50 protein-coding genes and 1 riboswitch (1 of these 51 running past the window's edge) are annotated in these 56735 nt (G+C 72.3%); of the genes, 15 read left to right on the top strand and 35 right to left on the bottom strand.

The annotated features are described in order from the left end of the window. Positions 1 to 254, top strand: the final stretch of a protein-coding gene (locus GLX25_RS02630) for an APC family permease (RefSeq protein WP_155840661.1). 1285 nt of this gene lie to the left of the window's left edge; 254 of the gene's 1539 nt are visible here — the last part of the coding sequence; the start codon falls outside the window, past its left edge; it ends in the stop codon at positions 252 to 254. Here the strand turns inward: GLX25_RS02630 and GLX25_RS02625 are convergent. Further along, on the bottom strand, positions 251 to 832 hold the full coding sequence (locus tag GLX25_RS02625) for a hypothetical protein (RefSeq protein WP_155840660.1): 582 nt from the start codon (positions 830 to 832) through the stop codon (positions 251 to 253). The genes GLX25_RS02630 and GLX25_RS02625 overlap by 4 nt on opposite strands. A gap of 84 nt (positions 833 to 916) precedes the next feature. Between GLX25_RS02625 and GLX25_RS02620 the strand changes: the two genes are divergently transcribed. Both GLX25_RS02620 and GLX25_RS02615 read left to right on the top strand, forming a co-directional pair. Continuing rightward, positions 917 to 2941 (top strand): primary-amine oxidase, encoded by a 2025-nt coding sequence (locus GLX25_RS02620; RefSeq protein ID WP_309299152.1) that lies wholly within the window; start codon positions 917 to 919, stop codon positions 2939 to 2941. 427 nt (positions 2942 to 3368) lie between these two features. Next, positions 3369 to 3821: a hypothetical protein gene (locus tag GLX25_RS02615; RefSeq protein WP_155840658.1), complete on the top strand. Its 453-nt coding sequence runs from the start codon at positions 3369 to 3371 to the stop codon at positions 3819 to 3821. Here the strand turns inward: GLX25_RS02615 and GLX25_RS19275 are convergent. Further along, positions 3800 to 5350, bottom strand: coding sequence for an adenylate/guanylate cyclase domain-containing protein (locus GLX25_RS19275; protein ID WP_155840657.1), 1551 nt, complete (start codon positions 5348 to 5350; stop codon positions 3800 to 3802). The two genes, GLX25_RS02615 and GLX25_RS19275, sit on opposite strands and share 22 nt — an antisense overlap. A gap of 112 nt (positions 5351 to 5462) precedes the next feature. Between GLX25_RS19275 and arr the strand changes: the two genes are divergently transcribed. Beyond that, positions 5463 to 5873 carry an NAD(+)--rifampin ADP-ribosyltransferase gene (gene arr, locus GLX25_RS02605; protein WP_166548375.1) on the top strand — a complete coding sequence of 137 codons (411 nt, stop codon included), beginning with the start codon at positions 5463 to 5465 and terminating at the stop codon, positions 5871 to 5873. A 54-nt stretch (positions 5874 to 5927) separates the two neighbouring features. Here the strand turns inward: arr and GLX25_RS02600 are convergent, their stop codons facing one another. Together GLX25_RS02600 and GLX25_RS02595 are read right to left on the bottom strand one after the other, a co-directional pair. Further along, positions 5928 to 6515: a TetR/AcrR family transcriptional regulator gene (locus tag GLX25_RS02600; protein ID WP_155840656.1), complete on the bottom strand. Its 588-nt coding sequence runs from the start codon at positions 6513 to 6515 to the stop codon at positions 5928 to 5930. Between the two features lie 154 nt (positions 6516 to 6669). Further along, positions 6670 to 8103, bottom strand: a complete 1434-nt coding sequence (locus GLX25_RS02595; RefSeq protein WP_155840655.1) for an aldehyde dehydrogenase family protein — start codon at positions 8101 to 8103, stop codon at positions 6670 to 6672. Positions 8104 to 8226: 123 nt separating this feature from the next. Here GLX25_RS02595 and GLX25_RS02590 point away from each other — a divergent pair, with 123 nt between their 5' ends. Then, the gene (locus GLX25_RS02590) at positions 8227 to 8868 is read left to right on the top strand and encodes a MarR family winged helix-turn-helix transcriptional regulator (RefSeq protein WP_166548374.1); all 642 of its coding nucleotides are present in this window, start codon (positions 8227 to 8229) and stop codon (positions 8866 to 8868) included. Between the two features lie 36 nt (positions 8869 to 8904). Here the strand turns inward: GLX25_RS02590 and GLX25_RS02585 are convergent, their stop codons facing one another. The 11 genes from GLX25_RS02585 to GLX25_RS02535 form a co-directional block, all read right to left on the bottom strand. After that, positions 8905 to 9069: a hypothetical protein gene (locus GLX25_RS02585; RefSeq protein WP_154344684.1), complete on the bottom strand. Its 165-nt coding sequence runs from the start codon at positions 9067 to 9069 to the stop codon at positions 8905 to 8907. 273 nt (positions 9070 to 9342) lie between these two features. Further along, a complete protein-coding gene (locus tag GLX25_RS02580; protein ID WP_155840654.1) occupies positions 9343 to 10221 on the bottom strand; it encodes a glycosyltransferase family 2 protein in 879 nt (292 codons plus the stop codon). After that, entirely contained in the window at positions 10218 to 11423 is a 1206-nt protein-coding gene (locus GLX25_RS02575; RefSeq protein ID WP_155840653.1) for an NAD(P)/FAD-dependent oxidoreductase, read from the bottom strand. The genes GLX25_RS02580 and GLX25_RS02575 overlap by 4 nt, the downstream gene beginning before the upstream one ends. Then, positions 11420 to 11884, bottom strand: a complete 465-nt coding sequence (locus tag GLX25_RS02570; protein WP_155840652.1) for a sugar 3,4-ketoisomerase — start codon at positions 11882 to 11884, stop codon at positions 11420 to 11422. The genes GLX25_RS02575 and GLX25_RS02570 overlap by 4 nt, the downstream gene beginning before the upstream one ends. Positions 11885 to 12046: 162 nt before the next feature. After that, positions 12047 to 13189, bottom strand: a complete 1143-nt coding sequence (hpaD, locus tag GLX25_RS02565; RefSeq protein WP_155840651.1) for a 3,4-dihydroxyphenylacetate 2,3-dioxygenase — start codon at positions 13187 to 13189, stop codon at positions 12047 to 12049. Between the two features lie 48 nt (positions 13190 to 13237). Beyond that, positions 13238 to 14743 (bottom strand): 5-carboxymethyl-2-hydroxymuconate semialdehyde dehydrogenase, encoded by a 1506-nt coding sequence (gene hpaE / locus GLX25_RS02560; RefSeq protein ID WP_155840650.1) that lies wholly within the window; start codon positions 14741 to 14743, stop codon positions 13238 to 13240. Between the two features lie 80 nt (positions 14744 to 14823). Next, positions 14824 to 15513, bottom strand: coding sequence for a GntR family transcriptional regulator (locus tag GLX25_RS02555; RefSeq protein ID WP_155840649.1), 690 nt, complete (start codon positions 15511 to 15513; stop codon positions 14824 to 14826). Further along, positions 15510 to 17060 (bottom strand): fumarylacetoacetate hydrolase family protein, encoded by a 1551-nt coding sequence (locus tag GLX25_RS02550; protein ID WP_155840648.1) that lies wholly within the window; start codon positions 17058 to 17060, stop codon positions 15510 to 15512. The genes GLX25_RS02555 and GLX25_RS02550 overlap by 4 nt, the downstream gene beginning before the upstream one ends. A gap of 77 nt (positions 17061 to 17137) precedes the next feature. Next, a complete protein-coding gene (locus tag GLX25_RS02545) occupies positions 17138 to 18013 on the bottom strand; it encodes an HpcH/HpaI aldolase family protein (RefSeq protein ID WP_271192571.1) in 876 nt (291 codons plus the stop codon). Continuing rightward, the gene (hpaH, locus tag GLX25_RS02540; protein ID WP_166548373.1) at positions 17998 to 18783 is read right to left on the bottom strand and encodes a 2-oxo-hept-4-ene-1,7-dioate hydratase; all 786 of its coding nucleotides are present in this window, start codon (positions 18781 to 18783) and stop codon (positions 17998 to 18000) included. The genes GLX25_RS02545 and hpaH overlap by 16 nt, the downstream gene beginning before the upstream one ends. A 166-nt stretch (positions 18784 to 18949) precedes the next feature. Next, positions 18950 to 20605: a thiamine pyrophosphate-binding protein gene (locus tag GLX25_RS02535; RefSeq protein ID WP_155840646.1), complete on the bottom strand. Its 1656-nt coding sequence runs from the start codon at positions 20603 to 20605 to the stop codon at positions 18950 to 18952. A 198-nt stretch (positions 20606 to 20803) separates the two neighbouring features. Here GLX25_RS02535 and GLX25_RS02530 point away from each other — a divergent pair, with 198 nt between their 5' ends. The 4 genes from GLX25_RS02530 to GLX25_RS02515 all read left to right on the top strand — a co-directional run bounded on the left by GLX25_RS02530 (position 20804) and on the right by GLX25_RS02515 (position 25014). Next, positions 20804 to 21106, top strand: a complete 303-nt coding sequence (locus tag GLX25_RS02530) for a hypothetical protein (RefSeq protein ID WP_166548372.1) — start codon at positions 20804 to 20806, stop codon at positions 21104 to 21106. 199 nt (positions 21107 to 21305) lie between these two features. Beyond that, positions 21306 to 22829 carry a glyceraldehyde-3-phosphate dehydrogenase gene (locus tag GLX25_RS02525; protein ID WP_166548371.1) on the top strand — a complete coding sequence of 508 codons (1524 nt, stop codon included), beginning with the start codon at positions 21306 to 21308 and terminating at the stop codon, positions 22827 to 22829. A gap of 191 nt (positions 22830 to 23020) precedes the next feature. Further along, positions 23021 to 24196 (top strand): thiolase family protein, encoded by a 1176-nt coding sequence (locus tag GLX25_RS02520; protein WP_155840643.1) that lies wholly within the window; start codon positions 23021 to 23023, stop codon positions 24194 to 24196. Between the two features lie 29 nt (positions 24197 to 24225). Beyond that, positions 24226 to 25014: an SDR family NAD(P)-dependent oxidoreductase gene (locus GLX25_RS02515; protein WP_155840642.1), complete on the top strand. Its 789-nt coding sequence runs from the start codon at positions 24226 to 24228 to the stop codon at positions 25012 to 25014. Positions 25015 to 25100: 86 nt separating this feature from the next. Here GLX25_RS02515 and GLX25_RS02510 read toward each other — a convergent pair whose 3' ends face one another. From GLX25_RS02510 to GLX25_RS02500, 3 genes are read right to left on the bottom strand one after another with little or no spacing between them, the layout of a single operon-like run. Next, positions 25101 to 26087: a permease prefix domain 1-containing protein gene (locus tag GLX25_RS02510; RefSeq protein WP_155840641.1), complete on the bottom strand. Its 987-nt coding sequence runs from the start codon at positions 26085 to 26087 to the stop codon at positions 25101 to 25103. Continuing rightward, positions 26084 to 26419: a PadR family transcriptional regulator gene (locus tag GLX25_RS02505; protein ID WP_205719810.1), complete on the bottom strand. Its 336-nt coding sequence runs from the start codon at positions 26417 to 26419 to the stop codon at positions 26084 to 26086. The genes GLX25_RS02510 and GLX25_RS02505 overlap by 4 nt, the downstream gene beginning before the upstream one ends. Positions 26420 to 26469: 50 nt before the next feature. Beyond that, on the bottom strand, positions 26470 to 27912 hold the full coding sequence (locus GLX25_RS02500) for a helix-turn-helix domain-containing protein (protein ID WP_155840639.1): 1443 nt from the start codon (positions 27910 to 27912) through the stop codon (positions 26470 to 26472). Between the two features lie 129 nt (positions 27913 to 28041). On the opposite strand from GLX25_RS02500, the gene GLX25_RS02495 reads away from it, so the two are divergent. Further along, on the top strand, positions 28042 to 29910 hold the full coding sequence (locus tag GLX25_RS02495) for a phosphoenolpyruvate carboxykinase (GTP) (protein ID WP_155840638.1): 1869 nt from the start codon (positions 28042 to 28044) through the stop codon (positions 29908 to 29910). A 190-nt stretch (positions 29911 to 30100) separates the two neighbouring features. On the opposite strand, the gene GLX25_RS02490 is transcribed toward GLX25_RS02495, so the two are convergent. Further along, positions 30101 to 30613 carry a CHRD domain-containing protein gene (locus tag GLX25_RS02490; RefSeq protein WP_205719807.1) on the bottom strand — a complete coding sequence of 171 codons (513 nt, stop codon included), beginning with the start codon at positions 30611 to 30613 and terminating at the stop codon, positions 30101 to 30103. Positions 30614 to 30804: 191 nt separating this feature from the next. Between GLX25_RS02490 and GLX25_RS02485 the strand changes: the two genes are divergently transcribed. After that, on the top strand, positions 30805 to 31227 hold the full coding sequence (locus GLX25_RS02485) for a DUF1622 domain-containing protein (RefSeq protein WP_155840637.1): 423 nt from the start codon (positions 30805 to 30807) through the stop codon (positions 31225 to 31227). Between the two features lie 95 nt (positions 31228 to 31322). On the opposite strand, the gene GLX25_RS02480 is transcribed toward GLX25_RS02485, so the two are convergent. The 8 genes from GLX25_RS02480 to GLX25_RS02445 form a co-directional block, all read right to left on the bottom strand. Continuing rightward, the gene (locus tag GLX25_RS02480) at positions 31323 to 31793 is read right to left on the bottom strand and encodes a 2'-5' RNA ligase family protein (RefSeq protein ID WP_155840636.1); all 471 of its coding nucleotides are present in this window, start codon (positions 31791 to 31793) and stop codon (positions 31323 to 31325) included. Positions 31794 to 31829: 36 nt separating this feature from the next. After that, positions 31830 to 32630 carry a hypothetical protein gene (locus tag GLX25_RS02475; protein WP_155840635.1) on the bottom strand — a complete coding sequence of 267 codons (801 nt, stop codon included), beginning with the start codon at positions 32628 to 32630 and terminating at the stop codon, positions 31830 to 31832. Between the two features lie 213 nt (positions 32631 to 32843). Then, positions 32844 to 34904: an ABC transporter ATP-binding protein gene (locus GLX25_RS02470; protein WP_155840634.1), complete on the bottom strand. Its 2061-nt coding sequence runs from the start codon at positions 34902 to 34904 to the stop codon at positions 32844 to 32846. A gap of 151 nt (positions 34905 to 35055) precedes the next feature. Continuing rightward, positions 35056 to 35949, bottom strand: coding sequence for a carbohydrate kinase family protein (locus GLX25_RS02465; protein ID WP_205719806.1), 894 nt, complete (start codon positions 35947 to 35949; stop codon positions 35056 to 35058). Continuing rightward, positions 35933 to 36853: a pseudouridine-5'-phosphate glycosidase gene (locus tag GLX25_RS02460; RefSeq protein ID WP_155840633.1), complete on the bottom strand. Its 921-nt coding sequence runs from the start codon at positions 36851 to 36853 to the stop codon at positions 35933 to 35935. Before GLX25_RS02460 ends, GLX25_RS02465 begins: the two co-directional genes overlap by 17 nt. A 4-nt stretch (positions 36854 to 36857) precedes the next feature. Continuing rightward, positions 36858 to 38171 (bottom strand): OpgC domain-containing protein, encoded by a 1314-nt coding sequence (opgC, locus tag GLX25_RS02455; RefSeq protein ID WP_155840632.1) that lies wholly within the window; start codon positions 38169 to 38171, stop codon positions 36858 to 36860. Beyond that, complete coding sequence (locus GLX25_RS02450) at positions 38155 to 40107, bottom strand: HAD family hydrolase (RefSeq protein WP_155840631.1); 1953 nt, start codon at positions 40105 to 40107, stop codon at positions 38155 to 38157. Before GLX25_RS02450 ends, opgC begins: the two co-directional genes overlap by 17 nt. Next, positions 40104 to 42146, bottom strand: coding sequence for a glycosyltransferase family protein (locus GLX25_RS02445; RefSeq protein ID WP_155840630.1), 2043 nt, complete (start codon positions 42144 to 42146; stop codon positions 40104 to 40106). Before GLX25_RS02445 ends, GLX25_RS02450 begins: the two co-directional genes overlap by 4 nt. A gap of 267 nt (positions 42147 to 42413) precedes the next feature. Here GLX25_RS02445 and GLX25_RS02440 point away from each other — a divergent pair, with 267 nt between their 5' ends. Continuing rightward, positions 42414 to 42764, top strand: coding sequence for a hypothetical protein (locus GLX25_RS02440; protein ID WP_155840629.1), 351 nt, complete (start codon positions 42414 to 42416; stop codon positions 42762 to 42764). A gap of 80 nt (positions 42765 to 42844) precedes the next feature. Here GLX25_RS02440 and GLX25_RS02435 read toward each other — a convergent pair whose 3' ends face one another. Together GLX25_RS02435 and GLX25_RS02430 are read right to left on the bottom strand one after the other, a co-directional pair. Next, positions 42845 to 43270 (bottom strand): four-helix bundle copper-binding protein, encoded by a 426-nt coding sequence (locus GLX25_RS02435; protein WP_240898104.1) that lies wholly within the window; start codon positions 43268 to 43270, stop codon positions 42845 to 42847. 205 nt (positions 43271 to 43475) lie between these two features. Continuing rightward, a complete protein-coding gene (locus GLX25_RS02430; RefSeq protein ID WP_155840628.1) occupies positions 43476 to 44975 on the bottom strand; it encodes an MFS transporter in 1500 nt (499 codons plus the stop codon). A 334-nt stretch (positions 44976 to 45309) separates the two neighbouring features. Here GLX25_RS02430 and GLX25_RS02425 point away from each other — a divergent pair, with 334 nt between their 5' ends. Continuing rightward, positions 45310 to 47997: an AMP-binding protein gene (locus GLX25_RS02425; RefSeq protein ID WP_166548370.1), complete on the top strand. Its 2688-nt coding sequence runs from the start codon at positions 45310 to 45312 to the stop codon at positions 47995 to 47997. Positions 47998 to 48018: 21 nt separating this feature from the next. On the opposite strand, the gene ribH is transcribed toward GLX25_RS02425, so the two are convergent. The 6 genes from ribH to GLX25_RS02395 form a co-directional block, all read right to left on the bottom strand. Further along, positions 48019 to 48489 (bottom strand): 6,7-dimethyl-8-ribityllumazine synthase, encoded by a 471-nt coding sequence (gene ribH / locus GLX25_RS02420; protein WP_155840626.1) that lies wholly within the window; start codon positions 48487 to 48489, stop codon positions 48019 to 48021. Beyond that, entirely contained in the window at positions 48486 to 49790 is a 1305-nt protein-coding gene (ribA, locus tag GLX25_RS02415; protein ID WP_155840625.1) for a GTP cyclohydrolase II, read from the bottom strand. The genes ribH and ribA overlap by 4 nt, the downstream gene beginning before the upstream one ends. Next, positions 49787 to 50488, bottom strand: coding sequence for a riboflavin synthase (locus tag GLX25_RS02410; protein WP_155840624.1), 702 nt, complete (start codon positions 50486 to 50488; stop codon positions 49787 to 49789). Before GLX25_RS02410 ends, ribA begins: the two co-directional genes overlap by 4 nt. Before the next feature lie 2 nt (positions 50489 to 50490). Then, entirely contained in the window at positions 50491 to 51555 is a 1065-nt protein-coding gene (gene ribD / locus GLX25_RS02405; RefSeq protein WP_240898103.1) for a bifunctional diaminohydroxyphosphoribosylaminopyrimidine deaminase/5-amino-6-(5-phosphoribosylamino)uracil reductase RibD, read from the bottom strand. Positions 51556 to 51631: 76 nt separating this feature from the next. After that, positions 51632 to 51777: riboswitch (FMN riboswitch) on the bottom strand. An 87-nt stretch (positions 51778 to 51864) separates the two neighbouring features. Next, positions 51865 to 53142 (bottom strand): hypothetical protein, encoded by a 1278-nt coding sequence (locus GLX25_RS02400; RefSeq protein WP_155840623.1) that lies wholly within the window; start codon positions 53140 to 53142, stop codon positions 51865 to 51867. A 69-nt stretch (positions 53143 to 53211) separates the two neighbouring features. Beyond that, positions 53212 to 54261, bottom strand: a complete 1050-nt coding sequence (locus tag GLX25_RS02395; RefSeq protein ID WP_155840698.1) for a sugar-binding transcriptional regulator — start codon at positions 54259 to 54261, stop codon at positions 53212 to 53214. Between the two features lie 121 nt (positions 54262 to 54382). On the opposite strand from GLX25_RS02395, the gene GLX25_RS02390 reads away from it, so the two are divergent. After that, a complete protein-coding gene (locus GLX25_RS02390) occupies positions 54383 to 56131 on the top strand; it encodes a glycerol-3-phosphate dehydrogenase/oxidase (RefSeq protein ID WP_155840622.1) in 1749 nt (582 codons plus the stop codon). A gap of 133 nt (positions 56132 to 56264) precedes the next feature. Then, positions 56265 to 56735, top strand: a 471-nt coding sequence (locus GLX25_RS02385) for an aquaporin (RefSeq protein WP_166548369.1), incomplete at its 3' end; no start/stop codon positions are given.

Genomic DNA, 56735 nt, shown 5'->3' with positions numbered 1-56735 from the left:
CGGCGATCTCCGCGGTCGTGCTGTTCGCGGTGTTCGTGCTCATCCTGGCGAACTTCAACGTGCTGCTCGGCCAGGCCGAGACCACTGCGGTCACGTTCGTGCTGCCCGCGCTGCTCATCGTCCCCGGCATCGCCGGCGTCGTGTGGGGCCTCGTCATCCGTCGTCGGAACCCGGAGCTCTACGCGCGGGTCGGCCACGGCATCGAGGAGGCCGAGGCGGCGGTCGTCGAGACCCCCGCACACCGAGGGTTCTAGGCGCCGAACCCGGTGGAGAGGCCGGGAGCGGCCATGGCGGCGAGCATGACGGTCATGCTCGCCGCCATGACGCCGTGTCCGATCCCGCCGCGGCCCTCGCGCAGCGCGCGCACCGCGACCCAGGCGCCGAGCCCGATCACCGCGAGCACGGCGAGGCTCTCGGCGGCGAGGAGCGGGGCCGCGTGGAGGTGCGTCTCGACCGACGGGCCGGCGTCGTCGTGGCCTGCGGCGGCCACGAGCCATCCCGTCGCGATGAGCGCGAGGGCGTGGTGCAGGTCGTCGAGCGGGCGAGGGCGGCCGCCGAGGCCGACCGGCCGCGGGCCGCGCTTCGCCCCGCATCCGAGTCCGCGCGACCGGTCCAGGCGCGATCGGATGCCGATCGCGAGGCCCGCGAGGACCAGGATGCCCGCCCAGGCCACGCCCGGCAGGACGCCGGCGAACGCCGTGTCCAGCATGGCCGCGAGCATCGCGATCGCGGCGATCGCGTCCAGCGCCCGGAGCCGTCGACCCCGGGCGAGCGTCGCGCCGGTGCCGGCGAGCGCGCCCGCGAGCATCACTCCGTGTGCGATCTCGACCATTCGTCCCCGAATCTTCCCTGTTCCGGCGAGTCCGGCTATATTACTCGACAAACGTAGAGAAAAACGAGGTGCACCATGACGACGATGTCGACCACCCGAGCCGCTGAGCGGCACCAGTCGCCCGATCAGAGCCGTCCCGCGGCGGACCCGCTGCGCGGTCTCTCGGCCGGCGAGATCGACGCGACGCGCGAGATCCTGGCCGAGGCGGGCCTCCTCGCCGAGCAGACGCGGTTCGTCTACGTCGGGCTCGACGAGCCGGCCAAGCCCGACGTCCTCGCGGAGGTCGAGCTGCCCCGCATCGTCCGGGTCCTGCTGCTCGACCGGGCCACGGGCGCGTCCGCCGACGTCCGCGTGTCGGTCACCGACCGCTCGATCGTCAGCCGGACCGAGATCGACGGCGCGAACGGCCAGGTCCCGATCCTCGACGTCGAGTTCGAGGCGATCTACGACCTGCTGGGCGCCGAGCCCGAGTGGCACGAGGCCCTCGCCAGGCGCGGCATCACGCACGAGCAGGTCGCGCTCGCCCCGCTCTCGGCGGGGGAGTACGGGTTCGAGGCCGAGCGCGGGCGGCGCGTCATCCGCGTGCTCGCCTTCATGCGGAACGACGAGCAGGACCACTGCTGGGCGCACCCGGTCGACGGTCTCTGCGCGTACGTCGACATGATCGAGGGACGCATGTTCGAGCTCGTCGACCACAAGGTCTACGAGATCCCCGCCGAATCGGGGAACTTCGACGACCCCGAGGTGCAGGGCGCGCCGCTCGACACCCTGAAGCCGATCAGCATCACCCAGCCCGAGGGGCCGAGCTTCACCGTCGAGGAGGACCGGGTGAGCTGGGCGAACTGGCGCTTCTCGCTCGCGTTCGACGCGCGCGAGGGGCTCGTGCTCCGCCGCATCCGCTACGTCGACGCCGACCAGGGCGGTGCCGAGCGCGACATCGTCTACCGCGCCTCGATCGCCGAGATGGTGGTGCCCTACGGCGACCCGTCGCCCGCGCGGTTCTGGCAGAACTACTTCGACACCGGCGAGTACGTGTTCGGCCGCTACGCGAACTCGCTGCAGCTCGGCTGCGACTGCCTCGGCGAGATCCAGTACTTCGACGCGACGATCGCCGACGAGTTCGGCCACCCGCGCGTCATCCCGAACGCGATCTGCATGCACGAGGAGGACTTCGGGACCCTCTGGAAGCACACCGACATCTACACAGGGTCGAACGAGGTGCGCCGCCAGCGTCGCCTCGTCATCAGCTTCTTCACCACGGTCGGCAACTACGACTACGGCTTCTACTGGTACCTCTACCTCGACGGCACGATCGAGTGCGAGGCGAAGCTCACCGGCGTGCTCTTCTCATCGGCCTACGACCCCGAGGCGGGCGACCATGCGAGCGAGGTCGCGCCCGGGCTGGGGGCGCCCTACCACCAGCACCTCTTCAGCGCGCGGCTCGACATGATGGTCGACGGCGTCGCGAACGCGGTCGAGGAGGTCGACGCGGTGCGCGTGCCGATGGGGGAGGGCAACCCCTACGGCAACGCCTTCACGAAGCGCACGACGCGCCTGCGCACCGAGGCCGAGGGTGCGCGCGACGCCGACCCCGTCGCCGGCCGGGCCTGGCACATCGTCAACACCGAGAAGCAGAACCGGCTCGGCCGCCCCGTCGCCTACGAGCTGCTCGCGCAGGGCTCGCCGACGCTGCTCGCCGACCCCGACTCGGTCATCGCGAAGCGCGCCGGCTTCACGCGCAAGCACCTCTGGGTCACGCGCTACGACCGGGACGAGCGCTACCCTGCGGGCGACCTCGTGAACCAGAACCCCGGCGGCGACGGCCTCCCGCGCTATACCGAGGCCGACCGCTCGATCGACGGCGAGGACATCGTCCTCTGGCATACCTTCGGCCCCACGCACTTCCCGCGCGTCGAGGACTGGCCGGTCATGCCCGTCGACTACGCGAAGTTCACGCTGAAGCCCTACGGCTTCTTCGGGCGGAACCCCACCCTGAACGTCCCCTCCTCCGAGGCGATGGGCATTGCCTGCCACACGGATGCCGCGGCCGGCGGATGCCACTGCGAGGCCGGGGCGTGCACCTGCTCGGGGCACGGGCACGGGGCCTGACGCCCGGGCGATCGAACGGCGGCGGGCGGATGTCGCGGGGGCGCGGCATCCGCCCGCCGCCGTTCTCCCGGCCGCCCGGTGCGGGCGTCGGACCTGTTGCCATCCCCGACAGGTCTCCACGTCGTTCCGGCTGGGGATGATCCTTCGCGAACACGAGGTGGAAAAGTACCCAGCGGATACCTTTCCACCTCCGTTCTGGACGTGCTCCCGTATGGAACTCGCCAACGTCGCTCGTTGACCGTCCAGCCTGACCGTCCCGCAGCCCATGACGGCCGCCCACATCGTCGGACGATGTGGCGCTCCCGTGCGATCCTTGGACGTGGTTGGTGGAATAGGCCGCTCGGAGGTGGCAATGCGGCGGTCGCACAGGATTCGCGGAACGGGCTCGGCAGCGCGGGTGACTGCCGCGATCACGTGCGGAGGCTGGGTGGTCGCATTCCTCGTCGGCGGAAACGCCGTCGGCTACGACTGGGCGAGCCCAGCCACGTGGTCGATGGTCGTCCTTCCCATTCTGATTTGGGGTCGAAGCGTCTTCTTCGGCATCTACGTCAGCGGTGATCGGCTCAAGATCGTGTCGTGGTTCTGGACGTACCGCCTCCAGGCGTCGAGGATCTCGAAGGTGTCGGTGGCGAACTACAACGGCTACGTGACGATGTGGTCCGGAGGTGGTGGCCTCTACAGCACGAGCGTCTCGATGATCGGCTTCGAGTTCGACTCCGGTCGTGAGCGCTACTTTCCAGCGACTGCGATGCGTGTATCGCGAGCCCGGACGGCGGGCGAAGCGCTGCGTCGCAGGTTGGGCCTTCCTCCGCTTGCGGACGCGGTGTCCTTCCGACGCCTCGCGCGCGGCGAGACCGATCAGGGTTCGGGGAGGGCGTAGGCGGTCACCGGGTCGCGCTTCCCCTTGATCTCCACGTCAGTCAGCGTCCTGGCGTTCAGGGCGTCGGCGCCGTCGAGTGCCTGGTACGTCTCGGCGCTCATGAGGATCGGCGCACCGGCATCCTTGGTCTTCTCCTCCAGCCGAGCGGCGAGATTGACGGCATCCCCCATCACGGTGTACTCGATGCGCTCCCTGCCTCCGATGTTGCCGGCGATGACCGGTCCGGTCGCGATGCCGATCCCCGACCGGAGGTTCGGGAGGCGGTCGAGGGTCTCCTCGTCGTTGAACGCCGCGAGGGCGCGACGCATCCCGATCGCCGTCCTCACAGCACGGTCCGCGTGATCGGTCATGGGGTTCAGCGGCGTGCCGAAGACCGCCATGATCGAGTCCCCGCCGAAGCGGGTGACGACCCCGCCGTGGTCGACGACGACCGACACCATCGCCGTCATGTACCGGTTGATCACCTCGACCAGCCGGGCGGGCGGCATCTGCTCGCTGAGCGTGGTGAAGTCGCGGATGTCCGAGAAGACCACCGTGCAGTCGACGAGCGTGCCGCCGAGGCCGGCCCCGCTCTCCACGGCAGCCTGCGCCACCTCGCTGCTGACGTAGAGGCCGAACAGCTCCCGCAGGCGCTCACCCTGACGCAGTCCGTCCGTCATGACGTTGAACCGCTCGCCCAGGTATCCGAGCTCGTCGTTCGTGGTCACCGCGACCCTCGTGTCGAGCTCGTCGTCCTCCACGCGACCCATCGCCGCCTGCAGGTCCTCGAGCGGCCCCACGATGGCCCGCGCCACGAGGATGGCGGTGATCACACCGGCGAGCAGGCCCACTCCGAGGATGTACAACTGCACCACGACGAGGTTGTCGAGGATCGCCTGCGGGTTCTCCGCGTCGAGCATGGCGCGGGTGCGCGCCTGCGTGAGGACCACGAGCAGGGTCGGCGTAAGGCCGCCGATGAGGGCGAAGGCCAGCAGCAGGCGCCTGCGTACCGAGAGCCGGAAGGCGTGGACGCTGCTCAGGTTCCCGTCCGGGAAGAAGGTCGGGACCTGTTCCCGCCAGATCAGGTCGGTGCCGAAGTAGACGATCGTCGTGCCGACCGCGCCGCCGATGGCGATGCCGACGAAGTTGCCCGGATCGTCGTACAGGATCGAGTGGAAGACCGCGACGACGAGGCTGCCCGCAGCGACCAGCGAGGCCCCGACGAGGGGCCAGATCAGGACCAGGCGGGCGACGTTCGGCGGCAGCTCCGAAGCGGGCGTGCCGGCCTCGATCAGGCGCAGCCACTTCCGGATCGGTCGCCCGAGCCAGATCACCATCGCGATCGCACCGGCGAGGATCGCGACGCCGGCGGCCGCGAACACCACGATGCCCTCGGTCTCGAGCGGCGCGACGGCAGCGTCATCGACCGGGATCGGATCGATCAGCGCGAAGTAGGCGAAGACGATCAGGGCGCCGAAGACGGTCGCCGCCGAGATGAGCGTCGCGACCCTGCGGGAGACTTGTCCTGACGACGTCGGTGAGTTGCTCACACTGCACGCCCCTTCCGCAGCTGGGTACCCGCTCGGCTGGTTCGGGGTCAGCGTAGTACGCGGCCTCGACCCACGACGGTGCACGGTCGGGGCCGGGGTCTAGGCTGTCCCGGTGGACGACGTACTGGACCAGGGGCCGTTCTACCACGGCACGAAGGCCGACCTGCAGGTCGGAGACCTCCTCACGGCGGGGTTCCGCTCGAACTACCGCCCCGAGGTGGTCATGAACCACATCTACTTCACGGCGCTTCCGGATGGCGCCGGCCTCGCGGCCGAACTCGCGGCCGGCGACGGCGCACCGCGCGTCTACGCCGTCGAGCCGACCGGACCGTTCGAGGACGACCCGAACGTCACCGACAAGAAGTTCCCGGGCAACCCGACCCGGTCGTACCGGAGCACCGAGCCGCTGCGCGTCGTCCGCGAGGTCGCCGACTGGACCCGGCTCACGCCGGAGGCGCTCCAGGCGTGGCGCGATCGGCTGGCGGAGCTCGCGGCCGACGAGCGGGGCGAGATCATCAACTGACCCGAGGCGGCGGCGCAGCGGCATCCGTCGTCTGCAGCGGAGAGCGGTCGGCGGTCAACGCAGCAGGTCGAGGTAGCCGTCGAGCGATCGGGTCAGCCGGTCGGCGTCGGCACTCGCCGGCGCGACGACCGCGATGACCTGCACGCCGTCGAGCATCGCCATGAAGTGGTCGACCACGACCGGGATGTCGACGTCGTCGCGGATCTCGCCGAGGCGCTTCGCGTCGGCGAGGTGCCCGCCGATCTCGACGCGCCACTGGTCCATGGTGCGCTCGTGCAGGGCGAGCAGGTCGGGCTCGTTGGCCGCGTACTCCCAGAACGGGATGACGATTCGCGCCTCGAGGATGCGCTCCTCGTCGAGGGGGAAGATCTGCAGCATCAGCTCGCGGAGGGCCGCCATGCCCTCGAGGTCGGCGCGCACGGCCGCGAAGCGCTCGTTCGTGGCGGCGAACACGTGCTCGAACGTCGCCCCGATCAGCTCCTCCTTGTTGCGGAAGTACGGGAAGAGCCCGCCGTTGGCGACACCGGACGCCTTGGCGATCTCGCGCATCGTGGTCGCCCGGAAGCCCTTCTCCGCGATGAGGCGCCAGGTCGCGTGCACGATCTCGAGGCGGCGTGCGTCGTGGTCGACGATCTTCGGCATGGTCCCCTCTCGCGACGCCGCGGCGTCGGGGTCAACGATACGCGCCGTGGCGCGGCGGAATCCGAGGCACGGCGCGACCGCGGCACGGCGAGGGCCGGGAGTGCGATCGCACTCCCGGCCCGTCCCTGCACGCCCCCGCGGACGCTGCCGCGGGTCAGCCGTTGACGACCTGCGGCACGCCGAGCGCCTTGAGGCCCTCGACGCCGAACTCGAGCCCGTAGCCCGACTGCTTCGCGCCGCCGAACGGCGCCATCGGGTGGACCGCGCCGTGCGCGTTGATCCACACCGTGCCGGCCTCGAGGCGCGCGGCGATGCGGCGCGCCTCGTCACGGTCGGCGGACCACACCGAGGCGCCGAGCCCGACCTCGACGCCGTTCGCCATCGCGATCGCCTCGTCGAGGTCGCGGTAGCGGATGATCGGAAGCGCCGGACCGAACTGCTCCTCCTGCACGAGCGGCGAGCGGTCGTCGATGTCGGCCACGAGCGTCGTCGGGTAGAAGTTGCCGGGTTGCGTGCGATCCGGGTCGCCGCCGAGCAGCACTCGCGCGCCGCCGGCCTTCGCCGAGTCCACCAGGCGGTCGACGATGTCGAACTGCTGCCGGTTCTGCAGCGGACCGAGCACGTTCGCCTCGTCGAGCCCGACGCCCATGGGCATCGCGCGCGCGATGTCGACGAGCGCCTCGCACACGGCGTCGTAGACGTCGTCGTGCACGTACAGGCGCTTCAGCGCGGCGCACGTCTGGCCGGTGTTGATGAAGGCGCCCCAGAAGACGCCCTCGGCGATCGCCGTCGGGTCGACGTCCGGGAGCACGATGCCGGCGTCGTTGCCGCCGAGTTCGAGCGTGAGGCGCTTGACCGTGTCGGCCGAGCTGCGGATGATCGCCTTGCCCGTCGCCGTCGATCCGGTGAACATCACCTTCCCGATCGACGGGTGCGATGCCAGCGCCGCGCCGACGTCGCGACCGCCCGAGACGACCTCGACGACGCCCTCGGGCAGCACGCGGTTGATGACCGCGATGAGCGCGAGCACGCTGAGCGGCGTGTACTCGGACGGCTTCACGACGACCGTGTTTCCCATCCGCAATGCTGGCGCGACCTGCCAGACCGTGATCATCTGCGGCCAGTTCCACGGTCCGATCGCGCCGACGACGCCGATCGGGCGGTAGTGCAGCTCGGCGCGCGTCTCGCCGTCGTCGACGACGACCTCCGCGTCGAGCGGTGTCGCCGCGGCGGCCCGCATCCACCCGGATGCCGCGCCGACCTCGAAGCGCGCATTGGGACCGTTGAGCGGCTTGCCCTGCTCGCGCGACAGCACGTGCGCGAGCGCCTCCGCCTCGGCGTCGATCGCATCGGCGGCGAGCAGCAGCAGCTCGCTCCGGCGCTCGTGCCCGAGCGCCGCCCAGGCGGGCTGCGCGGCCTTCGCGCGGACGATCGCACGCTCGAGGTCGTCGACGCTGTGCACCGGGGCGTGTCCGACGAGTCCGCCCGTGGCCGGGTCGAGGATCTCGCGGCGTTCTCCGGTGTGCGGCGTGACCTCGGCGAGCAGGTCGGCCTGCGTGTCCTCGAGGACTGGGATCGGGCTGTTCATGGCACCTCCACGTTGAGTCGGGGTTCCACGGTAGGCAGCGGCCCGGTCGGCGCCGTTGCCGGTGCGCGCGACGCACTTGGACGTGCGCGCACGAAGCGCGGGGGCCGGGACTAGGGTGTCAGGGTGTCCAGTCGTCCCAGCGGATTCGAGTCGAGCGGCTACTGGTACGAGGCCGACGACTCCCGCCTCGGCAGCGTCGACGTGCTCAACCTGCTCCGCCGGTATCGGGCGGCCGACCAGGAAATGCGCCGCCGGACCCGCGACTCGATGGGCATGGGCGAGACCGACCTCCTCGCGCTCCGCTACGTGCTGCGGGCCGAGCGCGAGGGAGAGGTGCTCACGCCCGGCGCGCTCGCCAAGCTGCTCGGCATATCGACGGCCTCGACGACCGTCCTCATCGATCGCCTCGAGCGCAGCGGACACCTCGTGCGCCGGCCGCACCCGACGGATCGCCGCTCGCTCGTCGTCGCGAGCACGACCGACAGCGACGCCGAGGTGCGGGCCACGCTCGGCCGGATGCATCGGGCGATGATCGAGGTCGCGGACGGACTCGACCGGCACGAGCTCGGCGTGGTCGCGCGGTTCCTCGCCGGGATGATCGAGGCGATGGAACTCGTGGACCCGCACCACGATGAGGACGACCCGTCGGTCGGAGACGTCCCGGACGTGTCGCTCACCGTGTCGGACACCGTGCTCCCCGGGAACGAGGACGCCGCCCGGCACCGAGACGGTGCGGGCGGGGACGCGACCTCGACCGGGGCCTGACCGCCGGGCCGCGCACGCGCGACCCGGCGGTGTCGATCAGACGCTCCGGTTGCCGGTGAGCATCCGGACGAGCCAGACGATCACGGCGAGGACGAGCAGGACGATGCCCACCCAGAGCAGGAAGTTCAGCGACTGCACGAAGCCGCCGGTGAACAACAGGATGATGGCGATGATCCCGACGATGATGAGCAGGGTGTTCACGGAAATGCCTTTCTGATCGGCGATGACGCCGTGCGGCGCACGGCGGGTCGGGAACCTTCGGGCCCCGGGGGACGGGTGCCCCCCGGGGACGTCCCCCCGGTCGTGATCGCCCGCGAAGCGGTCGTTCCCTGGTCCGCGACCACGTGACCAGCATTCCGCGGCGAGCGACGGGACGTCCAGCCATTCCGGCGGCGGCCGGATTCCGCTATTGTTCGCGCGCCCGATAGGGCTCGGGGGCGTGCCGTCCCCGCGCGAACGCGCCGGTGCCGCCGGTCAGAGGCCCATCCGGCGGAAGACGCGCTTCACGCCCCCGGGGAGGCGACGGCCGTAGACCCGTCGCATCAGGTACCCGGCGAGCACCGCCTTCTTCCGGGTCGGGAGCGAGCTGCGCCGGACCTCCGCGACCCCGGAACGCCGGAGCGCCGCGACCTGGTCGAGGTCGTGCGGCCAGGTCTTCGAGAGGCTGCCGGCCGTGTAGTGCTTCGTGCAGAGCACCTCCGGGACGCGGACGAACTCGCCGATCAGCGACAGCCCGAGCAGCCACGTCCAGTCGGCCGAGTACTCGCCCTGCTCGTTCGGGTGGATCCCGCCGACTTCCCGGAATGCGGTCGTCCGGAAGAGCCCGCGATTCGGCACCCACCAGAACCCCGGCCGGCTCACCATCACCCGGCCACGCTCGACGGGGGAGTGCAGCCCCTCGAGTTCGTCGAACACGTGGAGCTCGAGGCGGCCGTCGAGTTCGTGCACGTGCATGTCGCTGAACGCGAGCACCGCATGCTCGTTCGCCGCGAGCGCTGCGACGAGTCGTTCCACGTAGGTCGGCGCCACGACGTCGTCGTGGAACGCGAAGAACTGGAGCTCTCCGGCCGCGCGATCCATCAGGTCGTTCGAGTTGCGGAGCCACCCGAGGTTCTCGTCGCGCTCCACGATCCGCGTGCGCGGGTGCCGCTCGGCGAACCGGCGGACGACGTCGAGCGTGTCGTCCGTCGACCGGTCGTCGCCGATCAGGATCTCGAGGTTCGGCCACGTCTGCGCCTCGAGGCTGTCGAGGGTGCGCTGGATGAAGGCCGCGCCGTTGTAGGTCGGCACGAGTGCCGTCACCAGCGGGTTCCACGGGGCCGTGGCATCCGTCGCCCTGATCGCGTCGCTCACCCCGCGATCCCCTCGGCGAGGATCCGCGCGCTCCACGGCGCGGTGGAGTACTTGCCGGTGTCGACCGAATGGTAGGTGCCCAGGCGCCTGACCCCGAACCGATCGCGTCGGTGCAGGTCGGACCTCGGATCGTCGAGCGCGCCCCTGCCCTGCGCGAAGACGAACCCGCCGTGCACGAGCGTCTCCTCGGCGTCGTCGAGGATGCTGCCGATGCCGGGGATGAGCCGGCCGAGGGCGGATCGGACGCGTTCGACGAAGGCTTCGGCGTCGACCCCGGTCGGCAGGGCGGGCACGTCGAGTTCGAGCTCGCCGCCCTCGGCGACGAGGCCCTCGGGATACCACGACAGGTAGAAGTCGCGGTCGGTGTAGTTCTTGACGTCGCCGAACGGGCCGACGGCGACGAGCGCGCTCGCGACCCGCTGGGGAGTGCGGGTCCGGACGAACACGCAGAGCCGGAACCGATGGGTCCACGGCGGCTCCGGGTCGACGCCCGCCGTGACGTCGATCGGCAGCCGGCCGTTCCAGAGCGCGTTGACGACCACGTCGGCGACCTCGTCGTCGCCGTCGGCGGTCCGGATCCGCCAGGCGCCGTCGACGGACCGCAGCGGCTCGGCGCCGACGACCGTCGTGCCGGCCCGAAGCGTCACGCGGGGCTCGTCGGCGACCGAGGCGGCCAGCCGGTCCGCGAACCACCGCGTGTCGACGGATCGCTCGGGGACCCGGAAGCCGGCGACGACGTCGTCGCCGGCGATGGCCGAGAGCTCGTCGGGCGCGAGCTCGGCGACGCGGGCGTCGGACACGTCGACGAGGTACCGGGCCGCGTCGGGATGCCGCCTGACGAGCGCGCCGATCGCCTCGAACTTGCGGCGCATGGTGTCGGCGTCGACGACCGAATCGCGGTGCAGGAGGTAGAGGTCGTCCTCGCGGGTGACGTGCCCGTCGAGCTCGGCGCCGATGAGTTCGCGGGCCCGGTCGCCGAAGACGAGGCTGCCGGGGAGGATGTGCTCGGCCGTCGCGGTCGTCGGATCGGCGCCGTACAGGAACCCGAGGTGGATCTTGCCCTCGTTCCAGCGGCTGGTCGCCGACATCGGGGCGGGCTCCCGATCGATCAGGGTCACGTCGAGCCCGCGGCGGGCGAGCTCGATCGCCGTGGCACTGCCCATGATGCCCGCGCCGAGCACGGCGACGCGTCGCCGCGTCACGAACCGGCCCCGTCGGCGCCCCGGTCGTAGTCGAGGTACTCGCTCCGGTCGTAGCCGCCGTCGGCGAAGACGATGAGCGTCGAGCCGTCGACGAGGTAGGTCTGCTGCGCCCAGACGCCCGCCTCGACGAGGACGGCCGGATGCGCCTCGTCGAGCGTCAGCCGGGACGATGCGCCGCGATGGCGGAACTCCACGTCGATCCGCCCGCTCGCACGGAGGAACACCTGGCGCACGCTGCGATGCGCGTGGCCGCCGCGGACGGCTCCGGCCGGCGCGGTGACGACGAACGTGCGTGCGACGGCGAACCCGAGTTCCGCGAGCTGGAGCGGCGTGAGGGAGCCGCGGTCGTCGACGAATCGCGGGAGCGCGAGCGGCTGGACCGCACCATCGAGCAGCGGCTCGGCGACGTCCCACGCCGCCGCGGGCGCCGCGACGTCGGTCGACTCGGGAACAGGTGCCATGCGCTCCTCCACGGGCGGGGACCGTGCCGGTGCGCGGAAGCGCCGGACCGGGTCTCAGGGGACCGACGATATCCGGTCCGCCCGGTCGGGGACAACGACCGTTCCGCCGCGGGTCGCGACGGCGGTGGGATGCGTCGACCCCGACGCATCCCACCCTGGCGCTCAGAGCGTGTTGCCGAGCTTGAAGCCCTTCTCCTCGTCGCCCATGCGCGTGTACGAGAAGCCGTCGGCGCCGATGGTCACGGCCATCTCGGAGTCGTCGGTCCGCGCGACGACCTCCTTCGGGTTGCCGTCGAGGTCGAGCACGAGCGACGCCTCGGTGTACCACGACGGCACGACGGGGTTGCCCCACCAGTCGCGGCGCTGGTTGTCGTGGACGTCCCAGGTGACCACGGGGTTGTCGGGGTCGCCCGTGTAGTAGTCCTGCGTGTAGATCTCGACGCGGTGGCCGTCGGGGTCGCGGAGGTAGAGGTAGAACGCGTTCGAGACGCCGTGGCGGCCGGGGCCGCGCTCGATCGCGTCCGACATCCGCAGCGCGCCGAGCTTGTCGCAGATGGCGAGGATGTTGTGCTTCTCGTGCGTCGAGAACGCGACGTGGTGCATGCGCGGGCCGTCGCCGCCGGTCATGGCGGTGTCGTGCACCGTGGGCTTCCGCCGCATCCACGCCGCGTAGACGGTGCCGGCCTCGTCCTGGATGTCTTCCGTCACCCGGAAGCCGAGGTCCTGCATGAAGCCGACCGCGCGGGGAACGTCGGGCGTGACCTGGTTGAAGTGGTCGAGGCGCACGAGCGCACCGGGCGTGTAGAGGTCGTAGCGCCACGCGAGCCGCTCGACGTGCTCGACGTCGTGGAAGAACTCGTACGGGAAGCCGAGCGGGTCCTCGACGCGCACGGACTCGCCGATGCCCTTCGTCCAGCCCTCCGTGCGACGCTCGACGCGGCATCCGAGCTCGGTGTAGAACGCGACCGCCTTGTCGAGGTCTTCGGGGGTGCGCACGCGGTAGCTGAACGCGGCGACCGCCGCGACCGGGCCCTTTCGGAGCACCAGGTTGTGGTGGATGAACTCCTCGAGCGAGCGGAGGTAGACGGACTCGTCGTCCTCCTCGGTGACCGTGAGGCCGAGGACCTCCACGTAGAAGTTCCGGCTGGCCTCGAGGTCGGTGACGACGAGCTCCATGTAGGCGCAGCGCAGGATGTCGGGGGCCGGCGCCGACGGCGTCGGGATCGGGTTCTCGCTCCGGATCGGCGCCTCCTGGGAGACGTAGAAGCCGGAGGAGGTGAGGGTCATATCGTCGCGGTTGGTCATGTCAGCGTCCTTGCTCGATGTCGGATGGATCTCGATACGCGCTTCGCGCTACTCGATCACCGGGGCCTTGCCGAAGGTGGGGTTGTGGACCGCCCCGAGGGTGATGTGCACCGCCTGCTGGTCGGTGTAGAAGTCGATCGAGCGGTAGCCGCCCTCGTGCCCGAGACCGGAGGCCTTCACGCCGCCGAACGGCGTGCGAAGGTCGCGCACGTTGTTCGAGTTCAGCCAGACCATGCCGGCCTCGACGGCCTGCGAGAAGTTGTGCGCCCGCTTCAGGTCGTTCGTCCAGATGTACGCGGCGAGGCCGTACCTCACGCCGTTGGCGAGCTCGAGCGCCTCCTCGTCGGTGTCGAACGGCGTGATCGCCACGACCGGGCCGAAGATCTCCTCCTGGAAGATGCGGGCGTCCTTCGCGACGTCCGCGAACACCGTCGGGGCGACGTAGTTGCCCGTCGGCAGGCCCTCGGGGCGGCCGCCGCCGGCGACGAGGCGACCCTCGCCCTTGCCGATCTCGACGTAGCTCATGACCTTGTCGTAGTGCTCGGGGTGCACGAGCGCGCCGACCTCGGTCTTCGGGTCGTGCGGGTCGCCCACGACTACGCGCTTCGCCTGCGCGGCGTACTTCTCGACGAACTCGTCGTAGACCGACCGCTCGACGAGGATGCGGCTGCCGGCGGTGCAGCGCTCGCCGTTCAGCGAGAACACGCCGAAGATCGTCGCGTCGACCGCGGCATCGAGGTCGGCGTCGGCGAAGACCACGGCCGGGCTCTTGCCGCCGAGCTCCATCGAGAGGCCCTTGAGGAACGGTGCGGCGTTGCCGAAGATGATCTGCCCGGTGCGGCTCTCTCCCGTGAACGAGATGAGCGGCACATCCGGATGCTTCACCAGCGCGTCGCCCGCCTCCTCGCCGAGCCCGTTGACGAGGTTGAAGACGCCCTTCGGCAGGCCGGCCTCCTCGAAGATCTCGGCCCACAGCGACGCCGAGAGCGGCGTGAACTCGGCCGGCTTCAGCACGACGGTGTTGCCCGTCGCGATCGCGGGGGCGAGCTTCCACGACTCGAGCATGAAAGGCGTGTTCCACGGCGTGATGAGGCCGGCGACGCCGATCGGCTTGCGGTTGACGTAGTTCACCTGGCGACCGGGCACCTTGTAGGTGTCGTCGGCCTGCGCGACGATCAGGTCGGCGAAGAAGCGGAAGTTCTCGGCCGCGCGTCGCGCCTGGCCGAGCGCCTGCGTGATCGGCAGCCCGGTGTCGAAGGTCTCGAGCTCGGCCAGGCGCGCGTCGCGCGACTCGACGAGGTCGGCGATGCGGTGCAGCACTCGCGAGCGCTCGCGCGGCAGCATCCGCGGCCACGGGCCCTCGGCGAACGCGCGGCGGGCGGCCGCGACGGCGAGGTCGATGTCGGCCTTCTGGCCGGCGGCGGCCTGGACGTAGGTCTCGTTGGACACGGGGTCGAGCACGTCGAAGGTCTCGCCGCCGACCGAGTCGACGAACTCGCCGTCGATGTAGTGACGGATGCGGTCGGGCAGGCCCTCGGGGACGTAGTGGGTCATTCTGGTGGATCCTCTCGGAGTGGTGCTGGGCGGGCGGCGGACGTCGCTGGGCGCCGCAGGATGGTCGGTGAACGGCGGCGTCAGGTGGCGACGGCCTCCGTCGCCGGCGCGCCCGCCGGCTTGTGGTCGGCCTGGTAGGCGAGCACCGCGTCGAGCGTCGCCGTCCGGTGCTGCCGGGCGGCCAGCTCGATCTCGAGCGCGTCGGCGCCCTGCTCGATGAGGTCGACGATGCGCTCGTGCTCCTCGACCGAGGCGCGCGCCCGGCCCGGGACGAAGCTGAACGACGAGTCGCGCAGCACCCGCATGCGGTTCCACCCGCGGTGCACGAGGTCGAGTACGTGCGGGTTCGGGCAGCCCTCGAACAGCACCGCGTGGAACTCGAGGTTGAGCTCGGTGAACCGGTGCGGCTCGAAGTCCTCGAGCGTGCGGCGCATCTCGTCGTTGATCGCCCGCGCGCGGCCGAGCTGCTCGGGCGTGAGGTACGGCGCCGTCAGCGACGTCGCGAAGCCCTCCACGAGCGCGAGCGTCTGCATGGTGTGCAGGTACTCGGTCTCCTTGATGAGCGCGACCTGGGCGCCGACGTTCCGCTCGAAGGTCACGAGCCCTTCGGCTTCGAGGCGACGGATGGCCTCGCGCACGGGCACCACCGACACGTCGAGTTCGCCCGCGATCTGGGCGAGCACGAGCCGGTAGCCCGGCACGTACTGCCCGTCGTCGATGCGCTCCCGGATGAACCGGTACGCCCGCTGCGACTTGCTCTCGACGCTCATCGCGACTCCCCGACCCTGCGCGACGACGCGATCGTCGACGCGACGGATGCCGCGGCCTCCCGTTCGCGCTCGTAGCGCTCGCGCCACGTGCGGTCCATGGGGAACAGCCCGTCGACCGCTTCGCCCTCGGCCACGCGCTCGGCCACCCACGCGTCGGCGGCGTCCTGCTCGGCGGCCTCGGCGGTGACCTCGGCGACGAGGTGCGGCGGGATCACGATGACGCCGTCGCCGTCGCCGACGATCACGTCGCCCGGCTGGACGGCCGCGCCGCCGCAGGCGACCGTCACGTCGGTCTCCCACGGAACGTGGCGTCGGCCGAGCACGCTCGGGTGCGGGCCCTGCGAGAAGACCGGGATGCCGATCTCGGCGACCGCGTCGAAGTCGCGCACGCCGCCGTCGGTCACGATGCCGGCCGCGCCGCGCACCTTCGCCCTGAGGGCGAGCACGTCGCCGACCGTGCCGGTGCCGCGCTCGCCGCGGGCGTCGACGACGAGCACCTCGCCCGCGCCGACCGAGTCGAACGCGCGCTTCTGGGCGTTGTAGCCGCCGCCGTGCGAGGCGAAGAGGTCGGGTCGGGCCGGGATGAACCGGAGCGTCCGCGCGCGGCCGACGATGCGGTCGCCCGGGTGGTTCGCGAACACGCCCTCGATGAAGACGTCGTGGTAGCCGCGCTTGCGGAGCGCGACCGAGAGGGTCGCGACGGCGACGGACGAGAGCCGGGCGCGGAGCGCGTCGGTGAGCTCGAACGGCGGCTCGGCGGCATCCGTCGGCTCGGCTTCGAGCGGCGTCGCCCGGCCCGCGGCGACGGCCGCCGCGAGCGCGTCCTCGGAACCCCAGGCCTCGATGCGCTGCCGGTCGTCGACGGCGGGGAGGGCGCCGACGTCGCCGAACGGCACCTCGCCCTGCGTCACGGTCGTGACCAGGCGGCCCGTCGTGGGAGCGCCGGGGGCGCCGGGGGCGTCGACCTCGACCTCGACGACGTCGCCGGGCACCACGACCGTGGAGCCCGCGGGCGTGCCGGTCAGGATCACGTCGCCGGTCTCGAGCGTGAAGTGCTGCGACAGGTCGGCGACGAGGCGGCCGAAGTCGAAGAGCAGGGTGTCGGAGGTGTCCTCCTGGACGAGTTCGCCGTTCACCCAGGTGCGAACGCGCCAGTCGCCCTGCCCGATGCCCTCGACCGGGACGGCCTCGGGACCGAGCGGCGTGAAGCCCTCTCCGCCCTTCGAGCGGACGTTCGAGCCCTTGTCGGCCGCTCGCAGGTCGTAGACCCCGAGGTCGTTCGCCGCGGTGACGGCGGCGACGTGCGCCCAACCGTCGGCGGGTGAGACGTGACGGGCGGGCTCGCCGATGATGAGCGCGATCTCGCCCTCGAAGGCGAGCAGTTCGGTACCGGCCGGTCGTTCGACCGTGCCTCCCGACTCGGCCAGCGAGCTCTGCGGCTTCAGGAAGTAGCTCGGCTGCGACGGCGTGCGACCGCGCTGCGCCGCGCGCGACGGGTAGTTGAGGTGCACGGCGATGATCTTGCCGGGCTTCGAGATGGCGGTCATGGACTCCCTCGTCTCCTGATATCTGAAATCATATACGATTGGACGTCGATCGGCAATGCGCCGGATGGCGCCGCAGCTCAGTAGCTCTGACGCGCTGCGGATCCGGCGCTCGAGCCGGTCGCGGGCCCGCCGGTTCCGTGCGTCGGCTCGCCCGCGGCATCCGCCGCCCCGTTCGCGCCGATGAAGCGATCGGCGAGAGCCTCCGACGCACGAGCGAGCAGCGCGACATCCGCCCCGACCGCGACGAACGAGGCGCCGGCGTCGAGGTAGCGCTCGGCGTCGGCGGGCACGAAGGCGTTCACGCCGACGGGCACGCCCGCCGCGACGCCCCCGCGGATCGACGCGAGCACCGCCTCGACGACCTCGGGGTGCGACTGCTGCCCGAGGTGCCCCATCGACGCGGCGAGGTCGGCGGGGCCGACGAAGAGGCCGTCGACGCCGGGTGTCGCAGCGATGGCGTCGACGTCGCCGACGGCCGCGGCGGACTCGACCTGCACGAACAGGCTGATCGTCGACGACGCGGTCGCGAGGTAATCGTCGACCCGGTTCCAGCGCGAGGCGCGCGCGAGCGACGAGCCGACCCCGCGCACGCCGCCCGTCGGGTAGCGGACCGCGCGGACGATCCCGGCGGCCTGCTCGGCCGAGTCCACCATCGGCACGAGGAGGTTCTGCACGCCGAGGTCGAGGAACTGCTTGATGACCACCGTGTCGCCGTACGGCACGCGCACGACGGGGGAGACTGGATAGGCCGCGACCGCCTGGAGCTGCGCGAGGATCGACTCGAGGCCGTTGGGGGAGTGCTCCCCGTCGATGAGCACCCAGTCGAGCCCGCTGCCCGCGGCGATCTCGGCGACGAGCGGGCTGCCCGAGCAGACCCACATGCCGACCTGCGGTCGGTCGGCCTCGTCGATGCGCGCGGCGAAGGTGGGCGGCAGGGTCAGGCGAATCGGCACGTGATGCTCCCGAGGTCGTGGTAGTCGGCGTGGACGGTGTCGCCGCGCTCGACCCACATCGGCCGGGTGAAGCTGCCGGCGAGGATGATCTCCCCGACGCCGAGCGACTGGCCGTGCTGGGCGAGCTTGTTCGCGAGCCACGCCACGCCCATGGCGGGGTGGCCGAGCACGGCGCCGGCGACGCCGGACTCCTCGATGGTCTCGTTGCGCGAGAGCAGTGCGCCCACCCAGCGGAGGTCGACGGCGTCGACCTTCACCGGGCGCCCGCCGACGACCATCGCGCCCATCGCGGCGTTGTCGCTGATCGTGTCCACGATGGTGCGGCCGTCGAGCTCGATGTGCGAGTTCAGCACCTCGAGTGCGGGCACGACGTACTCGGTCGCGCGGAGCACGTCGAAGATCGTCGTGTCGGGGCCCTCGAGCGGAGCGCCCAGCACGAACGCGAGCTCGACCTCGATGCGCACGTTCGAGAAGCGGTCGAACTCGATGACCGAGCCCGACTCGTAGACCATGTCGTCGAAGATCACGCCGTAGTCGGGCTCGGTGATGCCCGTGGCGACCTGCATGACCTTCGAGGTGAGCCCGATCTTCCGTCCGACGAGCCTGGCGCCCGCCGACATCCGCCGCTCGGCCCACTCGCGCTGCACGGCGTACGCATCCTCGACGGTCATGCCGGGGTTGCGCGCGGTCAGGAGCGGGACGGTCGTGCGGTCGCGGTCGGCGGCGAAGAGCTCGTCGGCGATCTCACGGATGCGTGACGGGTCTGGCACGTGATCTCCACTTCGTCGTGAGCGTCGCGTCGATCGTATCGATCGCCGCGGCAGCCTGATATCTCAGATCATATACGATCCGGCAGTTCGGTTCGAGGTCGGCGAGCGGATGCCCCGGCCGAACGCTCGCGCGAGGCATCCGCTCCACGGCCCGCGAGCCCGAGGCTCAGGAGTTCACGCGGATGATCTCGTGCTGGTACGGCGCCACGATCCGGTCGGAGACGCGGCAGTCGAGGAGCAGGAAGCGCCGCTCGGCGACGGGCTCGGCCGCCCAGTCCGCGAGCCGGTCGAGGTCGGCGAGCTCGCGCACCACCACGCCCTCGGCGCCGATCGCCGTCGCGAGGCCCGCGAAGTCGACCTCGGGGATGCGCATGGGCGGCTCGGCGAGGCCCTTCCGGCCGTAGAGGTGCACCTCGGCGCCGTACGCGGTGTCGTTCCAGACCACGGCGATGCCGCGACCGGCAGCGGTGCGGACCGCGGTCTCGAGGTCGGCGATCGCCATGAGTCCGCCGCCGTCGCCGGTCGTGAGCACGATCGTCGCATCGGGCTTCGCGGCCGCAGCGCCGGGCACGCTCGGGAATCCGAGGCCGATCGACTGGAACGCGGTGCCGATCATCATCATGCGGTCGGGGGATGCCACGGGCCAGTACATGTTCGCCCACCCGATGAAGTGCCCGCCGTCGGAGACGACCACGCGGTCCTCCGGGAGGAGGTCCGCGAGGCGTGCGGCCACCGAGCGCGGGTCGAGCCGGCCGTCCTCCGGCACGATGCCGACGCCCGGGTCGTGCGCGCGGAGCGGTGCGATCTCGATCGATTCGCGCCATCCCGACGGCTCGGCGCCGAGCGCGGCGAGCTCCTCGACCAGCGCACGGGCGACGAGCGCCGCGTCGCCCTTCACGTAGGCGCCGACGTGCGAGTGCGTCGCGGCCGGCGCGACGTCGACCTGCGCGACGTGCGTGCCCGGGGCGAACAGGACGCCGAAGCGCATCGTGAACTGGTTGAGCGAGGCGCCGAAGACCACCGCGACGTCGGCCTCGCGGATGAGCGCCATCGCGCCCTCGGCACCGAAGCCGCCCGTCACGCCGAGGTCGTAGCGCCCGTCGGGGAAGAGGCCGCGGCCGAGCGAAGTCGACGCGGTGACCGCGCCCGTCGCCGCCGCGAGTTCGCCGAGCGCCTCGCCGGCTCCCGCGAGCCACGCGCCCCGGCCGGCGATCAGCACGGGGCGCCTCGCGTCGGCGAGCGCCCGCGCGAGCGACGCGACCGCGCCCGCGGCGAAGTCGCCGCGCGGAGCGAGCGGTGCGGGCAGGCTCGGCGCGGCGGTCTCCGGCACCGGCCCCGCCTCGAGCGCGGCGACGTCGTACGGGATCGCGAGCACGGTCGGCACCCGGTACGCCAGGGCGTGCTCGATCGCGATGACGGTCGTGGCCGCGGCATCCGCTCGCCCGACGGTGTAGGTGCGGGCGCCGACGCCCGACGCGAGCGCGATCTGGTCGACGCCCCACGGGCGCATCCCTGAGGTCGGCTCGTCGCCGACGACGAGCACGAGCGGCACGTGCGCCTGCACGGCCTCGGCGAGGGCGGTGAGCGTGTTCGTGAATCCCGCGCCGTACGTCGCGGTCGCCGCGGCCAGCCGGTTCGAGGCGCGGAAGTGCGCGTCGGCCGCGACGACGCCGCCGACCTCGTGGCGCACCGCGGTGAAGGTCGCGTCGGTCTCGCGCTCGAGGGCGTCGAGGAACCAGGCGTTGCCGTTGCCCATGACGCCGAAGACGTGGTCGACGTGGGCGGCGAGGGTGCGGGCGACGTGCGCGGAGACGGTGGGCATGGCGGAGCCTTTCGAGACGGTGACGGATGCGTGACTTCCGTATGTGTCTCGCGGGGCCGGCCGCCCGGCCTGCCGCTTCGCGCCCATTTTTCGAGCGCCGGCGCCGCGTCGATCGTGGGGATCGGGCGCCTGGACGAAGCGAGTATATCCCGCCGCGGTCGCCGTCATCCGGGGCGCGCATGGGGCAGGATGGCACGCGTGAAGACGATCCAGCTGCGCCGGTACACGCTCGTCGACGGGGAGTACGACGCCTTCGTGGCGTGGTGGGACGAGTGGATGCCGCGCGTGCGTTCCGAGGCCGGCTTCGCGATCGAGTTCGCCTACGGCATCCGCGACGCGAGCCAGTTCGTGTGGGCCGTGAGCGCGCCGGGCGACGCCGACGCCTTCCGCGCGCTCGAGGCCGAGTACCTCGCCTCCGACGCGCGCGCCGCGGCGTTCGACGGCGTGCCGCAGCGCGTCGCGGTGTACGACATCGCCCTCGTCGACGACCTCGTCGCCTGAGGTGCACAGCGGATGCCGCGGCTCGCCGCCGCGGCATCCGTCGTGCCCGTCACCGGACGTCGTGTACAGCGCCCTCGCAGCACGGTCCTCGCTATGATCTGGTCATCCCCTTGGACAAACCCCGTGGTCGACGCTGCCCACCCGTGAGCGCGACCCGAACAGGCCGACGAGGTCCGACCCGCGGCTGGAAGGAAGAGCCGTGAGCCACGAGTTCGACGCCCGCCGTGAGGATTGGATCGCCCGAGAGGAGCTCGCCGAGCGCATGATCCCGCTCATCGGCGGGTTGTACCGTCGGCACGGGGTCGTCACCTCGATCCACGGCCGGCGGCTCATCAACCGCTCCGCGGTCGAGCTGCTGAAGGCGCACCGCTTCGCCCGCCAGGCCGGCGACGTCGAGCTCGACCTCGCCGACACCATGCGCGTGCTCGAGGCGCTCTCCGAGATCGCGCCCGGCCCCGCCTCGATCGACGTCGCGCGACTCGTCTCGCGGTTCCACGCGGCGCCGGAAGGCACCGACCTCGTCGACTTCCTCCGCTCCGAGCTGGCACCCGTGCTCGTCGACGCGTCGGCCGGCGACGCCGCCGACGATGCCGCGGCATCCGGCACCGACGTCGTGCTCTACGGCTTCGGCCGCATCGGTCGCCTGCTCGCCCGCATCCTCATCGCCCACGCCGGCGGCGGCCAGGGCCTGCGCCTCCGTGCGATCGTCGTGCGCAAGGGTGCCGAGAACGACCTGCAGAAGCGCGCGAGCCTGCTCCGCCGCGACTCGGTGCACGGCCCGTTCCAGGGCACGATCACGGTCGACGAGGAGGCGAACACGATCCTCGCGAACGGCACCCTCATCCAGGTCATCTACTCCGACGACCCCGGCACGATCGACTACACCGCCTACGGCATCTCCGACGCGATCGTCGTCGACAACACGGGCCGCTGGCGCGACGAGGCGGGCCTCAGCCGCCACCTGGAGTCGACCGGCGTGGCGCGGGTGCTCCTCACCGCGCCCGGCAAGGGCGCGATCAAGAACATCGTGCACGGCATCAACCACGTCGACATCGAGACCGGCGACACGATCCTGTCCGCCGCCTCGTGCACGACGAACGCGATCACCCCGGTCCTCGCGGCGATCGACGAGGCGTACGGCGTCGTCCGCGGACACGTCGAGACCGTCCACTCGTTCACGAACGACCAGAACCTCATCGACAACTTCCACAAGGGCGACCGCCGCGGCCGTTCCGCGGTGCTCAACATGGTCATCGCCGAGACCGGCGCCGCGAAGGCCGTGTCCAAGGCGCTCCCGCAGCTCGAGGGCAAGCTCACCGGGTCCGCGATCCGCGTGCCCACGCCCGACGTGAGCCTCGCCATCCTGAACCTGCAGCTCGAGCGCCCGACCGACAAGGCGACGCTGAACGCGTACCTCCGCAAGGTGTCGCTCACCTCGCCGCTGCGCCAGCAGGTCGACTACATCGAGTCTGCCGAGGTGGTCTCGACCGACTTCGTCGGCAGCCACCGCGCCGGCATCGTCGACGGCCTCGCGACCATCGCCGACGGCACCGACGTCGTGCTCTACGTCTGGTACGACAACGAGTACGGCTACTCCTGCCAGGTCGTCCGCGTGATCGAGGCCATGGCGGGCACGCACCCGGTGGTCCTCCCCGAGCGCGAGCCCGTGCGCATCGAGCAGGTCGCCGCGGCGGCCGTCCCCGAGGTCGCCGAGGTCGGCTGAGCGGATGCCGCGGGGCTGGCGCCGCACGGCGGCGGCCCGCCCCGCGCCCGGCCGTCCCGAGAGGGCTCGCCGAGCGCGTGTGAATCCGACGAGCGCGCGTGGAAACGCAATTGCGCTCGACGGATCTGCACGCGCTCGGCGATCGCGCCGCACGGCGGCGGCCACCCCGCGCCCGGCCGTAGGCTGGGGGCATGAGCAGCGAAGCCGTCATCGTCGACGTCGTCCGCACGCCCGTCGGGCGCGGAAAACCAGGGGGCATGCTGAGCGGGGTGCACCCCGTGGACCTCCTCGCGGGCGTGCTCACCGCCATCGTCGACCGCAACGACCTCGACCCCGGTCTCATCGACGACGTGATCGGCGGGTGCGTCAGCCAGATCGGCGAGCAGTCCTACAACGTCACCCGCAACGCGGTGCTCGCGGCCGGGTTCCCCGAGCACGTGCCGGGCACCACGATCGACCGGCAGTGCGGCTCGAGCCAGCAGGCCGCGACCTTCGCCGCGCAGGCGATCATCGCCGGGCAGGCCGACATCGTGATCGCGTGCGGGGTCGAGTCGATGAGCCGGGTGCCGCTCGGCTCGAGCGCCGCGGGCGCCGACCCGTTCGGCACCAGGATGCACGCGCGCTACCCCGAGGGCCTCGTGAGCCAGGGCGTCTCCGCCGAGCTGATCGCCGAGAAGTGGGGCTTCTCGCGGGCGGACCTCGACACGTTCGCCGCCCGTTCCCACGACCTCGCCGCCGCGGCGGGGGAGTCCGGCGCGTTCGCGACAGAGCTCGTGCCCGTGGCAGGCGTCCACCGGCTCGTCGACGAGACCGTCCGGCCGGGCACCTCGGTCGAGTCGCTCGCCGGCCTGAACCCGGCGTTCCGCACCGATCGACTGGCCGAGCGCTTCCCCGACGTGGAGTGGCGCATCACGCCTGGCAACTCCTCGCCGCTCACCGACGGCGCGTCGGCAGCCCTCATCATGAGCGCGGACGCCGCCGAGAAGCTCGGCCTCACTCCTCGGGCGCGCTTCCGCGCGTTCTCGGTCGTCGGCAGCGACCCGCTCTTCATGCTCACGGGCGTGATCCCGGCGACCGCCAAGGTGCTCGAACGCGCCGGCCTCGGCCACGACGACATCGACGCGTACGAGGTCAACGAGGCGTTCGCGTCGGTCCCGCTCGCCTGGCTCGCCGAGACCGGGGCGGATGCCGAGAAGCTCAACCCGCGCGGCGGCGCCATCGCCCTCGGCCACGCGCTCGGCTCGTCGGGCACGCGCCTGCTCACGACGCTCGTGAACCACCTCGAGGCGACCGGCGGCCGCTACGGCCTGCAGACGATGTGCGAGGGCGGCGGCATGGCCAACGCGTACGTCGTCGAGCGCATCTGACCTCAGCCACCCACCACGGAAGGACCCCGATGGAACTCAGCGGAGCATCCGCGATCGTCACCGGCGGCGCATCCGGCCTCGGCCGTGCGACCGCCCAGGCCCTCGTCGACGGCGGCGCGCACGTCGTCCTCGTCGACCTGCCCGGCCCGCGGGGCGAGCAGGCCGCGGCGGAGCTCGGCGAGCGCGCCCGGTTCGTGCCGGCGGACGTCGCCGACGAGGCGCAGGTGGCCGAGGCGATCGCCGCGGCATCCGCCCTCGCGCCCCTTCGGGTCGCGGTGAACTGCGCGGGCATCGTGACCGCGAACCGCACGGTCGGCCGCGACGGGCCGGCGCCGCTCGACGCGTTCGAGCGCACCATCCGGGTGAACCTGATCGGCACGTTCAACGTGATCCGCCTCGCGGCGGCCGCCATGTCCGAGACCGAGCCCGTGTCGGCCGGCGTCGCCGGCGGCCCCGCGACGCTCGAGCGCGGCGTCATCGTGAACACGGCGTCCGTGGCCGCGTTCGACGGGCAGATCGGGCAGGCGGCCTACTCGGCGTCGAAGGCCGGCGTCGCCGGGATGACCCTGCCGATCGCGCGCGACCTGTCGAAGCTGCTGATCCGCGTCGTGACGATCGCGCCGGGCATCTTCGAGACGCCCATGATGGCGGGCATGACCGACGACGTGCGCGCCTCGCTCGAGCAGCAGGTGCCGCACCCGTCGCGGCTCGGGCATCCGAGCGAGTACGCCGCGCTCGTGCGCTCGGTCGTCGCCAACCCGATGCTGAACGGCGAGACGATCCGGCTCGACGGCGCGATCCGCATGCAGCCGAAGTAGGCGCGGCGCGCACGTGCGAGGGGGCGGATGCCGCGGCTCGAGCCTGCGGCATCCGCCCCCGTCGTCGCGCGCGTCGGCACTCGTCGTCAGATGCGGCCGAGGGCGAGCGCCGAACCGCCGCGGCCGCGGACGGTCTTGATCACGCCGTCGATCACGTCCCACACGGTCACGGCGATCACGGCGAACACGATGATCGTCGTCACGACGCCCCCGGCCTCGCCCCACGGCCAGCCGATCACGTCGAGGAACTCGGGGTTGATGAGCTGCCCGGTCGTGAACAGCCACAGCGCGGGCACCGCGAACGCGACGTTGAGGAGCAGGTTGACGACCGCGAGCCACCAGTTCCATCCCCAGGCGTAGATCGCCGACGCGAACACCATCTCGAGCCCGATGATGACGAGGAACCACGGGATCCAGAACGACCACAGCTCGGGGGAGAGCACCGGGACGGGCTCGCCCATCGGCCTCACGATCGGTGCGCCGTAGCCCTGCCAGATGATGACGCCCGCGAACAGCCCGAGGAAGACGAGCGATGCGATGAGATCGCCGAGCCGACCGGGGCGGCCCGTCTCGGGCAGCTCGGGGAGCATGTCGGGGGTCCACGTGAGGTCCGGCGCCCGCGCCGGCGAGCGCTCGAGGATGGCGAAGATCAGGGTCGGCCAGAACCCGAGGTGCACCGCGAGCGCGAAGGCCACCGAGAACGCCTCGGCGAACGACTCGCCGATCGGCGCCTGCGACAGCATCTTCGCGAGCAGCACGGCGCCCGCGGAGATCGGCAGCACGACCGCGTACAGCACCTTCACCAGCCGCCACCAGGTGAGGAAGTAGCGCGGTCCGATGAGCTGGAGCGGGCGGTCGACGTAGCTCGCCGCGACCGCCGCCGGGTCGCCGAGCTCGACGAGGGCCATGCGCTCGGCGTCGGCCGGCGCGCGGCCGGTGCCGACGAGGGCATCGGATGCGTCGCCGATGCGCTCGCGGAGCTCGCGATCGAGGTCGGGGCGCTGCGCCTCGGGCACCGTGCGGGTCGCGGCCCACACGTACCGGTCGGTCAGGGTGGTGGTCGGAGCGTTCATCGTGCGTCTCCCGAGGTGAGCCGGGCGAGGGCCCGGTCGATGTTCTTCCAATCGGCGGTGAGGTCGGCGGCGAGCTGTTCGCCCGGCGCGCTGGTGCGGTAGAACTTGCGGGGCCGGGCCTCGTCGGTGTTCCACTCGCTCGTGAGGAGGCCCTGCTTCTCGAGTCGCCTGAGCAGCGGGTAGAGGGTGTTCGCGTCGACCGTGATGCCGATGCGGTTGAGCGACTCGAGCAGGGCGTATCCGTAGTCGGGCTCGCGCAGCCTCACGAGGCAGCCGAGCACGACCGTGCCGCGCCGCAGTTCCTGCAGGTGGCCGGCAGTCGTGTCATCCATGCTCATGTCTTGCACTGTACTGTGCGTCGCACATTATTGCAATGGGAAAGCTACTCGCCGGCGTGGGCCTCGAGGAAGGCGTAGACCTCGGCGTCATCGACGCCAGGGAAGGTGCCCGAGGGCAGCGGCGAGAGCACGTGGGCGTGCAGCCGCGCGCTCGGCCACGCCTGGCCGGCCCACCGCTCGGCGAGCCCGTCGGGCGCGCGCCGGCAGCACGACTCGTCGGGGCAGGTCGAGGTCGCGCGCAGCGTCGTCTCGCGCCCGCGGAACCACTTCGCCTGGTTGAACGGCACGCCGACCGTGATCGAGAACTCGGAGGCATCCGTTCGCCCGGTCTGCGTCGCGCACCAGAACGTGCCGACGGGCGTGTCGGTGTACTGGTAGTTCTCCGTCGTCCGGTTCGTGTGCTCGAAGGCCGTGCGGGCGCTCCACTTCTTGCACACCCACTGGCCCTCGATCGAGCCCGTGACATCCGTCGGCAGCGGCAGGCCGTCGTTCTCGTACCCCTTGAGCAGGGCGCCGTCGCCGTTCACCCGCAGGAAGTGCACGGTCATGTCGAGCTGGCTCGTCGCGAGGTTCGTGAACCGCAGCGCCGCGGCCTCGTGCGTGACGCCGAACGCGTCGCGGAAGTCCTCGATCGCGAGGCGCTTGTCCTTCTTCGCCTCCTGCAGGAAGGTGACGGATGCCTCCTGCGGCATCAGGCACGCGGCCGCGAAGTAGTTGATCTCGAGGCGCTGCCAGAGGAACTCCACGTAGCTCGCGGGCGGCTCGTGGCCGAGCAGTCGGTGCGCCATGGCCTGCAGCGCCATCGAGCGCAGGCCGTGCCCGCCGGGGATGGAGGCCGGCGGGAGGTAGATGCGCCCGTTCGCGAGGTCCGTGATCGAGCGCGTCGAGTCGGGCAGGTCGTTGACGTAGATGAGCTGGAAGCCGAGCCGCTCGGCCATGACGCTCACCTCGCGATGGGTGAGCGCGCCCTGGCGGTGGCCGGACGCGCGGACCTGCTCCTCGGCGAGCTGCTCGATCTCGGGGAGGTAGTTGCTCCGCGCCCGCATCCGCTCGCGGAGCTCGGTGTTCGCGCGGCGCGCCTCCTCGGGCGTCGCGATCGCCTCGCTCGCGCGACGCTGCAGCTCGTGATGCAGGCCGACGATGGCCTCGAGGGACTCGTCGCTCATGCCCCGGCTCGGCTTCACGTGCGGCAGGCCGAGCGCGGCGTAGAGCGGACTGGACTGCGCGCGGCCGAGCTCGAGCTCGAGCTCGGCACGCCGGCTCGGCGCCTCACGCGAGAGCAGGTCGGCGAGGTCGACCTCGAGGGCGGAGGCGAGGGCGTCGAGCGTCGAGAGCTTCGGCTCGCGCTTGCCGTTCTCGATGAGGGAGAGCTGACTGCCCGCGAGGCCGACCCGGTCGCCCAACTGGTCGAGCGTGAGCCCGAGGTCGGTGCGGTAGTGCCGGATGCGGTGGCCGAGCGTGGCGAGGTCTGGGCTGCCGAGCTTCATGCCTTCAGATTATCGAAAGATCGCGGATTCTTAAGACCCGAAACGGCCTGATGGATGTCGCATCCTCGCCCACACTGGAAACATGCCACCGATCACGGCTGGCTCTCCGAACTCCTCGAAAGGACGACGATGACCATCTCCGACTTCTCGGTCAGCGCCTCCGGACCCGCCTCCGACGCGGAGGACCGCCCGCGCGGCACGACCGACGCGGCGCTGCGCGCCTGGGTCGCCGAGATCGCCGCGATCACCCAGCCCGACGACATCGTCTGGTGCGACGGCTCCAAGCAGGAGGCCGACCAGCTCACGCGCCAGCTCATCTCCGAGGGCAAGCTCATCAAGCTCAACCCCGAATGGCGTCCCAACAGCTACCTCGCCCGCACCGACCCGTCGGACGTCGCGCGCGTCGAGGACCGCACGTTCATCTGCTCGACCTACGAGGAGGACGCGGGGCCCACGAACAACTGGCGCGACCCGCACGCGATGCGCGAGGAGCTCATCGGCGTCTTCACCGGCTCGATGAAGGGCCGCACGATGTACGTCGTGCCGTTCTCGATGGGCCCGCTCGGCGGCGAGATCAGCCAACTCGGCGTCGAGATCACCGACTCGCCCTACGTCGTGCTCTCGATGGGCATCATGACCCGCATGGGCGAGCAGGTGTACCGCCTGATCGAGGCCGGCGAGCCGTGGGTGCGCACCATCCACTCGCTCGGCTACCCCCTCATCGACGGCGTCGGCCACCGGCGCGACGACGTCGAGTGGCCCTGCAACGACACGAAGTACATCGTGCAGTTCCCGGACTCGCGCGAGATCTGGTCGTACGGCTCGGGCTACGGCGGCAACGCGCTGCTGGCGAAGAAGGCGTTCGCGCTCCGCATCGCGAGCGTCATGGCCCGCGACGAGGGATGGCTCGCCGAGCACATGCTCCTCATCAAGGTCACCTCGCCCGAGGGCAAGGCGTACCACATCGCGGCGGCGTTCCCGTCGGCGTGCGGCAAGACGAACCTCGCCATGCTGCGTCCGACGATCCCCGGCTGGAAGGTCGAGACGATCGGCGACGACATCGCGTGGATGCGCCCGGGCGAGGACGGCCGCCTCTACGCGATCAACCCCGAGGCCGGGTTCTTCGGCGTCGCGCCCGGGACGGGCGAGACCACGAACCCGACCGCGGTGCAGACGCTGTGGGGCAACACGATCTTCACGAACGTCGCGCTCCGCCCCGACGGCGACGTCTGGTGGGAGGGCCTGACCGACACGGTGCCGGCCGAGCTCACCGACTGGCAGGGCAACCCGTGGACCCCCGGCTCGGGCCGCCCGGCTGCGCACCCGAACTCGCGCTTCACGGTCGCGGCGGCGCAGTGCCCGCAGATCTCGGACGACTGGGACGCCCACGACGGCGTGCCGATCGACGCGATCCTGTTCGGCGGTCGCCGCGCCACGAACGTCCCGCTCGTCGCGGAGGCACGCTCGTGGAAGCACGGCGTGTTCATGGGCGCCACGATCTCGTCGGAGCAGACGGCCGCAGCCGAGGGCACGGTCGGCGAGCTCCGCCGCGACCCGTTCGCCATGCTCCCGTTCTGCGGGTACAACATGGCCGACTACTGGGGCCACTGGGTCAAGATGGGCCGCGTGCTCGGCGAGAACGCGCCGAAGATCTTCCAGGTCAACTGGTTCCGCAAGGGGCACGACGGGAAGTTCCTCTGGCCGGGCTTCGGCGAGAACTCGCGCGTGATCGAGTGGGTCGTCGGCCGCATCGAGGGCACGGCCGAGGCCGACGAGACGCCGATCGGCAACCTGCCGGCCGAGGGCTCGCTCGACCTCGACGGCATCGAGATCTCCGACGACGCGCTCGCGCAGCTCTTCGAGGTCGACCCGACGACCTGGCTCGCCGAGTGCGACCTCACCGAGGAGTACTTCGGCCAGTTCGGCGACCGGGTGCCCGCTGCACTCCGCGCCGAGCTCTCCAGCCTCCGCTACCACCTGCAGCAGCAGGCGTCGTAGCGGGCCGGCCGCCGGTCGTCGCTCAGGGGTGGGCGACGACCGGCGCACACGCGCGTGGGGGCGCGCGGAAGGCGACGGATGCCGCGGGCGCGGCGCGCACGGGAAGGCGTGTCACGCCCGCGGCATCCGTCGCCGCATCCCCGGCCGGGCCGATCGCCGGCCGGCCGGGTCCGGTGGCGGATCCCGGCGTTCAGCCGATCTGGCCTCGGATCTCGCCGCCCGGGATGTCTCCGGGCAGGTTCGTCACCGGCGCGACGCCGTCGTTCGTGTGCACGTTGACGTAGGTGTTGCCCGAGTCGATCATCTCGACCAGGTCGCTGAGCGAGGCGCCCGCAAGCGGGCCGACGAGGTTCGCCGCCGTGATCGACCCGGTCGCGATCACACCGCTCGTGCGACCGTCGCCCGGTGCCGCCGGACCGAACAGGAACGCGACGACCGCGCCGTTCTGACCGGCGGGTGCGAGGTGGATGTGCGCTGCGACCGGGTTCTGCAGGTTCGCCACGATGAGGCGGTACTCGAGTGCCGTGCCGTCGGCGGACAGCTTGAAGATCGCGGCACCCCTCGCGAGGGAGGCGTTCGTGGGAACCTCCTCACCGGCGCTGAGCTGTGCGGTGTACGTGGTGTCGGCGGCCTGGGCGCCGACGGGTGCGAGCGACGCGGCGACGGCCAGCGTCATCACGGACAGGATTCGGAGCGCGTTCATGGTCGATCTCCTCTGAACGGATATCGGCCGGCATCGGCGTCGGCCGATGCGCGCATTCTCGTCCTCCTCGACCGCGGCCGAAAGTCCCCGTTCCGGTGGAGGCACCTCGGATCGCCGCACGCGGTGCGCGCCACGCGCCGCGCCTCCGCCGCCGTCGCCGGGCACGGGGCTACCGTGACCGCGGAGGGACCATGGAGTTCGGGGCGGTCATCACGCAGGTCGGCGAGTTCATCGACGTCCTCGGCGTCGTCGCGATCGTCCTCGGCGTGCTCTACGCGCTGGCGGATGCCGCGATCCGCCGCATCCGGAACCTCGGCCCGGTCTACACGCGGTTCCGGCGCGTGCTCGGCCGCGGCATCCTCATCGGCCTCGAGCTGCTCGTGGCCGCGGACATCATCCGCACCGTCGCCGTCACGCCGACCATCGAGTCGGTGGCGGTGCTCGGGCTCATCGTGCTCATCCGGACCTTCCTCAGCTGGTCGCTCGCGGTCGAGATCTCGGGCCACTGGCCGTGGCAGAGATCGCGCCTCGCGGCGTCGGGCGACGGCTCGCCGCCGCAGGACGACGCGCAGCCCGCGGACGCCGCACCGCCCGCGAACCCCGAGCGCGTGTAGATCCGTCGAGCGCGTGTGCGGACGCGATTGCGCTCGGCGGATCCACACGCGCTGGGGGACGGGGCGACCGGCGCTCGCGCTGATGGGCGTCGGCATCAGCCGTCGAGTGGCCAGACGGCGGCGACCGAGCGCATCGCGCGGCCTTCCGGCGGGCGCAGGTCGACCAGCGCGACCTGGATGAGCCGGGCGGTGCGGCCCGTCGGCATCGTGCCGCGCGCGGTGTCGGTCACGTGCGGCCGGAAGTCCGATCGCGCTCGGGCAACGTCGACGTCGGCCTCGCGCAGCGCATCGAGGAGACGTGTGCGCATCGCGCCGAGCGGCCCGCCGTCGCGGACGAGCGTGACGGGCACGTCGTGCCGGCGGCCGAACATCGCCCGGGCGAACGCGGTGACCTCGATCGCCCGCCGTCCGTGCAGCACCGGCCCCATGAGGTCGGCGACCCAAGCGGCGCCGTGATCGGTCTCGAACGGTTCGACGACGGTGACGTGCAGCGGCCACGACGACACCGGGAAGCTGCCGCCGACCTCGAGCGGGTCGATCGGCAGCACCACGGCGAAGCGTCCCATGCGGCGAGGCTACGCCGCATGGGACGCCGGTCAGTGTCAGACGCCGGCCTCGCCGAAGAGGTCGAGCAGCGCGTCGGGTGCGAAGCGCACCTCGACCGAGCCCGTCGGTCCGCGGTCGGCGGCGCCGACCCAGAGGCCCGAGCCCTCGTGCACGCGCATCCATCCGTCGCGGAACACGATGTCGGCGCCGACGACGATGCCGATCACGGGCGACTCGCCCGCCCGGACGGCGATCGAGCCCTCGATGTCCTGCTCGGCCTGCGCGTCGACGTCCTCGCGCGCGGTGACGCCGACGAGCGGGCGCAGCGTGGGGGTCGCGAACCCGGGCACGTCGAAGGGGCTTCCGGCCGCGGCATCCGGCACGACGCCGACGTGCACGCTCGTCGAGACGAGCGCGGTCTCCGCGCGGCCGTCGAGCACGAGCCGGCTGCCGACGCGGAAGCGGTAGAACACGCGGCCGTCGACCGGTGCCGTCGGCAGCACGACCGCCGTGACCCAGTTGCGCGTCCAGGCGAGCGGGTCGCCGCCGCGGCTCGGCGGGTCGTAGAGGCTCGCCGTGAGCCGGACCGCGCCGTCGGTGCGCGTGGGCGCGGCGCGGAGCGAGGTGGGGCGGTCGCCGGCCGGGGCGACCGAGCGTGCCTGCTCGAACGCGGGCAGGCGCTGGGTGTCCCACTCGCGCAGCCAGGTCTGGAGGCGTGCGCGGAGGGCGTCGAACGTGGGCTCGGGCGAGGCGGGCGACTCGTCCTCGTCGGTGGCGGGGGCGGCGAGGACCGCGGCGAGGTCGCGCACGGTCGTCGCACCGCGGGCAGCGGTCCTGGGAGCGTCGAGCAAGGTCATGGTGGTCCTCCGGGGTGGATGGCGCGGGCGCGCCGGGAAGCGATGAGGACACCGTACGGACGCCCCGGAGCCCGCGGCATCCGCGCAGGCCCCGGGGCGGGGTGGGGGTCAGCCCTGAATCCGGGGTGGAGGGAACCTCGGGTCCCGGAGCGGCCCGGAGCGGCCCGGAGCGGCTCGGAGCGGCTCGGAGCGGCTCGGCTCCGGTCGCGCGGCTCAGACGAGCAGCTGGTGCTCGGCGAGCTCCCGGTAGAGCGGCACCGACTGGACGAGCTCCTGGTGGGTGCCCTCGCCGATGACCCGGCCGTCCTCCACGACGACGATGCGGTCGGAGTCGACGACCGTGGAGAGCCGGTGAGCGATGACGATGAGCGTGCGCCCTGCCGCGACCGCGTCGATCGCCTCGCGCATCATGCGCTCGTTCACCCCGTCGAGCGACGAGGTCGACTCGTCGAGCAGCAGGATCGGCGGCGCCGCGAGCAACGTGCGGGCGATCGCGAGCCGCTGGCGCTCGCCGCCCGAGAGCATGATGCCGTTCTCGCCGACCTGCGCGTCGAGCCCGGCGGGGTCGCGCTCGAGCACGGACCCGAGGTTGACGGCGTGCAGCACGTGCACGCACTCCGCGTCGGTCGCGTCGGGGCTGCCGAGCCTGAGGTTGTCGCGGATCGTGCCGGCGAGGACGGGTGCGTCCTGCTCGACGTAGCCGATCTGCGCTCGCAGCTCCGCGCGGTCGAGCGTGCGCAGGTCGAGTCCGCCGAGGCGGACGGTGCCGACGCTCGGGTCGTAGAAGCGCTCGATGAGTGCGAGGATCGTCGACTTGCCGGCGCCGGACGGGCCGACGAGCGCGATCCGCCGGCCGCGCGGCACCCGGAAGGAGACGCCGCGGAGCACCGGCTGACGTTCGGTCACGTCGGGTTCGGGCCGGTGCTCGTCGGGCGAGTCGTTGCCGGGGTCGGCCGGGTCGGACGGGCGGGTGAGCGCGTACGCGAAGTGGACGTCGTCGAACTCGACGGCCGCGGCATCCGGCAGCAGGCCCTCGTTGGCCGGGCCGACCATGACGGCGCGCGCGGCGAGCTGCCGGTCGTGCGCGTCCTCGTCGGGCAGGTCGAGGATCTCCTGGATGCGGCCGAGCGCGCCGAGCGCCTGGTTGACCGACGTGATCGCGCCGAACGCCTGGCCGAGCGGCAGGATCATCATGAAGAGGAACAGGATGAAGGCGACGAGGTCGGCGATCGTGATCGCCCCCGAGGCGACGCGGAACCCGCCGACGCCCAGCACGACGAGGAACGACACCTGCATCGCGATGCCGGCGATCGGCACGATGAGCGCCGAGATCCGAGCGACCTTGACGCCCATCTCCCAGGCGCCCTCGGCCTCGGCCTCGACGTCGCGCACCTCGCGCTCGGTCGCGCCGGCGGCGCGGATCGTGCGCACCGAGGTGATGGCGCGCTCGACGGATGCCGCGACGTCGCCGACCTTCGCCTGGGCCGCGTGCGACGCCTCGCGCACGCGCGCGGAGAGCAGGGTCACCGTCGTGATCGCGATCGCGATGACGAGCACCGTCAGGCCGAGCAGCGCCGCGTCGATGACGAGCATCGCGATGAGCGCGCCGACGAAGGTGACCGCGCCGCCGATCGCCTCGACGAGGCCCTGCGTCAGGACGGCCCGGAGCATCGTGGTGTCACTGCCGACCCGGGAGACGAGGTCGCCCGTGCGGCGCGTGTCGAACTCGGCGATCGGCAGGTGGAGGATCTTCGCGACGAGTCGGCGTCGGCTAGAGAGCACGACGCCCTCGCCGGTGCGCTGGAGCAGGTAGTGCTGGTAGCCCGTGATGATCGCGCTCACGACGACGAGCGCGACGAGCAGCCAGACGATGCCGTCGAGCGCGTCGCCGGCCTCGACGATCGTGATGACGCGGCCGACGAGCAGCGGCTGCGCGAGGCTCGCGATCGCGCCGACGACGGAGAGCACGGCGACGAGGATGAGCACCGGTCGGTGCTCGAAGATGAACGGCAGCAGCTGCCGGAACGTCGCGCGGGGCCCGGGCGGGGTGTCGCCGCGGCGCCCGAACGGGTTGCGGCGTGCGGGCCGCGTCGTCGCGGGGGCGCCGTCCGCGGCGGCGCCGGCGGTGCCCGCGTCGGCATCGCGGTCGGGTCGCCGGCCGGCGTCGCGTCGGCCGACGAGCGGGATGCTGCCGGTGCGGGCTGCGCGCTCGGCCGCGCGCTCGGCGGCGCGGGCGGCGGCGCGGGGGCCGGGTGTGGTCTCGGTGTCGCTCATGAGGTCATTCCTTCGCGGCGCGCGGCGGCGGCATCCGTCGTCGGGGGATCGCGGGCCGCATTGCAGCATACGTCGCCCAGCTGGGAGCCTCAGGCCCGCCCGTACTTCTTGTGGACAGCCTGCCTTCCGACCTCGAGCGCGAGCGCGCCCGTCAACCGCGGTCGACGTCGCCGCCCGGCGAGGCGATGACGGATGCCGCGAGCGCGTGCCCTGCGACGCACGACGCCGTGGCATCCGCCCCGGCCATCGCGGCCGCGACGTACCCGGCCGCGAACGCGTCGCCCGCGCCGGTGAGGTCGCGCACCGCGCCGACCGGCGTGACGGACACGCGGGCGATGCGCGCGCCGCCGTCGAACACCTCGGTCGGTGCCGGTCCGTGCTTCACGACGACGCGATCGGCGACGGATGCCGCGACCGGGCCGCCGTCGGCGACGCCGAGCAGCTCGGCCTCGGTCTCGTTCGCGAACAGCACGTCGGGCCGGAGCTCGGCGAACCAGCCGATGACGAGCTCGACGCCCAGGCCCTCGAGGAGTCCGGTTGACGACGCGTCGATCGAGACCCGCGCCCCGCGCTCGCGCGCGAGATCGACCAGGCGGTGCACCTCGCCGCGCATGGGCTCGTGCTCGAAGCCGTAGCTCGGCACGTGCAACCAGGAGATGCCGTCCAGCCAGTCCGCCGGCACGTCGTGCAGTTCCGCAGCCGACGCGCGGTCCGGGAACATCGTGCGCTCGCCGTCGGGCGCGACCAGGAGCACGACGGCGCCCGTGCGTCCCTCGCGCTGGCCGCGCACGTCGACACCGGACGCCGCGAGCGCGGACGCGAGCGCGACTCCCGCGCCGTCGTCGCCGACCCGCCCGATGAACCGGGTGCGCACGTGCGCAGCCGCGTGCGCGGCGACGTTCGCGGCACTTCCGCCGCGCGAACGGAACACCTGCGCCGCGGAATCCGTCGCGGCGCGGATCGGACCGGTCGCCCAGACGACGATGTCCTCGAGCAGGTCCCCGACGACGACGAGGATGCCGGGCCGCTCAGCCGGCGAGCTCACGCGCGATCTCCGCACCGAGGCGCGCGTTGCCGCGATACACCGCGAGGTTCGCCTCGAGGCTGCGGCCGCCGGTGGCGCGCTGGACGAAGTCGAGGAGGAACGGCGTCGTGTCGTGACCGGCGACGCCCGCGGCATCCGCCGCCCTCAGCGCCTCGGCGAGCACCCGCGTGTGGACCTCGGGGTCGAGTTGATCGGACTCCGCGACGGGATTCGCGACGAGCACCGCCGCGCCCAGGCCGAGTTCGTTGCGACCGCGTGCGACCGCCGCCGCCTCCGCCGCGGATTCGACGCGCGCGGGAACGGGGAACCCGGAATCGGCGACGTAGAAGCCCGGGAACCGGTCCGTCCGGTAGCCGAGCACGGTGATGCCGAGCGTCTCGAGCCGCTCGAGCGTCGCACCGACGTCGAGGATCGACTTCACGCCCGCGCTCACGACCACGATCGGCGTCGCGGCGAGCGCGGGCAGGTCGGTCGACTCGTCGAACGTGTCGCTCGCACCGCGATGCACGCCGCCGAGCCCGCCCGTCGAGAACACGCGGATGCCGGCGCGGTGCGCGAGCCACGCCGTCGCCGCGACGGTCGTGCCCGCGTCCAGGCCGGCGGCGCGGGCGACCGGGAGGTCGCGCGTGCTCGCCTTGACGACGCCCTCCGCGGTGCAGAGGCGTTCGATCTCGCGCTCGTCGAGGCCGATGATCGCGGTGCCGCCTACGACGCCGATCGTTGCGGGCTCGACCCCGGCCTCGCGCACGAGCGCCTCCGTCGCGAGCCCGACCTCGAGGTTCCGCGGGCTCGGGAGCCCGTGCGTCAGGATCGTCGATTCGAGCGCGAGGACGGGACGACCGGCGTCGACGGCGTCGCGGACGCGATCGGCGACGCGCAGGGCCGTGGCGGGAGCGGGGGGCATGGCGTCATCGTACGACGGTCGTGGATTCCACGACCGCGAACGGAGCCATGGTCGCCGGCGACGCGGTCGAGCCCGCACGGCCCGGCTCGGAGGAGTCGTCGCGTCGATCGCGGGCGGTGCCCGCCCGGCGAGCGGCCCGCACGGCCGGCCGAGCGCGAACCGCCAGCCACGCTCGGACGCTCACGAGGACGACCACCTCGGTCGCGATCACGACGGCCGTGTTCAGGAGGATGTCGTCCCGCTCGGCGATCCGGACCCAGATCGTCGGCGCGATGACCAGTTCGATCACGAGCCGATGCGCGACGTACGCCTCCAGCGAGTTGCGCCCGAAGGTCGTCAGCATCCCGCCGAGCGCACGATCGAGCCTCGGCCCGACGCGTCGGAACACCAGGAACAGTGCGGCGAACCAGAGGGTGCCGATCACGAGTCGGAACGGAGCCAGGCTCGCCTTGTCCTGGAGCGGGCCGAACCAGGTCCACTCGGCGAGGAACCGCGCCTCGATCCCGCGCATGGCGTCGAGCGCCGGACCGTCGGCGCCGGCGGCGGCGACGAGCAGGTGGTGGTTCCAGAAGATCAGGAACTCCGCCAGCAGCGCGGATGCCACGAACCCGACGACGAGCGCGGTGGCGATCCACGATCGCGCGCGCGCGGGCAGGCGACGCCACGCCCGTGCCAGTTCCGGCCAGCGGCATCCGATCGTCACCCCCATCACGAACAGGAACGACCAGCTGAGGCGCATCGCGTCGGCGTCGTCGAGTGCCGGGGCGAACTGCGCGATCAGCCACGTCACGCCGGTGAGCGCGATCGCGATCCACTCCCTGCGGTGGGCGGCGGCCCAGAGCACCAGCGGCGAACCGAGGACGACGAGTGCGTAGAGCGCGAGGAAGTCCGGCTCGACCCCGGCGGCGGTCCGGAGCGTGACGGCCTCCACGACGGTGCCGGCATCCACCGCGGTGCCCTCGCGCGCCGCGAACATGAGACGGATGCCGGTGAGCGCGACCGCTGCCAGGTAGATCATGAGCGCGCGGCGGACCAAGCGGATCGTCACCGGGCGGAGGCCGTCGCGACGCACCCGCGGGAGGAACACGTATCCCATCACGATGCCCGAGATCGCGCAGAAGCCCTCGGCCGCCGATGCGGGCAACGCGCCGCGCCCGGTCACGACCTCGATCAGGTTGGGCGACAGGTAGAGGTGCGTCACGATGATCAGCGCGACGAAGTAGCCGCGCAGGTGGTCGAACGCGTCGATCCGCGCGCGGCGCGGGGTCTCCCGGCCCGACGTCGACGCCGACGCCGACGCGTCAGCGTCGTGCGGCATGCCCGGACTCGACGTTCTTCCGGAATCCCGCCTTCCACCAGGCGCGATCGAGCTCCCGCTCCATCGCCATCGGGTGCAGTCGGTAGTAGCGGCGGCCGTGGCGGGGCAGCGCGAGCGGCGAGGCGGTGACGCCCAGCGAGTTGTCGTGCATCAGCCCGCCGAGCAGGCGCGCCTGCTCGGCGGTCGGAAGCAGCACGAGTTCGCCCAGGAACGCGAGCGCGACATCGAGTGGGAGCTGGGAGACCGCCGCGGGCATGAGCGAGGATGCCTCCCGGAAGTCCCGGACGAACCGCATGGCGGCTCGCTGGGCCGTGGCGATGAGCGCACCGTCCGCGTCACGCATCCGCTCGTCGCCGAACACGGGTGCGAATCCGCCGTCCTCGTCGCGTCGGACCGTCGCGACGGACGCGTCCACGGGGTTGCCGAACAGCAGCTCGACGACCTCGATCCCGGGCAGGATGCACTCGCGGTGCCACTCGGCCGCCGCCTCCTGCCGGCCGTCGACGAACCCGTGCAGCCAGTCCGCTCCGACGGTCTTCGGGGTCGGGTGGATGCCGAAGTAGAACCCCTCGAGGTCGGGGTTGAGGATCGCCCGGAGCGACGCCTGGATACTGCCCTGCCAGCCGACGTCCACGACGGCCGTCGTCGGCCGGTGCAGTCCGACCGAACGCAGGTAGTCGATGACCGGGCCGCGCTCACGGCCCGCCGCGGCCACGATCTCAGGCTCGAGCGCACGGAAGACCTGGCGCATCCGCGAACCCTCCTCCGGCGCGACGACCGAGCCCGCCCGAAGCCCGACCGATCGCGCGGCGGCGTCGATGCGGTCGGGAGCGATGTCCGGGATGAACCGGGTGACGTACTCGGCGACGCGCAACGGGGCGCCGGTGGCGGCGAGGAAGTCGAGCTCGCTGGGCCGGATGGGCGTCCGGATGCCGGCGAGGTTGACCATGCGGCGCGATGCGTAGACGTAGTCGCTCCGCAGCGCGTCGTCGCCGAGCAGTTCGCGGTACGCGTCGCGGAGCAGCTTGCCCTCCCGCGCGAGGAACGCGAGGCGGTCGATGCCCCTCGCGCGTGCCGCGGCGTGCAGCCACTGCGTGAAGCCGACGAGCACGGGCCCCAGCACGGCGTACCCGAGCTCCGCGGCGGCATCGTCGTCGTGGCGATCCCGGTTCCGCGAGGTGAGCCCCGCGATCAGGCTCCAGCCGTACTCGGTGTGCGTGTGCCGCTCGTTGGCCGCGATGCGGCCGATCGCCTCCGACGGGTGGGCCGAGCCCACGGTGCGGCAGAGTTCGGCACCGCCCGGCAGGTGCAGCGCCTCGAGTCCGGCGCGCCGCGCCATCTCGACATCGCTCACGACGTTGTCCCCGACGTGCAGGATCCGCTCCGCGGGGAACTCGGCCCTGAGCTTCCGGAACGCCGTCCCGTCGTGCTTCGCGATCCGGTCGTATCCGCTGACCACGAGCCGGTCCCAGCCCGAGTATCCACCGGCCGTGAGCGCCTCGGCGATCGCGTCCGGCGGCAGGTACATGTCGCTCACGATGAGGATGCGCGCGCCCGCCGCTCGGGCCGCATCGAACAGCTCCCGTCCGCGCCGGGTGGGTGCGAGCACGGAGAGCTCGGTCGCGATCTCCTCGGCCTGCACCGCCGCCCGCAGCTCCGGCGTCATGCCGAGCGTCGACTCCAGACGGTCGTAGATGTCGTCGATCGTGATGTCGGGACCGATCGAGGGGGTCGCGTAGCACGCGGCCTCGGCGGCGATGCGCGCATCCGTCCACCCGGCATCGAGCCAGAACTCGCCGCCGGCGTTGACGCGGTGCCGGGTCAGGGTGAAGACGTCCGTCGGCCGGAGGAACACCCGATCGAGCAGCGTGTCGAACACGTCGAAGCTGACGATCTCGGCATCCACGACGGTCGTCGGGCGGTGCGCCGCGCTCATCGGCGGGCTCCTCTCGTGCTCGGCATGCGCCTGGCCATCCGGGCGGGCAGTGCGCGCAGGAAGCGGCGCACGCGGAGCTCCAGGCCGACCGCGTCGGCGCCGTGCGCGTGCAGGGCCCGCGAGAGCTCGTCGAACCGCCCCACGAGGTCGCCGGAACGCGTGATGTTCGCGGTCGCCGCCTGCGAGGTGAGGACGGCCGAGTACATGAGTCGGCGCTCGCCGTCGAGCCGCATGGCCTTCGCGGCGAGCTCGGTGCGCGCCCGACCGAGGTTCGCGGCCTCGGCGGCGAGGTCGTGGGTGTGCAGGGTGACGAGCGTGCTGGACGCGTCCAGGACGCCGATCGGCCCGACGTGGAGGAGGCGGAGCCCGAAGTCCCAGTCCGCGGCATGACGGAGATCGGCGTCGAGCATGCCCGCCGCCACGGCCGCGGAGCGACGGAAGACCATCGCCGCGAACGGCGTGCGGTTCTCGACGAGCTGGTCGGAGACGTCGATCGTCTCGCGGTGGCTGCCGACCGCGGGGCGGGCCGAACGGTGCTCGTGCTCGATGCGGTGCCCGTTGAGGGTCCGCTCGACGGTCAGCGCCGTGCGGGCGACGACCGCGGACTGCTCCGGATGCAGCGCGAGGTGGGCCACGGCGGCACCGAGGAACTCCGGATGCCACGACCCCGTTCCGTCCTGGATCGCGATGAACTCGGCGGGCACGGTCGACGCCAGGTCGTTGAATCGGTCGACGTCGTGGAGTCGTCCGCCGGACGCACCCGGTTCACCGGCCTCGAACGTCGTCACGTGGTCCGGGCGGAGCCGCTGCTGGCGGACGCTCGCCGTGGCGCGGGCCGACCGCGAAGCGTCGCCCGTGGCGGCGATGAGCACGTGCACGGAGCCGTCCGCGACCTCCTCGGGAACGGGGCTCGGCTCGTCGGGCGTCGTGGCCTCCGCGTGAGCGATCGTGAGGCGCGCGACCTCGTCGCGAAGGTACTCGGTCGTGCGGTACATGCCCCGGACGAGCTCGGTGTGCGCGAGCCACCTGCGGGACTCGGCGGGCGAGAGGTGCTTCGCCGGCGGCCGGGCGACGGCGGGATGCGCGAGCAGGTCGTCGACGTGTCGTCGCAGGGCGAACCGCTCGCGATGCGATTCGAGTCGGTCGCGCACGAACCGCTGCGCCGCGGCGTGGCCCGATCGCACCTCCCGCGCGATCTCGGCACCCTCGAGGCGGCGTCGGGTCGCCCGGCCGCTGAAGTTGGTCAGGGCCTCCCGCTCGAAGGAGTCGGCGTCGAGCCATCCGTCGCCCCCGAAGTGGTCGTACACGTATGCGGGGACGCCGACGGAGAGCGCGTACTGCACGGTCTTGCCGATCGTGATGACGCCGTCGTAGGACGCGATCAGCTCGGGCGTGACGTCGCGGACCTCGGTCGTCTCGCCGATGACGTCGACGAGGACGCCGGCCCCCTCGAGGAGCGCCGCGGCCTCGAGGACCTCCTGCGGCGGGTGGTTGGAGATCACGGCGATGCGGTGCGGCCCGTCGTCCGGCGCCGCGGCTCGCGGCGGCTCCACCGCATACTCGGTGAACCGACGCGGGACGGGGTTCGGGAAGAGCATCCCGGGCGTCGTGATGCCGAACTCGCGGTGCAGTTCCATCGTCCGCTGCGACACGTAGGACTCGATGTCGGTGAAGGCGTCCTCGATGTCGGCGAGCACCGGAAGCTCGATCTCGACCATCGCCGACATGTGGTGCCAGACGACGGCGGCCCGGGCGTCGCGCTCGGCCAGCCGACGGATCACGGACGGCGGGAGCAGGGAGTGCTGGACCCAGACCAGGTCGTAGTCGATGCCGAAGTCGTCGTACGGGTCGTCCGCCACCCGGAGGTCGCCCGTCTGCGCCAGCGCGGCGAAGCGATCCGCCATCGGCGGGAGGAAGAGGTTGGTGTAGACGTCGACGTGCCAGCCGCGGAGGAGGAACTCCTCGGCGAGTTCGAGCGTGACGAGTTCGGACCCCCTGATCTCGCGCAGGTGGTTCGTGGTGATGAGGATACGGGGCATGCGGGTCTCCTGGCGCAGGAGTGGGCACTGCGAACGGCGGGCGCGCAGGACGGTGGAACGGTGCGGTGGGAGGCCGCTGGGGGGAGGGTCGGGTGGGTAGGGCACCGACAGCATAATCGGGCGGCGGCGCACCGGAGGGCGGTTTCCGGTTCCACCGGATATCGATCCGGTCACGGTGACTGTGTCCGCGTGTGACGGCACCCCGGGACATCCGCCATGCCCCGGCGTATCGTCGCCTGCACGAACCGCCCGACCGAGGAGCACGCCATGTCGCCGCAGCACCCGCACGCCGCCGCCGAGTCCCGCACGGGCCTCGCGATGGGCATGCGCGGCTGCGTCGAGGGCGAGGCGTGCTCGAGCGGGCGACCGGGCCATGGGCTGCACCCGATGCAGGACCGCCTCTCGCGGATCGTCGCGAGCCGGTGGACCGACGCGGTCGTCGTCAGGGCGGCGTCCGACGGGTTCGTCGAGCTCGTCGACCTCGAGGGCGGCGCGCACCGGGTGTGGAACCACGGCGCCCTGACTGGGCGGCTCGCGGCCGGCGACCCGGTCGCGCTGCACCCCGTCTACGGCGTGCTGGCCCGCGGCGACGACCGCTACAGCGTCGCCGCCGTCTGACGCCGACGTCGCCGCCGTCTGACGCCGCCTGACCCACGCGACGCGGCCGCCTGGGCCGCGTCGACGTGATGGGGCGCGCGTCAGCTCGCCGGCATCATCCCCTTCATCGCGCCCATCATCTTCTCCATGGCCATGACCGCCTGGTCGCACGCCATGGCGCACATGCGGCAGTGCTCGCTCATCTCGGCGTGCATCATGCACTCGGCCGAGCACGCGCGGCACATCGTGACGCAGGTCTCCATCATCGACATCATGACCTGCATGTCGTAGCCGGTGGTGCGGAGCATCATCCGCATCATCGTGTCGCACACGTCCGCGCAGTTCGCGCACATCGCGGCGCACCGGCCCATGCCCTCGCCCGCGTCGGCGTCGGCGCACATGAGGCACGCCTGCATGCACGCGGAGAGGGCTTCCATACACTCCTGCATCATCGACATGTCCATGTCCTTCATGGGCATGTCCGACGCCGACATGGCGCCCTTCATCATGTCCATCGTCATGTTCATCCCGCACCTCGCCGTCTCCGAGGCGCCGGGTGTCGGTGCAGCCGGCGCTGCGGCCCGGCGACCCTCTCGAGCCGAATGCTACGCCGCGGGCGACATGGCGAGAAGGGGGTGGAGCCGACCGTCACGAGCACGATACGGGGCGGATGCCGCGGGGCTCGTCGAGCCCGTGGCATCCGCCCCGTTTCGTCGTTGCGTCGGGCCGTCGCTAGAGCGACGCGGCCTCGGCCTCGCCCTCGGCGAGCCGACCGTCGGCCGGCACGCCGGCGGCCTCGTAGTCGACGTCCTTCGTCTCCTTCGAGACGAGGAGCGCCACGAGGGTCAGCACACCCATCGCGGAGAGGTAGATGCCGACCGGCCACGGTTCGCCGCCGGCCGCCGCCCACAGCGCGACCGCGATGAGCGGTGCGACGGCGGCGCCGAGGATCGAGGCGACGTTGTAGGCGATCGCCGATCCCGTGTAGCGCACGTTCGTCGGGAACAGCTCGGGCAGCAGCGCGCCCATCGGGCCGAAGGTCGCGCCCATGAGCATGAACCCGAACACGAGGAACGCCTGCGTGAGCGCGCCCGTGAACTTCGGGTCGAGCTGCGGCATCAGGAACAGGTTGAACGTGAGGCCGAACAGGATGATCGCCGAAGTGACCCAGATGAGCAGGCGCCGACGGCCGATGGAGTCGGCGATCGGACCGGACAGCAGCGTGAAGACGCCGAAGAACACGACGCCGATGATCTGCATGGTCACGAAGTCGGCGTACCCGAAACCGAGGCCCGGGTAGAACTGCGCGGCGAAGGCGCTCGCGTCGAACGCGGTGCCGGATGCCTCTGCGGCGGCCTGCGCGGCCGCGCTCGCGGTCTCGAGGTCGGCGGCCTTCGTGCCGTACGAGAGCGTGAAGTTCGTCATCAGGTAGAAGAGCACGTAGGTGGCGAGCATGAAGAACGTCCCGAGGACGAGCTCGCGCCAGTTGTGCCGGAAGACCGTGCCGAGCGGCAGCTTGCGGATGGCGCCCTTCTCGCTCGCCTTGGTGAAGGCGCTCGACTCGACGAGCCGCAGGCGCACCCAGAGGCCGACGACGACCATGACGGCCGAGAAGAGGAACGGCACGCGCCATCCCCACTCGAAGAACCACTCGCGCGAGGGCGCCGCGAGGTTGATCGCGAGGAACAGGCCGTTGGCGATGATGAAGCCGAGCGGTGCGCCGAGCTGCGGGAACGTGCCGTACCAGGCGCGCTTGCCGGCCGGGGCGTTCTCGGTCGCGACGAGCGCCGCGCCCGACCACTCGCCGCCGAGCGCGAAGCCCTGCGCGAGGCGGAGCACGAGGAGCATGAGCGCCGCGAACCAGCCGATCTGCCCGAACGTCGGCAGGAGCCCGATGAGGAACGTCGCGATGCCCATGACGAGCAGCGACGCGACGAGCGTCGCCTTGCGGCCGTGCTTGTCGCCGAAGTGGCCGAACACGATCGCGCCGATCGGGCGTGCGATCATCGCGGCGCCGAAGACGCCGAACGAGGCGAGGAGCGCCGTGGTCTGGTTGCCGGTGGGGAAGAAGAGGATCGGGAACACGAGGACGGCGGCCGTCGCGTACGCGTAGAAGTCGTAGAACTCGATCGTCGTGCCGACGAGGCTGGCGAGGACGACCCGGCCGCGCGAGTTCACGGGCGCGGCGGGGGTCGTGGCCGGGGCGTCGGCGGGGGACTGGGTTGCGGTCATTGCGGTGCGGGAGACTTCCGATGGGGAGCGAGGCCCTCGCGGGGCGCGTCGATCGGGCGCCGCACCGCGGCGGCCGAGTGGATCCGCTGCTTGTGGCAACCACCACAACCTACGCGGGCGCTCCGCGACGGGACGAACCGGATGCGACGAGCGGCGGCGCTCGTGCGACGAGCGGCGGCGCCGGTGCGATGCGTCGGTCGGTGACGGATGCCGCGCGCTCGCGCGTCACCGTTCGTCGCGGATTTCGACGCCTCGCGGCCATCGCGTAAGGTAAGCCTAACCTTCCGTCGATCCGGCGGACACGACCCCTCCCAACCGGACAGGTGCCATGCCCATGCTGCTGACCAGGACCGAGCCCGCGCTCGACCTGCTCGGCGGCGACCCCGGTGCCCCGGCGCTCGTGACGCCCACGACCCGGATCGACTACGCCGAGCTGCGCGACCGGATCGACGATCGACGCAGGGCGCTCGGCGATGGCCGGCGTCTCGTGTTCCTGTCGGGCGGCAACACCGTCGAGGCCGTCGTCACCTACCTCGCCGCGCTCGCGGGCGGTCACCCCGTGCTGCTCCTGCCGGCCGGCGTCGACGGCGCGGCGCTCGACGCACTCGTCGGCCGGTACGCGCCCGACGTGGTCGTCCGCGCCGACGAGGCCGGGTTCGAGCTGACGGATGCCTCCGGCGGGACGCCCCGCGCGTTCCATCCCGAGCTCGCGCTGCTCGCGAGCACGTCGGGCTCGACGGGCTCGCCGAAGCTCGTGCGGCTGTCGCGGACGAACGTGACGTCGAACGCGCGGAGCATCGCCGACTACCTCGGCCTGACCCCCGACGACCGGGCGGCGACGACGCTGCCGCTCGGCTACTGCTACGGCCTCTCGGTCGTGAACAGCCACCTCGTCACGGGCGCCAGCCTCCTGCTCACCGACCGCTCGATCGTCGAGCCGGCGTTCTGGGACGAGTTCGCGAGCCTCGGCGCGACCTCGTTCGCGGGCGTCCCGTACACGTACGAACTGCTCGAGTCCACCGACTTCGCTCGCCGCGACCTGCCGGACCTCAGGTACGTCACCCAGGCCGGCGGACGCCTCGCGCCCGAGAAGGTGCGCGCCCTCGCCCGCTTCGGGCGGGAGCGCGGCTTCGACCTCTACGTCATGTACGGCCAGACCGAGGCGACCGCCCGCATGGCGTACCTGCCGCCGGCGCTCGCCGAGACGGCCGCGGGCGCCATCGGCGTGCCGATCCCGGGCGGTTCGTTCCGCATCGACGAGTCCGTCCCCGGCGCGGCTGCCGGGGAGGGGGAGCTCGTCTACTCCGGACCCAACGTGATGATGGGCTACGCCGAGTCGCCGGCCGACCTCGCCCGCGGCCCCGAGCTGTCCGAGCTCCGGACGGGCGACCTGGCGCGCCGCCGCGAGGACGGCCTGCTCGAGATCACCGGGCGCCTGAGCCGATTCGTCAAGAGCTTCGGGCTGCGCCTCGACCTCGACCGGATCGAGCGGCTCCTCGCCGCCGACGGACTCGAGGCGCGCGCCGTCGCCCTGGACGAGCGGCTCGTCGGGTTCGTGCGGCACGACCGGTTCGTCGATGCGGCGCGCGACGCGGTGGCCCGGCACACGGGCCTGCCCGTGCACGCGTTCGACGTGCACGCGCTCGCCGAGTTCCCGCGCACCGCGAACGGCAAGCCCGACCACGCGGCGCTCCGCGCCCACGCGACGCTGCTCCGGGCGACGGATGCCCCGGCCGCTCCGTCGTCGCCGGCCGACGCTCCGGTCGCGACACCGGCCGCCTCGGTCGCCGAGCTCCGCGACCTCTACGCCGAGCTCCTCGGCCGGCCGGACGCGACGGAGGACGACAGCTTCGCCTCGCTCGACGGCGACTCGTTGAACTACGTCGAGCTCGCGCTGCGCCTCGAGGAGCGCATCGGCGCGTTGCCCGCCGACTGGCCGAGCCGGAGCATCCGCTCGTTCGCCCCGCCCGCGCTCAGCGCCGAACCCGCCGTCGACGCGCTCGGCTCGTCTCCGGGCGACGAGCCGACGCGGACGCACGCCCAGCGAGCCGCGCTCCCGCCCGCGGCCCCGCGGCGTCGCCGCATCGCTCGGCTCGAGACCTCCGTGGTGCTCCGCGCCGTCGCGATCCTGCTCATCGTCGCGACGCACGCCGACGTCGTGCAGCTGAAGGGCGGCGCGCACCTGCTGCTCGCCGTCGCCGGCTTCAACCTCGCGCGATTCCGGTTCGGCGGTTCCGCAGGCGGGGTCGGCGACGAACGCCCCGAGCGCCGCCGGCGCGTGCGGGGCCTCCTCCGCAGCGCGACGCTCATCGCGGTGCCGGCCGTGCTCTGGATCGGCGGCGTCGCACTCATCGCCCGGACGTACGATCCCGCGACGGTGCTGCTGTCGAACCAGCTCGTACCCGGCGCGACCGCGTGGAGCGAGCAGTGGCAGTTCTGGTTCCTCGAGACGCTCGTGTGGTCGATCGTCGGGCTCGCCGCGCTCTTCGCGGTCCCCGGCGTCACGAGGCTGGAACGGCGCCACCCGTTCGCCTTCGCGCTGGCCGTCCTCGGCATCGCCCTCGTCGTGCGCTACGTCGTCTCGGGCGGCATCACGCCCTCGTCGCCGATGCGCTACGCGCTCCCCGCCATCGCGTGGCTCATCGCGCTCGGCTGGCTCGTCGCCCGCTCGACGACGCTGCCGCGCAAGGCGGCCGCGAGCGCGATCGTCCTCGCGACGGTGCCCGGCTTCTTCGGCGACCCGGTGCGCGAGGGGATCGTCATCGTCGGCCTCGGCGTGCTCATCTGGGTGACGAGCCTGCCGGTGCCCGCCGTGCTCGCCGGCGCGCTCGGCACCGTGGCATCCGCCTCGATGTTCGTCTACCTGACGCACTGGCAGGTGTACCCGCCCATCGAGGAGTGGTCGCCGCCGCTCGCGATCGTCGCCTCGTTCGCCGTCGGCCTCGCCGCCTGGTGGGCGTGGGGCAGGGCGACCGGATGGCTCGGCGCGAGGCGCCGGCGACGGCGGCGTCCGGCGGAGTGACCCGCCGCTCGACGCCGGTGCTCAGCCGCGGATGGCGCGCAGCGTGTTCGCCGTCGCGATCGCGGCCTCGGCCGCCTCCCGGCCCTTGTCCTCCTTGGAGCCCGGCAGGCCCGCGCGGTCGAGGCCCTGCTGCTCGTCGTCGAGGGTCAGCACGCCGAAGCCGACGGGCTTGCCCGTGTCGAGCGCGACCCGTGTGAGGCCGTCGGTCGCGGCCGACGAGACGTACTCGAAATGGGGCGTGCCGCCGCGGATGATGACGCCGAGCGCCACGACCGCGTCGGCGCCGGCCTCGAGGGCCGCCTTCGACACGACGGGCAACTCGAAGCTGCCCGGCACGCGCACCAGCTCGAACGAGGCCCCCGCCGCCTCGAGCGCGCGCGTCGCCCCCGCGATCAGGCCGTCGGAGATCTCGTCGTGCCAGCTCCCGGCGACGATCACGACCTCGAGGCCCTCGCCGTCGACGTCGAGTTCAGGTGATCCGGCTCCGCTCATGATGCATGTCCCTTCAGCAGTTCGTCCGCCGCAGCCTCGGTCAGCTGCCGGTCGTCGATGGCGTGTCCCATACGGGTGCGCTTGGTCTCCAGGTAGCCGGCATTGACCGCGCCGACGCCCACCACGAGCGGGAGTCGGTCGGTGATCCGGATGCCGTGGGCCTCGAGCTGGTGCACCTTCTCGGGGTTGTTGGTGAGCAGCCGCACCCGGTCGACGCCGAGGTCGTCGAGGATCGCGCTCGCCGCGGTGTAGTCGCGCGCGTCGATCGGCAGCCCGAGCGCGACGTTCGCGTCGAGCGTGTCGAGGCCGCCCTCCTGGAGGCGGTAGGCGCGCAGCTTGTTGATGAGGCCGATGCCGCGACCCTCGTGCCCGCGGAGGTACACGACGACTCCGCCGCGATCCGCGATCGTCGAGAGCGCCGCGTCGAGCTGCGGTCCGCACTCGCACTTCAGCGAACCGATCGCCTCGCCGGTCAGGCACTCGGAGTGCACGCGCGTGATCGCGCCGGCGGGATCGTTCGCCGGGTCGCCCGCGATGATCGCCAGGTGGTCGGCACCCGTGTTGCGGTCGCGGTAGGCGCGGACGCGGAACGTGCCGTGCATGGTCGGCAGGTTCGTCTCCACCTCGAACTGCACCCTCGGCGACTCGTCGATGGCCACCGGCGTCTCGCCGGCCGCGAGGTCCTGCCCGCCGTGGCGGTCGCGGAGCCAGTCCACCAGGGCCGCGACCGTCGTCACCGGCAGGCCCTCGCGCTCGCCGAGCTCGATGAGCCCGGGCAGCCGCATCATCTCGCCGTCGTCGGCGACGAGCTCGCCGATCACGCCCACGGGGGAGAGTCCCGCGAGTCGCATGAGGTCGACGGCCGCCTCGGTGTGGCCCGCGCGCTCGCGCACGCCGCCGTCCACCGCGCGGAGCGGGAGGATGTGCCCCGGACGGATCAACGTGTCGGGCGTCGAGTCGGGGTCGGCGAGCACGCGCAGCGTGTGCGCCCGATCGGAGGCCGAGATGCCCGTCGACGTGCGGTCCGCGGCGTCCACCGAGACCGTGTACGCCGTGCCGCGCACGTCCTCGTTCCGCTGGACCATGAGCGGGAGGCCGAGCCGGTCGGCGACCCCGTTCGGCATGGGCGCGCAGAGGTAGCCGCTCGTGTTGCGCACCATCCACGCGATCCACTCGCGGGTCGCGAACTCGGCCGCCATGATCGCGTCGCCCTCGTTCTCGCGCGCCTCGTCGTCGGCCACGATGACCGGCTTGCCGGCACGCAGTGCGTCAAGCACCTCGGGGATCGTGGCGAGGCTCATCGGTGGCCTCCGATCGACGAGGACGCCGGGTCGTCCGCGCGGAACCCCCAGCCCGACTCGCCGGGCTCGGCGAGCGAGGACGGCAGGGCGCGGTGCGCGTCCAGGCGCAGCATCCGCTGCACGTGACGGGCGAGCACGTCGGTCTCGAGGTTCACCCGGTCGCCCGGCTCGAGCGCGCCGAGGGTGGTCGCCGAGAGGGTCTCGGGGATGAGCGAGACCTCGAACCACGAGCCCTCCGGCGGGTCGCCCAGGCCGCTCACCGTGAGCGAGACGCCGTCGACGGCGATCGATCCCTTGTCGACGACGAGCGCGGCGAGCGGCGCCGGCAGCGAGAACCGGACGACGCTCCACGCCTCGCCGGGCGTGACCTGCAGCACCTCGGCCGTGCCGTCGACGTGGCCCTGCACGATGTGCCCGCCGAGCCGATCGCCGATGAGCGCCGCGCGCTCGAGGTTGACGCGGCGGCCGGCCTCGACGGTGTCGAGCGTCGACATCGCGAGCGTCTGCGCCATGACGTCGGCCGTGAAGGTCTCGGCGTCGGCGTCGACGACGGTCAGGCACACGCCCGAGACCGCGATCGAGTCGCCGTGGCGGACGCCCTCCACGACCTTCGGACCGCGCACCGTCACGCGCATGACGTCGGCGGCCGGCTCGGCGCGCGTGACCTCGCCGAGCTCCTCGATGATTCCGGTGAACATTCTCAGACCCTCTCTCGGGTGGGGGTATCGGGGTGCGCGGCCGTGCCCGGCCGGGCGACGACGAGGACGTCGTCGCCGAGTCGCACCAGGTCGGTGAAGTGGAAGCGCTGCGCCTCCGCGATCGTCGCGACGCCGATGTCGCCGATCGCGGTCAGGGGGCCGCCGATCACGGCGGGCGCGAGGTAGACGAGGAGCTCGTCGACGAGGCCGGCGGCGAGGACGGCGCTCGCGAGCGTCGGGCCGCCCTCGACGAAGAGCGAGCGGATGCCTCGCCGCTGCAGCTGCTCGAGGTCGTCGGCGAGATCCGCGCCGGCGAGCGTGATCGGCTCGAGCGGATGCCGCAGCACGGCCGCGCCGGCGGGGATCGCGCGCACGCCGAACACGACCGGGACCGGCTGGTCGTCGAGCAGCGCACCGTCGTCGTCGCGCGCCGTGAGCGCCGGGTCGTCGGCGAGCACGGTGCCCATGCCGACCGCGATCGCGTCGGCGCTCGCCCGGCGACGGTGCACGTCGGCCCGCGCCTCGCGACCGGTGATCCAGCGGCTCGTGCCGTCGGCGGCGCCGACCCGGCCGTCGAGGCTCGACGCCCACTTGAGCGTCACGCGCGGCCGGCGCTCGCGGGTCGCGAAGAGCCAGTCCTCGAGGAACCCCTCGACCTCGTCGGCGAGCACGCCGCGCGAGACGTCGACGCCGGCCTGCTCGAGGGTGCGCGAACCGCCCGCGGAGTGCCGGCCCGGGTCGTCGACGGCGTAGACGACGCGTGCCACGCCGGCGTCGACGAGCGCCTGCGCGCACGGCCCGGTGCGGCCGACGTGGTTGCACGGCTCGAGCGTGACGACGGCCGTCGCGCCGCGTGCGGCGCCCGGTGCGAGCTTCGACAGCGCATCGACCTCGGCGTGCGCCGTGCCCGCACCGCGGTGCCAGCCCTCGGCCAGCACGTCGCCGTCGGGGGAGAGGATCACGCACCCGACGCGCGGGTTCACGCCCCTCGCCGGGCCGCGCTCCGCGAGCTCCAGCGCCCGGCGCATGGTCGCGGCATCCGTCGCCGCGCGCGTGGCCGTGGTCATCGCCTGTCGCCTGCCTTCCAGGCTCCGGGGCGCCCGGGCATCGCCGGACCGGTCGACCACGCGCATGGCGTCGCCGACACGTGCTGCCTCCCATCCGGACTTTCACCGTCGGTTCCGGAATTCCACCGGATCAACCGTCCGCGCGCGACCGGATGGTCACGCGCTCGCGGCTCGCGGACTTTCACCGCCGGTTCGGACTTGCACCGACCCCGGAGCACGTTACGTGTTCGATTCTAGGTCAACGCGTCGATGCCGGAGGTATTCCCCGGCCGGCCGCGACGGCGGCGAGGCCGCCGACCCGCCGGACGCTCAGCGGCAGGCGGTCGAGGCCTGGATCTGGGCGTCGCTCGGCCGACCGTACGCCTCGATGCCCGCGCCCGGAAGGTCGTAGCCCATCCCGATCGCCCAGGCCGTCGCCCACACCTCGTGGTCGCCCGCGAACTCGGGGCCGTCGAAGATGGTCGCGCACTCCTCGCGGAGCACCTGGACGTGCCCGACCTCGTGCACGACGACGGCCTCGGCGTTCTCGTCGAACGACCAGGCCTCCTCGATGCTGTGGGTGAGCGAGATGAGACCCCAGCCCTCGCCGTCGACGTCCTGGAAGAACTCGGCCGTGCCCGAGTAGTACCCGTCGCTCGAGAACCCGCCCACCTCGTACGCCCACGTGACGTCGAACGGGACGTCGAACGAGATCGACCGGGCGAACGCCTCGATCTCGGCGCGGACCGGGAACTCGGCCAGTCGCGCCACCTCGGCGGCGTGCGAGGCGTGCAGCTCGTCCACGGCGGCCGCGAGATCGGCGAATCGGCTCGAGTCGCCGGACGAGGTCGTGGGCGACCGGCGCAGCCCGGCGAGGGCCTCGTCGACGGCGACGCGCGACGCGACGGTCGCCGACGGGCTCTGCTCGACCGCCGCGACCGCGCGTGCCTCGGTGCCGGCGATGAGGGTCTCCGTCGCGTCGGCGATCGCAAGGCTGCCACCGGCGACGACGTCGCGTGCCGCGCCGTAGCGCGCCGCCGCCTCCTCGCGGGAGGGGACGAGGTCGATCATGCTCACGAGGTCGGCGTACCGCTCCCAGGCGGGCGCGAACGACCCCGGATCGCCGAGCGCCGCGATCCCGGGGCTCGAGGGTCGATCGGCGAGGAGCTCGCGGGCCTCGTCGATGCGCGCTTCGAGGTTCGCGCGATCCTCCTCGGCGACGAGGTCGCCGACCGCGATCCCGACGAGGGCGTCGCCGCGGGCGATCGCGCTCTCGGCTCGTTCGGCGGTCTCGCGGTAGTCGGCGGCGGCCTCGTCGTAGGCGGCGTCGGCGGCGGCCCACACGGGCCACGCCTCCGCGTGGACGGCGGTCGCGACGACCTGATGGCCGATCGCCCAGGCCGCGACGACGGCCGCGATCATGCCGGCGGCGGCCAGTCCGCCGATGCGCCGTGGGATGCGCGGCTCCCGGGGCTCGGACGGGACCATGACGAACGGGACCGCGCCCTCCGGGGCCGGCGGGGCGTCGGCGGGCGGACGTCCGTCCCACCCCGTCGAAGTCGGGGTCGGGGTCGCCGTCGTCGTCTCCGGGATGTCGGGGTGGTGCATGCGGTCCTCTCGCGCCGACGATCAGGCAGTCGCGAGGGCCAACCTACCCTGCCGCTCCGGGTTCCGGGATCACGATTCCATCGCGGTGCCGGTCGATCGCTCGGGCGGCGTCCCGACCTCGACGGCGGAATCCTCGACGAGGCGCCGAGCGGTGCCCTCGTCGACGATGAGGTCGGTGATGAGCCCGGCCGCGAGCGCGCCCGTGAGGCCCGGCAGCTTGGCCTGCCCGGAGACCACGCAGATCCGCCGCGGCGCGCGCCGCAGGACGCCGAAGTCGGGGCCCGTGGCCCGCGAGTTGAGCGGGATCCCGTCGGTCGAGCCGTCCGCCCGGTAGAACACGGTGGCGACGTCGCCGACGACGCCGTCGCGCGAGAGCGCCTGGTAGTCGGCGCGCTCGAGGTAGCCGCCCTGGTACACGTGGCTCGGCACCTCGGCGAAGGGGGAGCCGATGCCGAAGATCGCGACGTCCATCGACGCCTGCAGGTCGAGGAGGCGCTTGGTGCTCCGTTCCCGCCAGAACGCCTCCTTCGTGGCCGGATCGTCGAAGAACGCCGGCACGGGGAACTGCTGCACTCGCGCGCCGAACGCGTCGCCGAACCGGCGCAGCAGCTCGGAGGCGTAGAGGATGCCGGTGGTGCGGAGGTTCCCCGCGCCGTTCAGCTGGACGATCTCGGAGTTGTGCGTCGCCTTCGGGGCCAGGTGGCGGCTCATGGCGCTCATGGTCGAGCCCCACGCGACGCCGATGGTCTGGTTCGAGTCGATGAACCGGGTGAGAATCCGTGCAGCGGAGAGCGCCACGCGCTCGAGCCGGTCGACGTCGCTCGCGTGGTCGGGGACCGGCACGACGTGCGCCGAGACCTCGTGGCGCTCGAGGATGTCCTGCTCGAGCCGGCTCGGCAGGTCCAGCGGCGAGTGGATCGAGATCTCGACGAGCCCGGTCGCGCGCGCGTGGCTCAGCAGGCGCGAGACCGAGGATCGCGAGGTGTGCAGCTCCTTCGCGATGGCGTCCATCGTGAGGTCCTGCAGGTAGTACAGGTGCGCCGCGCGCAGCGCGTCCCGCGTCTTCCCGGTCGGCAGCTCGTGCCCTGCCGTCGGGCCCGCGGCATCCGTCACGACCATCTCGTCTCCCCCTGCACGTTTGTTCATTCGGCTTGCAAGCATGTTCATCGCTGCCACGATGTATTCATCCACAGCCGGGGACTCCACGCAACCCGGCGTGACCCAGCTCGAAAGGACAGCGATGTCGCGCACCACGTCGCCGACGACGAACCGCCCCACGCCCGCTCCCGGCTCCCGTGCGGAGATCTCCGCACTGCGCGCCCGGCCCACCGCCGAGGTCGTGATCATCGGCGGCGGCATCAACGGCATCGCCACGTTCCGCGACCTCGCCCTGCAGGGCGTCGACGTCGTGCTCGTCGAGCGCGACGACTTCGTCTCGGGGGCATCCGCCGCCTCGAGCCACATGATCCACGGCGGCATCCGCTACCTCGAGAACGGCGAGTTCCGGCTCGTGCAGGAGTCGGTGCAGGAGCGCAACGGCCTGCTCCGCATCGCGCCGCACTACGTCAAGCCGCTGCGGACGACCGTGCCGATCTTCTCGACGTTCTCCGGGATCCTCTCGGCGCCGCTGCGCTTCCTCACGCACCGGCAGGGCACGCCCACCGAGCGCGGCGCCGCGCTCATCAAGGCCGGCCTCACGATCTACGACGCGTTCTCGCGCGACGGCGGGTCGGTGCCGCGGCACCGCTTCCTCGGCGCGAAGAAATCGCTCGCCGAGCTGCCCGCGCTGAACCCCGAGCTCAAGTACACCGCGACCTACTACGACGCGAGCATGCACGACCCGGAGCGGTTGGCGCTCGACGTGCTGCACGACGGCCTCGCCGCGGGCGCGCACGCGCGTGCCGCCAACCACCTGGAGGCCGTCGGCCTCGGGGCGGGCGGCGTCCGCGTGCGCGACGGGGTGACGGGGGAGGAGTTCGACCTCGCCGCCGACGTCGTCGTCAACACGTCCGGTCCGTGGACCGACCTGACCAACGCGCAGCTCGGCCGCGACACGCGCTTCATGGGCGGCACCAAGGGCTCGCACATCGTGCTCGACAACGACGAGCTCCTCGCGGCCACCGGTGGACGCGAGATCTTCTTCGAGCACTCCGACGGCCGCATCGTGCTGATCTACCCGCTGAAGGGCCGGGTCATGGTCGGCACGACCGACCTGGAGCACGACATGCGGACGCCCGCCGTGTGCACCGAGGAGGAGGTCGACTACTTCTTCGACCTCATCGCGCACGTTTTCCCAGGCATCCCGGTCGACCGTTCGCAGATCGTCTTCCGGTTCTCCGGCGTGCGGCCGCTGCCGCGCCACGACGACACCCAGCCAGGCTTCGTCAGCCGCGACTACCGCATCGAGCGGGCGGATGTCGCGGAGCGGCCCGGCACGGTCCTGATCAGCCTCGTCGGCGGCAAGTGGACCACGTTCCGCGCGCTCGCCGAGCACCTCGCCGACGAGGTCCTCGGCCTCGTCGGCCGCGACCGGGTGCGGTCGACGAAGGGCCTGCCGATCGGCGGCGGCGCCGGATACCCGGCGACGGATGCCGCGCGGCTCGTGTGGGTCGTCGGCCACGGCGACGGCGTGGGCCGCGAGCGGGCCGAGCAGCTGCTCGAGCGGTACGGCACGCGCGCCGAGCAGATCATCGAGGCGATCGAGGATGCCGCGGAGACGCCGCTCGCGGACGCGCCCGGGTACTCCCGCGAGGAGATCGCCTGGCTCGCCGCGAACGAGCGCGTCGTGCACCTCGTCGACGTGGTGCTCCGCCGCACGAGCCTCGCCTTCACCGGCGCCGTCACCGGGCCGCTGCTCGACGAGCTCGCCGACGTCGTCGGCGGCGTGCTCGGCTGGGACGCCGCCGCCCGCGCCGCCGAGGTCGGCGACGCGCGGACCGTGCTCGCCGAGCGCCACGGCGTCGTGCTCGAGGAGCTCGCCGCGCGCTGAATCTGCACGGATGTGCACGCGGATCCGCCGATGATCGGCGGATTCCGCGGGTACGTTTCATCCGGGCCGCTCCGATGCGGCCCACCCAGGCGACCCGCCCCCGGGTCGTCCGGTCCTACCCAGAAAGGTCAACGTGGACAATCTCGGAGTGCTGTTCCTCTCGGAACTCGTCGGCACCGCCATGCTCGTGCTGCTCGGCTGCGGCGTCGTCGCGAACGTCGCCCTGGCGAAGAACAAGGGCTACAACGGCGGGTTCCTCATGGTCAACATCGGCTGGGGCCTCGCGGTCTTCGCCGGCGTCATCGTCGCCTACGCCTCGGGCGCGCACATCAACCCCGCCGTCACCCTGGGGCTCGTCGCCAACGGCGCGACCGAGTTCGGCAACGCGGCGTTCGGCACGACCGTGCCCGTCACGATCGTCAGCGTCCTGACGTTCATCGGCGCGCAGCTGATCGGCGCGATCCTCGGTGCGATCATCGTCTGGCTGGGCTACAAGCAGCACTTCGACGCCGAGCCGGAGAGCGCGACGAAGCTGGCGGTGTTCTCGACCGGTCCCGCCATCCGCTCGTACGGGTGGAACCTCGTGACCGAGATCATCGGCACC

This window comes from Agromyces luteolus, assembly GCF_009729855.1.
GTDB classification, from domain to species: domain Bacteria; phylum Actinomycetota; class Actinomycetes; order Actinomycetales; family Microbacteriaceae; genus Agromyces; species Agromyces luteolus.
The sequence above is the reverse complement of the archived record's forward strand: the minus strand, read 5'-3'. Positions and strand labels throughout refer to the sequence as shown.

What these genes read in the sequence shown, in the direction of transcription:
- GLX25_RS02520 (WP_155840643.1), top strand. Translation starts at nt 23,021, where the DNA reads ATGAGCAGCGAAGCCGTCATCGTCGACGTCGTCCGCACGCCCGTCGGG.
- GLX25_RS02515 (WP_155840642.1), top strand. Translation starts at nt 24,226, where the DNA reads ATGGAACTCAGCGGAGCATCCGCGATCGTCACCGGCGGCGCATCCGGC.
- ribD (WP_240898103.1), bottom strand. Translation starts at nt 51,555, where the DNA reads ATGACCACGGCCACGCGCGCGGCGACGGATGCCGCGACCATGCGCCGG.
- GLX25_RS02450 (WP_155840631.1), bottom strand. Translation starts at nt 40,107, where the DNA reads ATGAGCGCGGCGCACCGCCCGACGACCGTCGTGGATGCCGAGATCGTC.
- opgC (WP_155840632.1), bottom strand. Translation starts at nt 38,171, where the DNA reads ATGCCGCACGACGCTGACGCGTCGGCGTCGGCGTCGACGTCGGGCCGG.
- ribH (WP_155840626.1), bottom strand. Translation starts at nt 48,489, where the DNA reads ATGAGCGGAGCCGGATCACCTGAACTCGACGTCGACGGCGAGGGCCTC.
- GLX25_RS02460 (WP_155840633.1), bottom strand. Translation starts at nt 36,853, where the DNA reads ATGCCCCCCGCTCCCGCCACGGCCCTGCGCGTCGCCGATCGCGTCCGC.
- GLX25_RS02480 (WP_155840636.1), bottom strand. Translation starts at nt 31,793, where the DNA reads ATGGGACGCTTCGCCGTGGTGCTGCCGATCGACCCGCTCGAGGTCGGC.
- GLX25_RS02490 (WP_205719807.1), bottom strand. Translation starts at nt 30,613, where the DNA reads ATGAACGCGCTCCGAATCCTGTCCGTGATGACGCTGGCCGTCGCCGCG.
- GLX25_RS02570 (WP_155840652.1), bottom strand. Translation starts at nt 11,884, where the DNA reads ATGGCACCTGTTCCCGAGTCGACCGACGTCGCGGCGCCCGCGGCGGCG.
- GLX25_RS02535 (WP_155840646.1), bottom strand. Translation starts at nt 20,605, where the DNA reads ATGCCCACCGTCTCCGCGCACGTCGCCCGCACCCTCGCCGCCCACGTC.
- GLX25_RS02410 (WP_155840624.1), bottom strand. Translation starts at nt 50,488, where the DNA reads ATGTTCACCGGAATCATCGAGGAGCTCGGCGAGGTCACGCGCGCCGAG.
- GLX25_RS02390 (WP_155840622.1), top strand. Translation starts at nt 54,383, where the DNA reads ATGTCGCGCACCACGTCGCCGACGACGAACCGCCCCACGCCCGCTCCC.
- hpaD (WP_155840651.1), bottom strand. Translation starts at nt 13,189, where the DNA reads ATGACCAACCGCGACGATATGACCCTCACCTCCTCCGGCTTCTACGTC.
- GLX25_RS02400 (WP_155840623.1), bottom strand. Translation starts at nt 53,142, where the DNA reads ATGCACCACCCCGACATCCCGGAGACGACGACGGCGACCCCGACCCCG.
- GLX25_RS02495 (WP_155840638.1), top strand. Translation starts at nt 28,042, where the DNA reads ATGACCATCTCCGACTTCTCGGTCAGCGCCTCCGGACCCGCCTCCGAC.
- GLX25_RS02625 (WP_155840660.1), bottom strand. Translation starts at nt 832, where the DNA reads ATGGTCGAGATCGCACACGGAGTGATGCTCGCGGGCGCGCTCGCCGGC.
- GLX25_RS02550 (WP_155840648.1), bottom strand. Translation starts at nt 17,060, where the DNA reads ATGACCGCCATCTCGAAGCCCGGCAAGATCATCGCCGTGCACCTCAAC.
- GLX25_RS02475 (WP_155840635.1), bottom strand. Translation starts at nt 32,630, where the DNA reads ATGACCTTGCTCGACGCTCCCAGGACCGCTGCCCGCGGTGCGACGACC.
- GLX25_RS02440 (WP_155840629.1), top strand. Translation starts at nt 42,414, where the DNA reads ATGTCGCCGCAGCACCCGCACGCCGCCGCCGAGTCCCGCACGGGCCTC.
- GLX25_RS02500 (WP_155840639.1), bottom strand. Translation starts at nt 27,912, where the DNA reads ATGAAGCTCGGCAGCCCAGACCTCGCCACGCTCGGCCACCGCATCCGG.
- GLX25_RS02485 (WP_155840637.1), top strand. Translation starts at nt 30,805, where the DNA reads ATGGAGTTCGGGGCGGTCATCACGCAGGTCGGCGAGTTCATCGACGTC.
- GLX25_RS02620 (WP_309299152.1), top strand. Translation starts at nt 917, where the DNA reads ATGTCGACCACCCGAGCCGCTGAGCGGCACCAGTCGCCCGATCAGAGC.
- GLX25_RS02435 (WP_240898104.1), bottom strand. Translation starts at nt 43,270, where the DNA reads ATGAACATGACGATGGACATGATGAAGGGCGCCATGTCGGCGTCGGAC.
- GLX25_RS02425 (WP_166548370.1), top strand. Translation starts at nt 45,310, where the DNA reads ATGCTGCTGACCAGGACCGAGCCCGCGCTCGACCTGCTCGGCGGCGAC.
- GLX25_RS02445 (WP_155840630.1), bottom strand. Translation starts at nt 42,146, where the DNA reads ATGCCCCGTATCCTCATCACCACGAACCACCTGCGCGAGATCAGGGGG.
- GLX25_RS02470 (WP_155840634.1), bottom strand. Translation starts at nt 34,904, where the DNA reads ATGAGCGACACCGAGACCACACCCGGCCCCCGCGCCGCCGCCCGCGCC.
- GLX25_RS02595 (WP_155840655.1), bottom strand. Translation starts at nt 8,103, where the DNA reads ATGAACAGCCCGATCCCAGTCCTCGAGGACACGCAGGCCGACCTGCTC.
- GLX25_RS02600 (WP_155840656.1), bottom strand. Translation starts at nt 6,515, where the DNA reads ATGCCGAAGATCGTCGACCACGACGCACGCCGCCTCGAGATCGTGCAC.
- hpaE (WP_155840650.1), bottom strand. Translation starts at nt 14,743, where the DNA reads ATGACCCACTACGTCCCCGAGGGCCTGCCCGACCGCATCCGTCACTAC.
- ribA (WP_155840625.1), bottom strand. Translation starts at nt 49,790, where the DNA reads ATGAGCCTCGCCACGATCCCCGAGGTGCTTGACGCACTGCGTGCCGGC.
- GLX25_RS02510 (WP_155840641.1), bottom strand. Translation starts at nt 26,087, where the DNA reads ATGAACGCTCCGACCACCACCCTGACCGACCGGTACGTGTGGGCCGCG.
- GLX25_RS02505 (WP_205719810.1), bottom strand. Translation starts at nt 26,419, where the DNA reads ATGGATGACACGACTGCCGGCCACCTGCAGGAACTGCGGCGCGGCACG.
- GLX25_RS02395 (WP_155840698.1), bottom strand. Translation starts at nt 54,261, where the DNA reads ATGGTCGTGACGGATGCCGCGGGCCCGACGGCAGGGCACGAGCTGCCG.
- GLX25_RS02430 (WP_155840628.1), bottom strand. Translation starts at nt 44,975, where the DNA reads ATGACCGCAACCCAGTCCCCCGCCGACGCCCCGGCCACGACCCCCGCC.
- GLX25_RS02555 (WP_155840649.1), bottom strand. Translation starts at nt 15,513, where the DNA reads ATGAGCGTCGAGAGCAAGTCGCAGCGGGCGTACCGGTTCATCCGGGAG.